This is a genomic window from Leisingera sp. ANG-DT (assembly GCF_000813785.1).
Classification (GTDB): Bacteria; Pseudomonadota; Alphaproteobacteria; order Rhodobacterales; family Rhodobacteraceae; genus Leisingera.
This window is the reverse complement of record NZ_JWLE01000012.1, coordinates 1-48,904: the sequence shown is the minus strand read 5'-3', so window position 1 is coordinate 48,904 and position 48,904 is coordinate 1. Positions and strand designations below refer to the sequence as shown.

The following is a 48,904-nucleotide window of genomic DNA, read 5'->3' as shown; positions in this document are numbered from 1 at the left end:
CCCCAAATAAAAGCAAAACCCAGCCACCCCGCCGCCCGTGCATAACACCGGAAAACCGCCGTGACCCAAGATCCGCAAACCGCCGTACTCACTGCTCACGGTCAGCCCTCTGCCCCGGGCCCGGCAGAGGCGGATCTGGCAGCCACTGCCAGGGGTGTTGCCGCGCATCTTCCGGACTGGGATGTCCGCTCTGCCACCCTCGCAGTTCCCGGCCGGCTGGAGCAGGTGATAGAGGACGGCGCAGTGGTCTATCCGTTTTTCATGTCGCGCGGGTATTTCACCAGCAAGGTGCTGCCGGGGCGTCTGCAGGGCTGGAATTTCCAGCTGGCCACCCCCTTTGGCCTTGACGACAGCCTGCCCGCCCTCGCTGCCGCCGCAGTGCGCCAAACGGCAGCAGTCAGCAGCTGGAACTTGCAGGAAACCTCTCTGCTGCTGGCCGCCCACGGCTCTGCCCGCGGCCCGCGCGCCGCAGAGGCCGCCGAGGATTTCGCCGCCCGGCTCAGCCCGCTGCTGCCGGGCTGCTCCGTGTCGCAGGGCTACATTGAGCAGGACCCGCGGCTAGCATCTGCTGCCGCCTCCCTGCCCGTGCGGTCCATCTGCCTGCCGTTTTTTGCGCAGGCAGGCGATCACGTGAAAGAGGATCTTCCCGAAGCCCTGGACGCCGCAGGCTTTGGCGGCACGGTGCTGCCGGTGGCCGGCGCCCTGCCCGGAGCCCCGGCCCTGATTGCTGCAGCCATCCGCCGCGCAAGCCTTGACCCAAGCGCGTCTGAGTGAAATTCTAGCCTTCCGGAAAGAAAAGCAATTTTTGGCTCAAGCAAAGGCAATTGGCCTCTTGCACCGGCGCCGGGCATGTGATTAATCACGGCTTACACCACGGATGGCGAGTTGGCGGAGTGGTGACGCAGCGGATTGCAAATCCGTGTACACCGGTTCGATTCCGGTACTCGCCTCCACCTTATCCCAGCAGTTAATCCATGTCATGTCAAAGGCTTAGATACAGCGCTGCAGCGCGTAGCGCAGGCCAGAACGCATGTCTCCAAGGTCTGGCGGCCATGCAGCCGCCAGCCTGATCCCGCGCGGGCAGCCGGAACAATCAGCCCTTCAACCTGAACCGCTGGATCTTGCCGGTCTCGGTTTTCGGCAGCGCCTGGGCGAACACCACGGACCGCGGATACTTGTAGGGCGCAATTGTTGCCTTCACATGGTTCTGCAGCAGCTTGGCCAATTCCTCTGACGCCGCCTGCCCTTCGGCCAGCACCACATGCGCCTGCACGATCTCGCCGCGCGCCTCGTCCGGAACCCCGACCACCGCGCATTCCGCCACCGCCTCATGTGCCAGCAGCGCGGCCTCCACTTCCGGCCCTGCTATGTTGTAGCCGGAGGAGACGATCATGTCGTCATTGCGGGCTGCAAAATGCAGGTAGCCGTCTTCGTCCCGGATGAAGCTGTCGCCAGTGATGTTCCAGCCGTCCCGCACATATTCGCCTTGCCGCTCATCCGCCAGATAACGGCAGCCAGTCGGACCTTTGACCGCCAGCCGCCCGGCCTCGCCGCGGGGCGCCTCAAAGCCATCACCGTCCAGCACCTTCACCTGATAGCCGCCCACCGGCTTGCCGGTGCAGGCGGGCCGGTGATCGCTGAACCGGTTGGTGATGAAGATATGCAAAAGCTCCGTCGCGCCGATCCCGTCCAGCATCGGTTTGCCGGTCTTGTCCATCCATTCCTGATAGACCGGCGCAGGCAGGGTCTCTCCCGCTGAAACTGCCGCCCGGAGCGAGGACAGATCTGCCCCCTCCTCCATTGCCCGCAGCATCACGCGATAGGCCGTGGGGGCAGTGAAGCAGACGGTTGCCTTATACTTCTCGATGATCTCAATGAGGTTTGGTGGTGTCGCGTTTTCCAAAAGCGTCGCTGCCGCCCCAAACCGCAGCGGGAAGATCGCCAGCCCGCCCAGACCGAAGGTAAAGGCCAGCGGCGGCGAACCGACAAATACGTCCTCCGGTTGCACATCCAGCACTTCGCGCGCATAGCCGTCGGCAATAATCAGCAAATCGCGGTGGAAGTGCATCGTCGCTTTGGGCGATCCGGTGGTGCCAGAGGTGAACCCCAGTAGCGCCACATCATCGCGGCCCGTCTTCACCGCCCGGTATGCAACCGGCTTTTCCAGCGCCAACCGGTCCAGCTCCGCATCATGGTTGGAGGTGCCGTCAAACCCAACAACTGTCTTCAGGAACTTCGACTCCTTGGCGCAGGCGACCAGCTCATCCTTCAGCCTTGTGTCGCACAGCGCATGGGAAATCTCGGCCTTGTCCACGATCTTGGCCAGCTCCCCCTTGCGCAGCAGCGGCATGGTGTTGACCACCACTGCGCCTGCCTTGGTTGCCGCCAGCCAGCAGGCCACCATCGCCGGGTTGTTGGCAGAGCGGATCAGCACCCTGTTGCCGGGCTTCACGCCCAGGTCCTCGGTCAGCACATGCGCCAGCCGGTTGGTCCAGTCCGCCAGCTCCTTGTAGGTGCGGTAGCGCCCGTTGCCGATCAGCGCGGTGTGGTCGCCGAACCCCTTCTCCACCATCGCATCGGTCAGCTCGACCGCGGCGTTCAGGTACTCAGGGTACTGGAACCCCTTCAGCAGGAACTCCGGCCACTGCTCCTTGGGCGGAAGGTTGTCCCGGGCGAATGTGTCTATATGCGCGGTTGGTCCCAGCATCTCAATTCCCTCCCTGAAAGGCACCGAGCGCCTGACGCGCGATCACCACCCGCTGCACGTCCGAAGCGCCCTCGTAAATGCGCAAGGCCCGGATATCACGGTAAAGCTCCTCCACCTTCTGACCCCGGCGCACGCCGTCGCCGCCATGCAGCTGCACCGCCTTGTCGATGACCTGTTGCGCCTGGTCGGTGGAGAACAGCTTGGCCATCGCAGCCTCGCGGGTGACCCGCGCAGCCCCTGAATCCTTAGCCCAGGCGGCGCGGTAGACCAGCAGTGCCGATGCATCCACATCCAGCGCCATATCGGCGATATGGCCCTGCACCATCTGCAGATCGAACAGCGGCGCCCCCTGCACCTGCCGCGCGGTGACCCGCGCCAGTGACTCGTCCAGCGCCCGGCGGGCAAAGCCCAGCGCCGCGGCAGCCACGGTGGAGCGGAACACATCCAGCACCGACATCGCAATTTTGAAGCCCGCGCCCGGCTGACCCAGCAGCGCCGATTTCGGGATGCGGCAATCTGTGAACCGCAGGGTCGCCAGCGGATGCGGCGCGATGGTCTCCAGCCGCTCCACAACCTCAAACCCCGGCAGGCCCGCAGGCACCGCAAAGGCGCTCAGCCCCTTTGCCCCCGGTCCCTCGCCAGTGCGGGCAAACAGCGTGTAGACATCAGCAATGCCGCCGTTGGAGATCCAGGTCTTCTCGCCATTCAAAACGTAATGGTCGCCGTCCAGCGCCGCGGTCATGGTGGAGTTCGCCACATCCGACCCCGACTGCGGCTCAGTCAGGGCAAAGGCTGAAATCGCCTTACCCGCGCGCGTCAGCGGCAGCCATTCCTGCTGCTGCGCTTCGGTGCCGAACAGCGATATCGCCCCGGTGCCCAGCCCCTGCATGGCAAAGGCAAAATCCGCAAGCCCGTCATGGCGCGCCAGTGTCTCGCGGATCAGGCACAGGCTGCGCACATCCAGCTGCTCACCCGCCATCGCACCGGAATGCTGTGTCCAGCCGCCCTCGCCCAGGGCTGAGACCAGCGCCCAGCAGGCGGCATCCGTATTGGAATGATCAATGCCCGCCAGCTGCGCCCCGGCCCAGGCTTCCAGTTCTTCGGTTAGCTTCCGGTGCCGGTCCTCGAAAAACGGCCAGTTCAGAAACGTCCTGTCCGCCATCGCGCGGCCCTCCCAGTTTCATCTTACCCAAAATACTACCGCCGGAGGCATCCTCCCTCGCCCCAAGCGCCCGTCCCGCGGCTCAATCGCCCTCGAACAGCGGTTTTTCCTTGTTCACAAAGGCATGGTAGGCGCGTTCGAAATCCGCGGTCTGCATGCAGATCGCCTGCGCCTGCGCCTCGGCCTCGATCGCCTGCTCGATCGACATCGACCATTCCTGCGCCAGCATGGTCTTAGTCATCATGTGGCCAAAGTTCGGACCCGAAGCGATCCGCGCGGCCCAGCTTTGCGCCTCCGCTTCCAGCTCGTCCGCCGCAACCAGCTTGTTGTGAAAGCCCCATGCGTGGCCCTCTTCGGCGCTCATCGACCGGCCCGTGTACAAGAGCTCCGCCGCCCGGCCTTGGCCGATGATCCGCGGCAGGATTGCACAGGCGCCCATGTCGCAGCCCGCCAGCCCTACCCGGGTGAATAGAAACGCGGTCTTGGCCTCCGGCGTGGCAATCCGGATGTCGGAGGCCATGGCGATGATCGCGCCTGCGCCGACGCAGATGCCGTCAATCGCCGCAATCACCGGCTTGCCGCAATTCACCATCGCCTTGACCAGATCGCCGGTCATCCGGGTGAAGGCCAGCAGCTCCTTCATGCTCATCTTCGTCAGCGGCCCGATGATGTCATGCACATCGCCGCCGGAGCAGAAGTTGCCGCCGTTGGAGGCAAAGATCACCGCCTTGATGCTGTCGTCATAGTGCAGATCGCGGAACCAGTCGCGCAGCTCTGCATAGCTGTCGAAAGTCAGCGGGTTTTTCCGCTCCGGCCGGTCCAAAGAGACGGTCGCAATGCCATCCTCGATCCGGCACAGGAAATGCCTGGGGTCCCGGTTCACCTTCATGCCTTGCTCCCCTCATCCAGCCGCCGCGCCACCGCGTCCAGGCTCTCGGCTATCCCTTGCGCCTCATCCGCGGTCAGCCCGTCAAAGGCCGCGTTGATCCAGCCCTCATGCGCTTCCGCCTGGCGGGAAAACTCCACCCGGCCAGCATCTGTCAGCCGCACCAGGTTGGCGCGCCGGTCGCCCTCGACCTTTTCGCGCTGCACATGGCCGTCCTCGACCAGCCGCTCGACAATGCCGGTCACATTGCCGTTGGAGACTTTCAGAACCCCCGACAACTCGCTCATCTTGAGACCTTTTTCGTGCTGCATCAGCGCCGCCATCACGTCAAACCGCGGCAGCGTGGTTGCAAACTCCCGCCGCAGGTTCTCGCGCACTTCGCTCTCCACTGCCTTGGTGGCCTTCAGCACTTTCAGCCACAGCCGCAGCCGGTCTTTTGATGTTGTGCTCAAATTTCCCCTCCCGACACGCTCATTGCGTGCCCATTGACCGAGGCCGCGCCTTCGGATGCCAGAAACACCGCGGTGGCCGCCACTTCCTCCGGCGCGATCAGCCGCTGCATCGGGTTGCCGCCAACCACCATCTTCAGCGCCTTCTCGCGCGGTATGCCATGCCGGGCCATCAGCCCAGTGATGGCGCTCTCCGCCATCTCGGTATCCACAAATCCGGGGCAGATCGCATTGCAGGTAATGCCACGCTTGGCCACGCTCTGCGCAACCGAGCGCACCAGCCCCAGCACCCCGTGCTTGGAGGCCGCATAAGCCGGGATCTGCGCCCCTCCCTGCAAAGACGCAGTGGAGGCGATGGCAATCAGCCGCCCGCCCGGTTCCATGCCTGCCCGCAAGGCCGCCCGGAAGGTCAGGAAGGTGCCGGTCATGTTGACTGTCAGGGTGCGCTGCCACTCCTCAAGCTCAACATCCTCGATCCGCGCCGCAACGCCGGTTCCGGCATTGGCAACAACCACATCGTAGGGCGTGGCGAACAAAGCCTCCACTTGTGCCTCATCCGTCACATCCGCCACGCGGATCTCCAGCCCCTGCCCCTCAGCCGCTACTTCCAGCGGCTCCCGGCGGCGCCCGGCGATGGTGACATGGCAGCCGTCTGCGGCAAAAACATGGGCAATCGCCTTGCCAATCCCCGTACCGCCGCCAGTGACCAGAACCCTGCGTGTCATGCCCGGATCACCTCCGCCTCACGGTCCGCCAGACGCCAGGCCTGATCGCGGCCCGCGTGATAGGGCAGCGGCCAATCGCCGTGGCGGTCGCCGATCCGCGCGGCCTCATGCAGCGTCCAATAGGGATCGGCCAGATGCGGCCGGCCCACGCAGACCAGATCGGCCCGCCCAGCCATCAGGATCGAATTCGCATGATCCGACTCATAGATGTTGCCCACTGCCATGGTGGCAATCCCGGCCTCGTTGCGGATGCGGTCGGAGAACGGCGTCTGGAACATGCGGCCGTAGACCGGCTGCGCGTCCGTTGAGGTCTGCCCGGCGGAGACATCGATTATATCGGCCCCGGCAGCGGTGAAGGCCCTGGCGATTTCCACCGCCTCCTCCGGCGTGACACCTTCGTTGCCAACCCAGTCATTGGCAGAGATCCGGACCGACATCGGTTTGCCTTCGGACCAGACCGAGCGCATGGCCCGGAACACCTCCAGCGGATAGCGCAGGCGGTTTTCCAGGCTGCCGCCGTACTCATCGCCCCGAATGTTCGATTTTGGCGAGATGAAGGACGAAATCAGGTAGCCATGCGCCGCGTGAAGTTCGATCATGTCAAACCCGGCGCGCTCCGCCATCCGCGCTGATGCAACAAATTCATCGCGAATTTGATCCATTTCCGCCCGCGTGATTTCCCGCGGCGCCGGGTTGTTTGCCGACCAAGGGATCGCGGAGGCCGAGACCGTCTCCCAGTTCCCGTCTGGCAAGGGCGCATCCATGACTTCCCAGCCCAACTGGGTTGAGCCCTTGCGCCCCGAATGGCCGATCTGGCAGCAGATTTTGGCGCTGGTTTCGCCATGCACGAAATCCGTCAGCCGCTTCCACGCCGCCTCATGCTCCGGCGCATACAGGCCCGGACAGCCCAGCGAGATCCGGCCCTCTGCAGACACACAGGTCATCTCGGTATAGACCAGCCCGGCCCCGCCCTTGGCACGCTCGCCATAGTGGATCAGATGCCAGTCAGTCGGGCAGCCCTCCACCGCCTTGTATTGCGCCATGGGGGAGACCACGATGCGGTTCTTCAGCTCCATTCCGCGCAAGCGGAACGGAGCAAACATCGGCGGCCGCACCGGCGCATCCGCGGGCGCGCCGGCCTTGTCCTGAAACCACTTTTCGGCGCTTTGCAGCCACTCGGCATCGCGCAGGCGCAGGTTCTCGTGGGAAATCCGCTGCGAGCGTGTCAGCAGCGAGTAGTTGAACTGCACCGGATCCATATCCAGGTAACGCTCGACCTCCTCGAACCACTCCAGCGAGTTGCGCGCCGCCGATTGCAGCCGCAGCACATCCAGCCGCCGCTCCTCCTGGTAGCGTTCAAACGCAAGTTCCAGCGTCGGCTCTGTGCTGACCAGCTCTGCCAGCGCAATGGCACTGTCAAACGCCAGCCGCGACCCCGACCCGATGGAGAAATGCGCAGTGGCGGAGGCATCGCCCAGCAGCACCACATTCTCATGGTGCCACTTCTCGCACAGCACCCGCGGGAAATTGATCCACACTGCCGCCCCGCGCAGGTGCCCCGCATTCGACATCAGCGCATGGCCATCCAGATGATCGGCAAAGATCTCCTCGCAGGTGCGGATGATCTCCTCCTTGCTCATGCCCTCGAAACCCCAGGCCTTCCAGGTCTCGGCAGAGCATTCGACGATCACCGTCGCGGTGTCGGCGTCGAACTGATAGGCGTGGATCCACATCCAGCCGTGCTTGGTCTTCTCGAAGATGAAGGTGAAAGCATCATCAAATATCTGATGCGTGCCCAGCCAGATGAACTTGCAGGGCCGCACGTCGATTTCCGGTTTAAAATGTTCCGCGAACTCATTGCGAACACTGGAATTCAGCCCGTCGCAGCCGACCACCAGATCGTATTCTTTCTGGTACTCCGACGCGGACTTAGCAACGGTTTCGAACTGCAGGTCCACCCCTAGCTCCCTTGCCCGGTCCTGCAGCAGCAGCAGCATCTGCTTACGCCCGATCCCGGCAAATCCATGCCCGCCCGACACAGTGCGGGTGCCATCATGCACCACGGCGATGTCATCCCAATAGGCAAAATTTTCTCGGATCGCTTCTGCACTCTGCGGGTCATTGGCGCTCAGATTCTCCAGCGCGTCATCCGACAGCACCACGCCCCAGCCAAAGGTATCATCCGGCTTGTTGCGCTCGACCACCGTGACCTCGGCCTCCGGCTGCCGCAGCTTCATCGAGATGGCAAAGTACAGGCCCGCAGGCCCTCCTCCCAGACAGACGACTTTCATGATCATCCCTTCCCGCTCAGCGCACGTCTCTGAGGTTCAGGATAAGCAGGTCCTGAAAAACTTCAAGCATAAAGTTTTAAGCTTGAAGTAATTGCATGAGCAAGGCGGCACCGCCCCGGTCACAGAACCGGGGTATAACCGCCCGCCTGAAAACGCGGATCACAGCCCTCGCAAGTATTCCATCACCGCCGGGCGCACCGCCTGATCGCCGCGGTGGCGGGCGTCGGAGATGATCTTGCGCAGTTCGCCCAGATCCACCCGCAGCAGCAGCGACTTCACCGGCCCGATGGAAGCCGGGCGCATCGACAGCGTGCGGATGCCCATTGCCGCGAGGCAAACCGCCTCGACCGGGCGGCCCGCATCCTCGCCGCAGAAGCTTAGCGGCGTGCCGGAGATCGCGCAGCGCTCCACGATCCGTTCGATGAAGCTCAGGAAGCTCACGTTCAGCGTATCATAGCGCCGCCGCACCCGCTCATTCTCGCGGTCGGCCGCAAAGAAGAACTGCTTGAGGTCATTGCCGCCGATCGAGATAAAGGCCACCTCGTCAAAAAACTTCTGCGGCGCATAGGCCAGCGAGGGTGTCTCCAGCATCGCGCCGATCTTCAGGTCAGCGGGCAGCACATGGCCCAGGATGCGCTCGCGCTCGATGGTCTTTTCCACTTCCGCCCGGGCGGCGCGGTATTCCTCGAACTGGGCAACGAAGGGAAACATGATCGACAGCGGCCGCCCCTCGGCAGAGCGCAGCAGCGCCTGCAGCTGCATCCGCATCACGCCCGGCTTGTCCAAGCCCACTCGGATCGCCCGCCAGCCCAGCGCCGGGTTCGGCTCATCGGTGGGCTTCATGTAGGGCAGCACCTTGTCGGAGCCGATATCCAGCGTGCGGAACACCACCGGCTTGCCGTGGGCGGCATCCAGCACCCGCTTATAAAGCGCCACCAGCTCCGACCGTTTCGGCATCTGGTTGCGGACCAGGAACTGCAGCTCGGTCCGGAACAGCCCCACGCCCTCGGCACCGGAACCGTCCAGCGACGGCAGGTCCGCCATAAGGCCCGCGTTCATCACCATATTGATGCGCTGCCCGTCGGTGGTCACCGCGGGCTTGTCGCGGATCGAGGCATAACGCTCCTGCGCCTTGGTGTGCATCGCGATCTTGTCGCGGAAGGCGCCGACAACGGTGTCGTCCGGGCGCAGATGCACCACGCCCTGATCGCCGTCTACCATGATGTGGTCGCCGTTCAGCGCCTCGGTTGTGACCCGCTTGGCATTCACGACCAGCGGAATCGCCAGCGCCCGCGCCACGATCGCAGCATGAGAGCCGACAGAGCCTTCCTCCAGCACGATCCCGCGCAAGCTGCGGCCGTATTCCAGCAGGTCGCCGGGGCCGATGTTGCGGGCAATCAGGATCGGGTTCTCCGGCAGCTCAGCACCCGTGTTGGCGCCCTGCCCGGTCAGGATCCGCAGCAGCCGGTTCGAAAGATCATCCAGATCGCTCAGGCGTTCGCGCAAATACGCGTCCTGCACCTGGCTCATCCGGGTGCGGGCCTGAGATTGCTCCTTCTCCACCGCCGCCTCGGCGCTCAGGCCGCGGGCGATGTCCTCTTCCATCCGCCGCATCCAGCCCTTGGAATTGGCAAACATCCGGTATGCCTCAAGGACTTGCAGCTGTTCCTTGTCGCCGTTGCGGGAGACTTCCAGCATTTTGTCGACACCGACCCGCAGCTCCTCCACCGCATCGTTCAGCCGCTCGAGTTCGCGCTGGGGATCATCGGCAATCGGATTGGTCACGATCACCCGCGGCTCATGCAGCCACACGTGGCCCTCCGCCGCGCCCTCCTGGGCTGACGTGCCGTGGATCAGAACCGCCTGCTGGTGCAGCGGCGACAGCGCCGCCCCCTCGCCGACAAAGGCGCCCAGTTCGGTCATCTCGGCAATCACCATCGCCACCACTTCCAGCGCATAGACAGCGTCGGCGGAAAACTCGCGCGCTTCCTTGGACTGCACCACCAGAACGCCCAGCATCTCGCCCAGCCGCTGCACCGGAACCCCCAGGAAGGAGGAGAACCGCTCCTCCCCGGTTTCCGGCATGTAGCGGAAGCCCTTGGCATTGGGCGCATCCGGCGTGTTCACCACCTTGCCGTATCTGGCGACGCGGCCCACCAGGCCTTCACCGATCCGCATCCGGGTCTGGTGCACAGATTCGCGGTTCAGGCCTTCGGTTGCGCACAGCTCCAGCGTCTCATCATCGCGGAACAGATAAACCGAGCACACCTCGGTCCCCATGCTGTCGGCGATCAGATGGGTGATCTTGTCGAGCCGCGCCTGGCCGGCATCATCACCCGCCATCGCCTCGCGCAAGCGAACCAGAAGCTTCCTGCTTTCAGATTCCGTGGTATCGGCCATTCTCACCCTCTCCCGAGGTCATTTCCCTGCACACTGCCGCCCAGATTGCTCCCTGGAAACGGACACCGCCCAGAGTAGTACGCCAGTGCTCTCTCCTCCACCCACTTGTCCCACCCCGGCGGAAAAAGTCCAAGAGTTTTTGCAGCATTGCCTGCAATCGGTGCAGCCTGCCGCAGCTGCAGGCAGAACGCCGCCCGCCACGGGGATCACACAACAAAGGCGCCTGAACGGCGCCTCTGCAGATATCAAAAATCTTTTTCGGAATAAGCGCTTAGCGGGCTTTTTCCAGTTCGAACGCATCATGCAGCGCCTGTACCGCCAGCTCCATGTACTTGCGGTCGATCAGCACCGAGATTTTGATCTCGGAGGTGGTGATCACCTTGATGTTGATGCCCTCGTCCGACAGCACCTTGAACATCTTGGCAGCGACGCCGGACTGCGAGCGCATACCGATGCCAACCACCGACACCTTGGCCACATCCTGATCGGCCAGCAGCTCGGCATAGTTCAGCTCGCCCTGTTCCTTGATCGCCAGCAGCGCCTTTTCGGCACGCGCAACCTGATCAGTCGGGCAGGAGAAAGTCATGTCGGTGCGGCCGTCTTCCGAGACGTCCTGCACGATCATGTCGACGTTCACGCCCGCGTCACTGAGGGTGGTGAAGATCGTCGCCGCGATGCCCGGACGGTCGGCCACCGACTGCACGGTCAGCTTGGCCTCATCGCGGGAGTAGGCAACGCCGTTTACAACATTGGATTCCATGATTTCCTCCTCGTCGCAGACCAGGGTTCCGGCCTCGTCGGACTGTTCTTCAAAGCTAGACAGCACGCGCAGCTTCACCTTATAGCGCATTGCCAGTTCAACCGAGCGTGTTTGCAGCACCTTGGCCCCCAGCGAGGCCAGTTCCAGCATTTCCTCAAACGCAATCTTGTCCAGCTTGCGCGCCTTGCCGCAGATCCGCGGGTCGGTGGTATAGACGCCATCCACATCGGTGTAGATATCGCAGCGCTCCGCCTCAAACGCGGCGGCAAAGGCCACTGCCGTGGTGTCGGACCCGCCGCGGCCCAGGGTGGTGATGCGGCCTTCGGGGCTGATGCCCTGGAAGCCCGCCACTACCGCCACCTTCATGCCTTCGGCAAACTTGGCATTGATGTTTTCCGGCGGGATCTCCTCGATCCGGGCCTGGCTGTGCGCAGAGGTGGTCATCAGCGGCACCTGCCAGCCCTGCCAGCTGCGCGCCGGGATATCCATTTCCTGCAGCGTCAGCGCCATCAGGCCCGCGGTCACGTTCTCGCCAGAGGACACAACGGCATCATATTCCCGCGCGTCGTACAGCGGCGAGGTCTCACCGACCCAGCCCACCAGCTCATTGGTCTTGCCGGACATTGCCGACACGATGACGATCACGTCATAACCCTTGGCCACCTCAACGCCGACGCGTTTAGCGGCGCGGCGGATGCGGTCCAGGTTGGCGACAGACGTGCCGCCGAATTTCATCACAAGTACGGGCATATGGAACGGGTCTCCCTGCGCTTGCGGGTTTCGGTCCCGTGCCTCATATGCGAGCGGTCCCCCAAGGGCAAGAGCATGCAGGCCATCCTGGCAAGGAAGCTGCGGCCCGCCCCCGGATTTCAGCGCGGCAAAGCGCCACAAGGCTTTGACTGCGCAATTTCTGCCAAACCCGCTGCATCCCGTCCCGGGTTATCCGGCTGCTCTGTGTCAGGCGCGCCAGAACCGCACTGTCAGGATTGCGTAAACCGCCATGAGTTCCAGCCGCCCGATCAGCATTGCCACGCTCAGGATCCACTTGGCCGGATCGTTCAGGGTCGAGAAGTTGCCCGCAGGCCCAATCGTGTCCCCCAGACCGGGTCCGATATTGGCCACCGCCGTTGCAGCGCCGGACACCGCGGTCACGAAATCCAGCCCGGTCAGCGCCAGCATCCAGGCAATAATGCCCAGCGTCACCACGAAGAACATGAAGAAGGAAATCACCGAGCTCAGCACATCGGCATCCACCGGGCGCCCCTCATAGCGGGTCAGGAACACCCCGTGCGGCGAGCGGATGCGCTGGATCTGCACCTTGATCGAGGCAAACAGCAGCTGGTAGCGGAAAATCTTGACCGAACAGGCGGTAGAACCCGCACAGCCGCCGATCAGCCCGGTGAAGAAGAAGATCATCACCAGGAAGCTGCCCCATTGCATGTAATCCGCGCTGGCATAGCCGGTGCCGGACATGATCGAGGTGATGTTGAACAGGGCCGAGCGCAGCGCCTCTTCACCGCCATGCGGGCGGGCGTAGTACAGCACCCCTGCCGCCACCGCGACCAGCAGCCCCAGCGTCATCATGAAGCCCCGGATCTGGCTGTCGCGCAGCAGCGGGGTGCCGTGCCCGTTAATCAGCTGCACATAGCGCACAAACGGCAGCGCCGCCAAAATCATAAAGACAGAGGCTGCGTATTCCACCGGTCCGGCAAAGGCCCCGAAAGAGGCATCGTAATTGGCAAACCCGCCGGTGGCGATGGTGGTCATCGAATGCACCAGCGCATCGAACGGCCCCATGCCCATCATCATGTAGACCAGCATGCAGGCCATCGTCAGCGACACGTAGATCAATGAGATCTGCTTGGCGATCGCCTGCGCCCGCGGCAGGATTTTCCCAAAGGTGTCAAAGCTTTCGGATTTAAAGATCTGCATGCCGCCAACCCGCAGTTCGGGCAGGAACACCATTGCCACAACGATGATGCCGATGCCGCCCAGCCACTGCAGGATGCCGCGCCACAACAGAAGACCGCGCGGCAGATCATCCAGCCCGGAGATCACGGTGGACCCGGTGGTGGTCAGGCCGGACATTGCCTCGAAAAACGCATCGACAAAGCGCAATTCGGTCGCTCCCAGCATCAGGGGCACCGCCCCGAACAGCGGCAGCGCCACCCACACCAGCGTGGTCAGAAGGAAGGTCTGGCGGATGCTCAGCCCCTCCTTCACCCCGTTGGCACAGCTCAGGGACAACAGCCCGCCCACCAGAATGGTGAAGATGGCGCTTTCAAGGAACACATGCCATTCGCCCCGGCCGTCCAGCAGGTCGACCAGCAGCGGGAATACCATCATGGCTCCCAGAATGACGACCAGCAGGCCGATGACATACCCAACCGGGCGGAGATCCAACATGCGGCGCAGCGTTGGCTCCCCGCGCGGCCGGTGTCAAGTGGGCGGCGTCAGTCGCCGCTGCCACTGGTGCCGGCAGCGTTGCGCTGCGGCATCTGCGGCGGGGTGGAAGGCTTGCGCGGACGCTTGGACGGCTCGCCTTCCGGCGCTTGTGCATTGGCGGCAGCAGCAGGTTCTGCCGCGGGGGGCTTGGGCGCAGCGGCAGCGGCTGCCGGGGCCTTTACGCTGCTTGCTGCAGGCTGAGCCCCGCCGCGGCGGGCAGAGGAACTGCGGAACATTGCAGGTTTATCCTCTGCCTTCTCCCCGGCCGTTGAACTGTTCTGATTTTCAGGCTTAACCGCAGTGGGCGCCGCCGCCTGAGCCGCCTTTGCAGTTTCCTTGTTTGGCTCCGGCTTAGCCGGCTCTGCCTTTACAGGTTCCGGCTTGACCGGCACCGCCTTGGCAGCTGCCAGAGGGGCGGCTTCGGTCTTGGCTGCCGAAGTCACTGCCGGCTTGGCAGCTGCCGGTTTGGCAGCAGCGGTTTTGCGCGCAGGCGCCTTGCGGACCGCTGCCTTGCGGCCAGCGGTCTTGCGCGCCGCAGGCTTGCGGGCCGCGGGCTTTTTGGTTTTGGCCTCTGCCTCAGTCGGCGCCGCCGTTGCGGCCTTCGCTTCTGGTGCCGCCGGTGCAGCCTCTGCTTTCGGCGCCGCCGGTGCAGCCTCTGCTTTCGGTGCCGCCGGTGCGGCCTTCGCCTCTGGTGCCGCTTTGGGGGCCTCACCAGCATCCCCTGCCATTGCCGGCACGCCTGCCTGCAGCAGGCGCCGCTGGGCTTCCATCATCGAATGGGCCAGCTGCATCTGTGCCAGCGGCGCCTGCAGCGCGGCCTCTGCTGCCTGGCGCCACAGTTTCATCTGCAGCCCGGCTGCATAGCCCGCCCATTCATGCGTCTTGACCGTCAGGCCGGGGATCTTGTGAAAGCTCGTCATTTGTTACTCCTAAAGTCCTGCACTGCACTTGCTCCGGGACAGCACAGCGATGTCCGGGCAAAGAAAACAGGGAGCAGGCGCCGGGTGCATCCCGGGCCTGTTGCAGCGGAAAACGGGCCGTCAGTTGCAGACACCAGCGCGCAAGCTCCCCTCGCCCCCGGCAGGACGGCCGGGGGGATTCGATTTGACGCTAGCATGAACTTCTGCACTGCGGCATAAAAAATGCGGCAACGCAGAAATTACCTCGGGCCATTTTGGTTGACCCAGCGGAAACCCGCCTGAAAATCAGGCAGGCCGGTCCCCGTTATCCCTGGTGAATCAGGGTGGAGAACAGTTTCGGGTCCAGGCTCATCGCCTTAAACAGCGGCCCTTGAGTCAGCACGCTGACCGCATCATGGCTGTGCAGGCTTTCCTGATGGCTCGCGACCACCCGGAAATCGCCGATCCGGTCATCACTTTGCAACGCCTCGCAGAACAGCCGCGCCGCATCTTCGACAAAGATCGGATTGGCGGCATTGAGCTCGGCAAAGGCCTGCTCGTCCTCGCGTTTCACCATCACCTGGGTCTCGGTCGGCACCGCCTTGCGGCACAGTTCGATCAGGTCTTCGAACCACAGGCACTCGCTGCCGGGCACCGACTGCACCGAAATCCGTGCCACCGAGCGCTGCGAATGCGGTGTCGCCAACTGGCCGCGCGCCTGGCGGGCGTGCTCCGACAGCTCCAAGGAGCACGGGCAGGTCGAGGAATAGACATAGTCCAGATGCATGATCTTCTCGCGCACCCCGTCATGGTCCACCAGCTCCAGCGCAAAGTCGTAATACTGATAGCCGCTGAGGCCCGAGCGCAGGCTGTTCACCCGCGCCGGAAAAGAGAACCGCATCTGGATGCGCGCATCCGGGCTGTCCAAGTCGCTCAGGTAATCATCCAGCGCATTCGCCATCACTTCAAAGCTGAAGGTGCGCTCCGCGTGCTTGTAGAAGGTGCGCATGATCCGGGACATGTTGATGCCCTTCTTGCCCGCGTCCAAGCTGACGGTGCCGGTCACGCTGGTTTCCAGCGTCAGGTCGCCATCGTCGCGGGTATGAAACCGGATCGGCAGGCGGAAGTTCGAAATCCCCACATGCTGGATCTGCTCCTTGGCGCCGCGGATCAGGCTGGTCGGCCCGTTCTGCAGATCGGGCAGCGTCGCGCGGTAGGCGTCGTCGGATTTGAAATCCTCGGGGTAGGTCCGTGACAGTTCCGGGTAGTTGCCCACTTCGCGGCCCGGCAGCAGGCGTGCCACCGCCGGGTCCAGCTCGGCAATTTCGGTCTCGGTCACGGTGCCGGCCCAGGCCCGCAGCACATCCAGCGCGGCGGCAGCTGCCTCGCGGTCCGGCGCCTCGGCAGCGTCGCGGTTGTGAATGTTCATCGGCGTTTCCCCCAGTGATACGGGCCCCATATAGGGTGCGGCAGGCCACCCTCATATACTGTTACGCGGCAATTTTCAAAACGGATCCGCCATTTGCGGCAGAACCGGCGCCTTATCGGACCCCCAGCACCTCTGCAAGGGTCCGCAAGCGGCGCGAGCGCGACTTGTAATGCGCCGTCACCAGCACATAGGGCCGCGGCATCTCCAGCGCCGGGCCGTCCAGGCGGTGCAGCCTGCCCGCACGGACTTCGCCGCCCACAACCTGTTCCGGCAGCAGCGCAATCCCCAGTCCCGCCTGCACCAGCGCCACCACAGAGGGCACCGACTGCCCGATAACCGCCGAGGCCAATTCCGCCCGCTCAATTGCGTGCTGCACAAAATACTGCCGCCAGCCCGGCACCGAGGAAATGGTCTCGCCCCAGCTGACCTCCACCAGCGGCGCCGTCCGGATGTCCATGTGCTGGTCCCTGCCAACCGGCACCAGCCGGTCCGTGAACAGGGGCTGCGTCCGGTGCTCCGGATGTTCGCCGCCATAAGTCAGCCGCGCATCAATGCCCTCCGCTTCCAGGTCGATCCGGTCATCCTCGATCCTGAGCTGCACCGGCACATCCGGCCGCACCTCCGCAAAACTCTTCAACCGTTCCGGCAGCCACAGCTGCGCCAATGCGGGTGTGGCCGAGATCACCAGCGGCCGGCGGGTGCCGCCTTCGGTCAGCGCCTCTGTGAAACTGGCAATCTCCGCCAGCGACATCGCCGCCTTCTGGTAATAATCCCGCCCGGCATCGGTCAGCCGCACCTGGTTGGCGCGGCGGGTGAACAGCTTCAGCCCCAGCCAGTCCTCCAGGTTCTTCACCTGCATCGACACCGCGGCAGAACTGACGCCCAGCTCCGCCCCGGCAGCCGAAAAGCTCCCGGTCCGGGCGGCGCATTCAAAGGCGCGCAAAGCGTTCAAGGGCGGCAGTTTCATGGCCCCACAGTGCAAGAAAATCTTATGCTCGCCAAGATATTTTGTAGTGGTCAGATCCCCGCCCGGCGCGCAGGCTTGGGAAAACACGAAAGACCCCAAGGAACACCCCATGCGCGATATTCTCGATCTCGACCGTTACCCGCTCGACCGCCCCGGCACCCCGGAATGGCAGGCCCTGGTGGACCGCTGCCGCGCCGAGCTGGCGGCGGACGGCATGTTCAGCCTGGAGGGGCTGATGAAGCCGGAGGTGGCCCAGGGCGCCGCTGATGCGCTGAAGGGCAAGTTCGAGACCGAAAGCTTCCACCACAAGCGCTGGCACAACATCTATTTCAAGGACGCCGTCGACGGCCTGGCCCCGGACCACCCTGCGCTACAAAAGGTCGAGACCTCGAACTTCACCCTCTGCGCCGACCAGTTCCCGGGCTCGCCCGTGCTGCGCCTTTATGACTGGCCGCCGTTTGCGGAATTCCTCGCCGCCACCATGGACAAGCCCGCGCTCTACACCATGGACGACCCGCTGGCGCGGCTGAACATCATGTCATATGGCGCCGACCAGGCGCTGAACTGGCATTTCGACCGCTCCGAGTTCACCACAACCATGCTGCTGCAGGCGCCTGACGAGGGCGGCGAGTTCATCTACAGCCCCGAACTGCGCACGGACGATGACCCGAACTACGAAGGTGTTGAGCGGCTGCTGGCGGGCCAAGACCCCAATATGCGCGTGATTACCCTTGATCCCGGCACCCTCAATATCTTCCGCGGCAAGAACTCCCCCCACCGGGTCGGCACGGTGAAAGGAGACAAGACCCGGGTGATCGCAGTCTTCACCTTCTACGAAAACCCGGGCGTGCGGTTTTCGGACGAGGAAAACATCGGCTTCTACGGCCGCGCGTCATGACCGAAATGGCCGTTTTCAAGGACGAGCGCAAACGTACCTTCCTGAATGCAGAAGGTTCGGACATGCCGCTGAAATCACCGCTGGGCCAGGACGTTCTGGACCGTGCCCGCGCCTACCGCCTGCAGCGGCTGCGCGATGAATTGGCCCGTCAGGACGTGGCGGGCCTTCTGCTCTATGACCCGGTCAACATCCGCTATGCCTTTGACTGCTCCAATATGTCGATCTGGACCGCCCACAACCCGATCCGCTACGCGCTGATCCTGAACGGCGGCCCCGGCATCATGTTCGAATTCAAGGGCTGCGAGCATCTGAACGACGGGCTGCCCGGCATTGATGAAGTCCGCAATGCCATCGGCTGGATGTTCATGTGCGCAGGCGACAAGGCCACGGACCGGCTGACGCCCTGGGCAGCGGAGATCTCGGATCTGGTCAAGCAATACGGCGGCGGCAACCTGCGCCTCGGCGTTGACCGGATGGAGCCCGAGGGTGTGCACGCCCTGTCAGAACACGGCCTCCAGATCATCGACGGCGGCCAAATCACGGAAACCGCCCGCGCCATCAAATCCGCGGATGAAATAGAACTGATGCGCTGGACCATCCGCGTCTGCGAGGCAGGCATGGCCCGGATTTATGACCACTCAGTACCCGGCGTGACCGAGCAGGAGCTCTGGGCGCATCTGCATTTCGAAAACGCCCGCTCCGGCGGCGAATGGCTGGAAACCAAACTGCTTACCTGCGGCCCCAACACCAACCCCTGGTACAAGGAATGCTCCGCCCGCGAATGCCGCGCGGGTGAAATGATCTCCTTCGACACCGACATGATCGGCCCCTACGGCTATTGCGCCGACCTCTCACGCAGCTGGACCTGCGGCTATGTGCCGATGAGCGACACGCAAAAGCGGCTGTATGCGGCGGCGCGGGCGCAGATTGAACACAACATGGCGCTCTTGCAGCCCGGCCTCAGCTTTGCCGAATTCAACGGCAAGAGCTGGCAGATCCCCGAACCCTATCAGCCCTACCGCTACTCGCTGGCGGCGCATGGCGTCGGCATGGCCGATGAATGGCCGGTGGTGCCGCTGCATGTGGACTTCGCCGGTGCCCATGGCGGATGCTTCGAGGAGAATATGGTGATCTGCATCGAAAGCCTGATCGGCGAAAGAGGCTCCGAGTCGATCAAGCTGGAAACCCAGGTGCTGGTCACCGCGGACGGGCCGCTACGGCTCGACAGCTTCCCCTGGGAGATGTGACCAGGCAAAAAAGAGAGGGGGCTGTCTGCCCCCTCTTGAGCCTGCGGCTCAATTCACCCCCGAGAGTATTTCAAGAAAGATGAAATCCCGCCGGGTCTTTGGTATCAAGCTTGCGAGGCCTCCAGCGCTGCCTTCAGGTCGGCGATCAGGTCATCCGCATCCTCAAGGCCCACCGAGAAACGCACCAAGCCCGGGGTAATGCCCAGCTCGTCCTTCAGCTCATCCGTCAGACGCTGGTGGGTGGTGGTCGCCGGATGGGTGGCGATGGATTTCGCGTCGCCCAGGTTGTTGGAGATCACCGGGATGGTCATCGCGTTCAGGAACTTGAACGCAGCCTCCTTGCCACCCTTCAGGTCCAGCGACAGGACGGTGCCGCCCTTGCCGCCCAGCTGGGTCTGCACCAGCGCGTTTTGCGCGTGGTCCTTCAGCCCCGGGTAAATGGTGCGCTCCAGCGCCGGGTGGCCGCTCAGCGCTTCCGCGATTTTCAGCGCGGTCTCCGCCTGGGCGTTCACACGCAGCGACAGGGTCTCCAGCCCCTTCAGCATCACCCAGGCATTGAACGGGCTGAGCGAACCGCCGGTGTGCTTCATATAGGGTTCCAGCGTGCCGCGGATGTAGTCCTTGGTGCCCAGCACCACCCCGCCCAGCGCCCGGCCCTGGCCGTCGATATGCTTAGTCGCGGAGTAGATCACCACATCGGCGCCCTGCGCAATGGCGTCGGAAAACACCGGGGTCGAGAACACGTTGTCCACCACCACGGTGGCGCCAACCGAATGCGCAATCTCCGCAACGCCCGCGATGTCGATCACCTCCAGCGTCGGGTTCGACATGCTCTCGAAAAACACCGCCTTGGTGTCCGGGCGCACCGCCGCCTTCCAGGCCTCCAGGTCGGTGCCGTCGATGAACGTCACCTCAACTCCGAAACGGCCCAGCACATCGGCCAGGATATAGTTGCAGGAGCCGAACAGCGCCTTGGCCGACACGATGTGATCCCCCGCCTTCACCAGCGAGGTCAGCGCGCCGTTCACCGCCGCCATGCCCGATGCGGTGGCAAAGGCATCCTCTGCCCCTTCCAGCGCCGCGATGCGCTTCTCGAACATGTCGACGGTCGGGTTGCCGTAACGGGCATAGATGAACTCGTCCGGGCCGGTCTCGATGAACCGCGCCTCGGCCTGCTCGGCGCTGTCGTAGACGAACCCTTGCGTCAGGAAAATCGCCTCGCTCACCTCGTTGTACTGGCTGCGGCGGGTGCCGCCATGCACCAGCTTGGTGCGCTTGTTCCAGTTGTCGCTCATCTCTTCTGTCTCCTCGCGCCCATAGCGCACAAAAAACCCCCAATCGGCCAAGCGAAAGGGGGTCCTTCACGTCCTGACCTCTTTAGCGGGATTGTTTAACGTGGCCCGCAATCCGGTAACAAATCGCCACGATGTGATGCTTGGGCTTTACGCATCTTGCGGGATTCGGTCAAGCGGCAGCATGTCCGGCTTTCACAGGGATGTGAGCCGCCCTGCCCCTTGCCCGCCCCCCGCGCCCCGTGCTCCTGTGGCCGGGCACACTGACGGAGGCACGCGATGCAGGACCCGATCCAGCTCTATTACTGGCCCACGCCGAACGGCTGGAAAATCTCCATCGCGCTGGAGGAAATGGGCCTGCCCTACGAGGTCACCCTGATCGACATCGGCAAGGGAGACCAATTCGCGCCGGAGTTCCTGAAGATCTCTCCCAACAACCGGATGCCTGCGATCATCGACCCGGACGGGCCGGACGGCGCGCCGGTCTCGCTGTTCGAAAGCGGTGCCATCCTGCAATACCTCGCCCGCAAGACCGGGCAGTTCTACGGCGCGGACGAGCGTGCCCGCCTGACTGTGGATCAATGGCTGATGTGGCAGATGGGCGGCGTCGGACCAATGGCGGGACAGGCGCATCATTTTCTGAAATACGCCCCCGAGGATCTGCCCTATGCCAAGGACCGCTACCGTTCTGAAGTCGCCCGCCTCTACGGCGTGCTTGACCGGCGGCTGGCGGAGAATGAGTATGCGGCGGGCGCGGACTATACAATTGCCGACATGGCGGTCTGGCCCTGGGCCTCGCTCTGGGAGGGCCAGCAGCAGACACTCGAGGACAAGCCGCATCTTGCCCGCTGGCTTGATCTGATGTGGTCCCGCCCCGGTGTGGTGGCCGGCCGGGCGCTGCATGCGGACCTGCGGGCGGACAGGTCCGACAGCAAGGCGCAGCAGGTGATTTTCGGCCAGGGCCGCTAAGCCGCGCAGCCGCAGCGCACCGCCCGGCCCAAGGCTTCAAGCTTCATCTTTGATGACGCGCGAAGACGCGGGAGCCCGCCGCTGTCCCCGGTTACTCGGCCGGACCGGCTTCTTCCTCGATCCCGTATGTCTGCAGCAGCCGCCCCTGGAACATGAAAAAGGCAAACATCGCCACCGGCAGCCCGAAGGTCTTGAAATAAACCCAGGTGTCGGTGCTCTGGGTCCGCCAGATCAGCTCATTTGCCACCGCGAGGCCAAAGAAGAACGCGCAAAGCCGCCGCGTCAGGATCATCCAGCCCTCCTGCTTCAAGGGCATCAGCTCCTCCATCACCACCTTGAGCCAGCTTTGGCCGCGCAGGAGGCCGATGCCCAGCAGCCCGCCGAACAGCAGATACAGCATCGTCGGCTTCATCTTGATGAAACGGTCGTCGTTGAACCACACCGACATGCCGCCGAACAGCACCACCAGGATGAGCGTGGCAAACTGCATCCGCGACAGATGGCCGGTTAGCTTCCACAACGCCAGTGTGGACGCCACCATCAGCGGGATGAACGCCGCGGTGATGACGATGAAGCCCTTGTACTCGCTGCCGCCGATCAGAAACACCTCATCCTTCAGCTTCAGATAGCCGATGAAAAACAGGACAACGGGGCCCAGTTCCAGCAGCATCTTCAGGGTCGGGTTGATCTTCTTTGCGGCCATGGGGCCTCCTGTCAGTTCTGCCTGCGGTCTCAGCCGCCCATTTCCACTATCACGGCGCCCAGGGCGATCAAAGCCATCAAGGCAATCCGCCGCGGCCCCACCGTTTCCTTCAGCACCAGCCAGCCGATGAGGGCGGCAAACACGGTGGAGGTCTCGCGCAGCACCGCCGCCTCCCCCACCTTGTCGAGCCGGGTCGCCAGCATGATGGCGCCAAAGGACGCAAACGCCACCAGCCCGCCAAAGAAGCCCCGCACCATCAGCGGCCCCGGTTCGGGCGGCGCAGGCATGGTCCGCCAGTGGGCAAAGGCGATCACCGGGAACACCAGCCCGTCGATCATGAAAAACCACGCCAGGAAGGTGAACGGATCCGCCGTCGCCCGGATGCCATAGGCGTCATATGTGGTGTAGGCGGCCACAAACAACCCGGTCACCACCGCCAGCCCCAGAGCAATTCCCAAGGTGTCCCGGTTAACCGTCAGGTAGCGGTAGTTGTACCCTGCAAGGCCGAAGATCCCCGCCAGCAGCACCGCCACCCCCAGCCATTGCACCGGGGTGAACACCTCGCCGAACAGGAAGAAAGAGCCGATCACCGTGAACAGCGGCCCGGTGCCGCGCACCACCGGGTAAACCACCGTGTAGCTGCCCTTGGTATAGGCCAGTGCCTGGAACAGCTTGTAGAAAACATGGATCACCCAGGCGACGAAGAAGATCAGCCACATATGCGGCTCCGGCCAGGGCACCACAAACAGCGCAAAAGGCGCCGCCATCACACAGTAGGAAAAGTCGATCGCCCCGCGCGACAGCCAGGGATCATGGCGCCCCTTCTGCAGCGCGCCGAAAACCGCGTGCAGGAAGGCCGCCCAGATGGCCAGAAACAGCGCTGCCTGATGCCCGGCCTCGGTGCCTTCCAGGGAGATCAGCCAATCGCTCAAATCAAATGCCTTTGCGCCGGGTGAGGGCACCGGGGGCCAGCCCCCGGACCCCCGGGATATTTTCAGTCAGAAGAATGACGGATCAGGATTTCTCCAGTCCCGTCAGCGCCGCGGCAAATTCCTCGGGATCAAACGGCGCCAGGTCGTCGATCTGCTCACCCACACCGATGGCGTGGATCGGCAGGCCGAACTTGTCCGCCAGCGCCACAAGAACGCCGCCCTTGGCAGTGCCGTCCAGCTTGGTCATCACCAGGCCCGACACATCCGCCAGCTGCTGGAAGGTGCCGACCTGGCTCAGCGCGTTCTGGCCGGTGGTGGCATCCAGCACCAGAAGCGTGTTGTGCGGCGCGGTCTCGTCCTTCTTGCGGATGACGCGGACGATCTTGGCCAGCTCCTCCATCAGGTCTGCCCGGTTCTGCAGCCGCCCGGCGGTGTCGATCATCAGGAGGTCAGCACCGTCTTCCTGGGCCTTGGTCATGGCATCAAACGCCAAGGAGGCCGGGTCGGATCCTTCGGGCGCTGTCAGCACCGGCACGCCTGCCCGGTCGCCCCAGACCTGCAGCTGTTCGACAGCGGCGGCGCGGAAGGTGTCACCCGCGGCAATCACCACCTTCTTGCCTGCGCCCTTGAACTGGCTGGCCAGCTTGCCGATGGTGGTGGTCTTGCCGGAGCCGTTCACGCCCACAACCAGCACCACCTGCGGGCGCTTTGCGTAGATCGGCAAGGGCTTCGCCACCGGTTCCATAATACGCGCCACTTCCTGCGCCAGCAGTTCCTTGATCTCGCGGCTGGAGACCTTCTTGCCCATCCGCCCCTCAGCCAGGTTGGCAGTCACCCGCAGTGCGGTGTCCACCCCCATGTCGGCGGCAATCAGCAGCTCTTCCAGCTGCTCCAGCATGTCGTCATCCAGCGCCCGGCGCGGTTCAGCCGCCGTGGTGCGCCCTATCAGGCGGCCCAGCAGGCCCGGCGATTTCTTCTCAGGCTCCGGCGCAGGCTGCGGTGCCGGTGCGGGCTTGGGTTCCGCAACGGGCTGCGGTGCCGGCGCGGGTTCGGGCGCAGGCTCCGGCTCGGCAACAGGTTCCGGCTGCGGAACCGGCGCAGGCGCGGGCTGTTCCGGGGTTACCGCAGGGGACTCTGCCAGGGCCTCCACAGCCTCAGCCGCGCTGCTGTCCGCGCCCTCCTCGACAATCGCATCGAGCCCCTGCTCGAGCTTGGAGGAGGATTTGAACAGCCGCTCCTTGAGCTTTGAGAAAAACGCCATCTTGGTCTCCGCAAAAGGGTCTGCACCCCACCTAATGCGGATTGGGCCGGAGTGCAAAGCGCTAGGCGCCGCGAAACTCAGGAAAATGCCGCCAGAAAGCCCGCTTGCGCCCCCCAATAAAGCGGCCAGACCGCAATGGGCGTGATCCGGCGCAGCGCATGATCGTCCGGCAGCACGAAGGTCTCCGCCGCCAGCACCATGTCCGACAGCATGAAGGCGCAGGCCGCGGCAAAGACCCACGAACCAAACGGCAGCGTCAGCGCCGCCGCCCCCATGCCAAGGATGATCGGGATATAGGCCAGCACAGGCCCCTTCAACGCGCCTGCCCGGGGTGCCAGGATGCGCGCCATGACCAGTCCCAGCACCAGGAGAGCCGCTGCGATGGCAATCCCCGGCATCTGCAAAAGCTGCACCGGATCACTATCCCCCCGGGTCAGGAACAGCACCGCATAGGCCAGGTGGCCGGCGGCAAAGGCGCCGACACCGGCCATGAACGCCCCCTCCCCGTCGCGCGACAGGAACAGATCGCCCAGCGCGCAGAGACCCAGCGCCACGGCCAGCAGCCAGGGTGCACCCAGCAGCAGCGCCGCCAGCGCCAGCAAGGCAACAGAGGCGGTTTTCAACAGGCTGCGCAGCACCCCCGGCGGCTGCGCAGCCAACAGCAGGTAGATCAGCGCACAGGCTGCAGCCCCCGCCCAAAGCACCATTTCCGCCGTCATGCCCTGCTTCCCCTTTGATTTTCCGCCACTCTGTCCGCGCAAGCTGCCTTCGGTCAAAGGTGACCCCGCGGGAGCCTGTTCAGAAAACGCAAGGCTTGGAGCATCCGCTGCTCCTGAGGCACAATACCCTCATGCGCTTCGTGATGATTCTCCTGCTCGCTGCCCTGCCCGCCCCGCTGGCGGCGGGGGAGCCGCTGAGTGCGGGCGAGTTTGACCGCTACACCCAGGGCCGCACGCTGTTCTACGGCTTTGGCGGCGCCATGTACGGGGTCGAGCGCTATCTGCCGGGCCGCAGGGTGATCTGGTCCTTTCTGGACGGCAAATGCCAGGAAGGCAGCTGGTACGAGGAAGCAGGTCAGATCTGCTTTGTCTACGAGAACCGCGACGATCCGCAGTGCTGGACCTTTGAGTTGACACCGCGCGGGCTGACGGCGCGGTTCGAGGACGACCCGGCCTCAACAGAACTTTATGAGGCCGAGGATATCGGCGAGAAGATGCTGTGCTACGGCCCCGACGTCGGCGCCTGAGGCAAGCCGCGGTGCAGCGGGTATTTGGAACCAGAAAGAAGCCGGAGGCCGGCCCCTAGAACAGCGAGCCCTGGCCGCCCCCGGGCGGTTTTGGCGTGCCCTTTTTCGGCGCCTGTGCTGCTCCGCCCTCCAGATCCAGCGTGCCATCGGCAAATTCGATCTGCAGCGCGTCTGCCCTGGCGGCAGCGGCCTTGGTTGTCAGGATTTCATCGCCCGAGCGCACCACCGCATAGCCGCGCTCCAGTGTTGCCTTGTAGCTGAGGATCTCAAGCTGCCTCCCGGTGGCACTCAAGGCCTGTCGCTGGCGGTCGATGCGCGCGGCCTGCGCCGCATCCAGCCGCTGCGCCAGCCGCCCCAGTGCATCCTTCTGCGCCGTTACTTCACGCTGGATCGGCCGCAGGCTGAGGCGCGAGGCGAGGTTCTGCAGCCGGTCGCGCCGCCCTTCAACCAGCTGGCGCAAGGTGGCCGGGCGCAAAGACGCCGCGGTTTCGCTCAAGTGCAGACGGCGCCGCTGCACGCCGGAGATCAGTGCGCCGGGCAGCCGGTCGGAAATCCGGTCCAGCCGCTGCCGCGGGGTTTCCAAGAGCGTATCGGGTTTGGGCAGCGCCCGGGCCAGATCGTTCAGCCGCTGCCGCCTGAGTTGCACCGCCTGCCCGGCGGCGCGGGTCAGCCGCGCGCCCTGGTTCTCGCTCCACGCCATCAGCTCCAGCCGCACCGGCACCGCCAGTTCCGCCGCCGCGGTCGGGGTCGGCGCCCGGCGGTCGGAGACGAAATCAATCAGCGTCGTGTCCGTCTCATGCCCGACGGCAGAGATCAGCGGGATCTGAGAGGCGGCAGCCGCGCGCGCCACGATCTCTTCATTGAAGCCCCAAAGATCCTCGATCGAACCGCCTCCGCGGGCGACGATGATCAGATCGGGCCGCGGCAGCGCGCCGCCCGGCGTCAGGCGGTTGAAGCCTTCGATGGCGCGGGCCACTTCGGGCGCGCAAGTTTTCCCCTGCACTGCAACCGGCCAGACCAGCACCTTGCGCGGGAAGCGGTCGCGCAGCCGGTGCAGGATGTCGCGGATCACCGCGCCTGAGGGCGAGGTCACCACCCCGATGATCTGCGGCAGATAGGGCAGCGGCTTCTTGCGTTCCGGTGCAAACAGGCCCTCCGCCTCCAGCTGCTTCTTGCGCTTCTCCAGCAGCGCCATCAGCGCGCCCTGCCCCGCAACCGCGACCTCATCGACGTTCATGTTGTATTTGGACTGCGCGCCAAAGGCGGTCAGGCGGCCGGTGACCACCACCTCCAGCCCTTCCTCCGGCACCACCGACAAGCCGCTGATCTGCCCCTTCCAGGTGGTGCAGGCCAGCACCGAACGGTCGTCCTTGATGTCATAATAAAGATGCCCGGAGCGCGCCTTGAACACACGGCCCACCTCGCCCTTCACCCGAATACGGCCAAAGGTGCCCTCCAGCGTGCGCTTCACCTCGCCGGAAATCTCCGAAACGGTGAATTCCGGGGCGTTCTGTCCCGGCTGCGGGTCGTCAAACAGGTCGGACATCGGGGGCTGCTCTCCTGCGGCCTTTGGCCGGTCTTGTTTTGAAGTCGCGCGCAGCATAGAACGCGCGGCAAGCAAGGCAAGCCCCGGGATGCGGCCCGCGGCGCCACAGGGCTCAGGCAGATCGGAGAATGCGCCAATGAACATCCTTATCCTCGGCAGCGGCGGGCGTGAACATGCACTGGCCTGGGCCGTGATGCAGAACCCCAAATGCGACAAGCTGATCGTGGCGCCGGGCAACGCAGGCATCGCCCAGATCGCCGATTGCGCGGCCTTTGACATCGAGGACGGCGGAGCGGTTGTGAGTTTTGCCGAGGAAAACGCCATCGACTTCGTGATTGTCGGCCCCGAGGCCCCACTGGCTGCGGGCGTCGCCGACCGGCTGCGCGAGGCTGGCATCCTGGTGTTCGGTCCTTCCGAGGCGGCCGCGCGACTGGAAGCCTCCAAGAGCTTCACCAAGGAAATCTGCGACGCGGCAAATGCCCCCACCGCAGGCTACGGCCATTTCACCGATGCCGAGGCCGCCAAGGCGCATGTGCGTGCCAACGGCGTGCCCACCGTGGTCAAAGCGGACGGCCTGGCCGCAGGCAAGGGCGTGATCATCGCCATGACTGAGGACGAGGCCATGGCGGCCATCGACGATATGTTCGGCGGCGTCTTCGGCGGGGCCGGCGCCGAGGTGGTGATCGAAGAATTCATGGAAGGCGAAGAGGCCTCCCTGTTTGTGCTGGTCGACGGCGAGGACGTGCTGGCGATCGGCTCCGCCCAGGACCACAAGCGCGTCGGCGAGGGCGACACCGGCCTCAACACCGGCGGCATGGGCGCCTACTCCCCCGCACCGGTCCTGTCGGCTGAGGTCGAGGCCCGCGCGATGGAAGAGATCGTGAAGCCCACAATGCGAGTGATGGCAGAGCGCGGCATGCCCTATCAGGGCGTGCTCTATGCGGGCCTGATGATCAAGGACGGGCAGCCGCGGCTGGTGGAATACAACGTCCGCTTCGGTGATCCGGAATGCCAGGTGCTGATGATGCGCCTCGGCGCCCAGGCGCTGGACCTGATGCACGCCGCGGCTGAGGGCCGCCTAGGCGAAGCGCAGGTGAACTGGGCCGATGACCATGCGATCACCGTGGTGATGGCCGCTGAGGGCTACCCGGGGTCTTACGAGAAGTTTTCCGAGATCAAGGGCCTGGACGCGCTGCCCGAGGACAGCAGCAACATGGTGTTCCACGCGGGCACCAAGGCGCAGGACGGTAAGGTGCTGGCGGTTGGCGGCCGGGTGCTGAACGTGACCGCCCGCGGCAACACCCTGCAGGAGGCCCGCGACCGTGCCTATGCGATGGTGGACGGAGTGGACTGGCCCCAGGGCTTCTTCCGCCGCGACATCGGCTGGCGCGCGCTGAAGTAACCGCTGCAGCGCACCCGGACAGGCAGGCCCTCCCGCCTGCTCCGGACCAATCACAGATTGATCCTCACAGTTGGGCGTGGCCGGGCGCTGCCGCGCCCGGCCAGAGGCGCCCTGAAAGGCTGTGGCGCGGATCAGTCTCCGCCGTTTGCCGGCTCCGCCTCAGAAGGCTATCCTGCCGCGCAGGGAGGAAAACACATGCAGCACCTGCCCGCCATTTGCCGCCTGCACCGGTTCCGAATGCCTGCCCAAAGACCGGCACAATGACCGCGCCCCGGCGGCTCTCTCCCGATGATCCCAGCCTGAGGGATGTGCTGGACCTGATCCAGCGCAGCTTTGCCTTTATGGAGGGGCGCATCGACCCGCCGTCCTCCATGCACCGCTTGACGCTGGCCGCCCTGCAGGACCAATGCCGCGATGGTGAAATCTGGGGTATCGGCACCCCGCCCGCGGCCTGCATCTTCCTGACGCCCAGACCCGATTGCCTCTATCTGGGCAAGCTGGCGGTGGACGAAACCCATCGCGGTACCGGGCTCGCCCGCACGCTGGTGGAGCTGGCCGCAACCCGCGCTGCGGCACTTGGCTTGCCGGTACTGCGGTTGCAGACCCGGGTCGAGCTGACAAAAAACCACGCGGCCTTTGCCCGCATGGGCTTCCGCAAAACCGGCGAAACCGCGCATCCCGGGTTTGACAGGCCAACCTCGGTGACCATGGAGAAACCCGTGCCGGCCCACCCCGCCCGCGCCTGAGCCGCAGGCCGGTCTGCCTGGACGGGAAGCGCCAAACCTGCTGCCAAAACTCCGCCTGGCTGCATGCCAATGCATGGGAAACTGCGATCAGCCTTGTTCCGCCAGCCTGAAGGCACCGGGCAAGCTTTCAATCGTTGCCGCGGATACAGGCCGCCCTTGCCGGGCAACCGTGTCAAGCCGCAATGGCCGCTTTGGAAACTTGCAGATCATGCGCCTGCAGCCCAAGCTCAGGCGCTTGCTGCCCTAGAACCCGCCGATATCCGTCATCAGCAGGAACCGCCTGCGGAACTGGTCGAGCATGTCCGGCTCCAGCAGATCCGCGGGATGGGTGACCCCGAAGGCCGCCTGTGTGCGGTCCTTCATCTCACCCAGCTGCCGCTCGATATCCAGCTGGCCAAAACCGGAGGGCAGCACCAGCGCCGTCTCAAACACGGTGCGCAGCGGCGGCGATCCCATGATGTTGTACCAATGGGCGTTCTCGCTGCCGCCCTCATCCACCACCGCCTGCAGTTCGCGCTCAAACGCCAGCGCCAGCCGCATGTTGGGATCGGATTCGCCGATGGCAATCTCGAATTGCCGGGTGGTGTAGAGATCGGCAATCTCATCTGCAAAGCCGTCCGGGTATTCCTGCGCCTCTGTGCCCTTGTTGAAGGAGAAGGCGTAAGCCATTGCTTTCATGTTGTTGTCATGGTGCAGATTGGCATAGGAAATCTCCGAGGACAGATCCGAATCCAGCGTCTTGATCATCACGTTGAAATCGCTGTCCCGGTGGCTTAGCCCGAAGATGTCCAGCGAAGCCTCGAACAGGCTCAGGTCGAACACCAGCTCGGTGGCGGAGGACAGGCTGTCCAGCTTGTCGGTGATCTCGTCAGAAAACACCTGCATTTTGCTGACATGCTCCGGCCAGGTGTTCTGGAAGGCATCGGCAAAGTCGTAATAGGCAATGTTGTCCGGCTGGTTCACAAAGGAATTCGGGTCGCTCAGGTCCGATTCCAGCACTTGGCGCAGGAAGGTCTCGCCCCGGTCGCTGACGTTGAACTGGTCCAGCGCATCCGCCAGCAGCTCCGGGTTCTGCAGCAGTTCATCCGGGTCGGTCATCGCGTTGATGTCCGGATAGCCGAAGCCGAACGCGCGGGAGACGTTCAGATAGCGCGTGTCCTCCAGCTGGTTCACAAAGGAATCCGGATCGGTGGTGTCCGAATTCAGCACCCGCCGCAGGAAATCCTTGTTGGTGCGCTCCAGGTCGAAGGTCTCGATCACCGCCTGCAGCAGGTCTTCATCCTCCAAGAGGTCATCGGCGCTGGCCAGCCCTTCGGTATGCTGGTTGAACTCCGACACCAGCGCCTGGATGCTGTTGTCATATTCCGGCGGCTTGCCGAACTCGAACTGCTTGGCGAAATCGGCAAAGCGGGTATCGGTCAGCTTGTTGGCAAAGGAGTCCGGATCGCTCAGGTCCGACTCCAGCACCTTCTGCAGGAAGAACTGGTTGTTCTCCATCCCCTTCAGGCCCACGTTGTCCAGCGCCTTTTTCAGCAGCGTCTGATTGGACAGGAGGTCATCGGCGGTGGTGATGCCGGCAAATTCGCTGCCGCCCTTGGCACTGGGCAGCTGCGGGCCGTCCGGGCTGTTGAAGCCAAAGGTCTGCGCCAGCGCCAGGTAGCGGCTGTCATTGAGGCGGTTCACGAAGGACTTGGAATCACTCAGGTCCGAATCCAGCACCTTCTGGATGAAAGCCCGGTTGCCGATGTCCTCATCCAGGCCAAAAGCACCCAGTGTCACCTGCAGGAGATTGTAGTCGTCCAGCAGCTGGTCCGAGTTCTGGATGCTGGTGATGCGCTGCGTGAAATCCTGCACCCGGCGGTCCAGAATGGGCGATTTTTCAAACACTTCCTGCTGCTGGGCCTGGGTCCGCTGCAGGAAGGTCCAGCCGGCGATACCGGTGCCGAACACATAGGGTGTAAAACTCACGCGCGTGTCTCCTGTGAAAACATGCCCCAGCCGGCGCCGCCGGGCATTTCCCGTTTGCCGCAGGCTAGCTGAAGGGAATGAATATTTCGGAAACACCCGCGCGGCAGCGCGTTGAAGCATCCGCCCGCCGCAGGCCCTTGGGCAACAGTCAGCGCAGCTCTCCCGCCTGTTTCAGCCCATCCGGGGATGGGCCGCACCGTTGGGCCGCGCGCCGCGCAAGGCGCGGCGCGGACAGTTTGCCCCTGCTGCGCTCAGCGGCAGGCCAGTGCATCCGCCAGCCTGGTGTCAGGATCAAAGGGACCGATCTCCCGGGCAGTGATTTCACCATCCTGCAGCCGCGCGGCAATGATCCGGCGCCAGTCGCCGCTCACCATCACCAGTTCCGCGCCCTGCCCGCAGTCGCGGATACCGGAGGTGATGAAATCCTCGCCAATGCGGTGATTGGTCAGGCCCGCCTTGCTTGCCACCTCATGCAATGCGCCGTCCCGGAAGCGCCAGATGCGCAGGGTTTTCGCCAGATGCGGCCGGTCGATATAGGCGATTTCCACATGCCCGTCGCCATCCAGATCCGCCGCACCGATGGGCGCCAGCCAGCGGTTGCGGGTGCCGATATGCGGGGTTTCGGTGATCTTTTCGCCGTCCGCGTCATAGACCGCCAGCTGGGCGCCCGCGGCCACATCAGTCTCGACCACCAGCACCTCGGGGCTGCCGTCGCCGTCCACATCCGCCAGCCGCGGAGCAATGTCCTCGAACACATGGTCCTGCGGCAGGCGGATCAGGATTTCGGAGGTCTTGTAGTCCGCCGCCAGGGAAGCCCCGCTTCCCCCCGTGCTTGCAACCGTCAGCACCAGCGACCCGTATTCCACATCATCGCCCAGCACTGCATGGCCGTAACGGGTGGTGGGATCGCCGTATCCCGCGCCGATCACCCCGGCGCCGGCCTCCTGCGCCAAAGGGCCGGCCAGGGCCAGCCCCAAACACAACGCCCGCAATACGCGGCGGGCGGAACGGGGCCGGGCGCGCATCCGCAGACGCCGCGCTGCCGCCCCCGCAGCCATCAGATCTGCTTTTCGGGCATGTGCACCACGAGGCCGTCCAGATCGTCACTCACCTTGATCTGGCAGGTCAGGCGCGAGCGGGCCGGATCGGGCTCATAGGCGAAGTCCAGCATGTCCTCTTCCATGTCATCCTTGGCGGGCAGCTTCTCGACCCAGTCCGGCGCGATGTAGACATGGCAGGTGGAGCATGCGCAGGCGCCGCCGCAATCGGCCTCGATGCCCGGAATGTTGTTGTCGCGCGCGCCTTCCATCACGGTCAGCCCGTTGGCCACATCCACCACGTGCTGGGTGCCGTTGTGCTCGATATAAGTGATCTTTGCCATTCGTCAGCTCTCTTCCCTTTTCCGGTACTTGCGCGACTGTGTAGCCAAGCGCCCGCGCCGGTGCCACCCCCAATTGCGACGCCGCCCTGCCGCTGCTGGACTTTACCGCCTAATGTTCTATATTTGTTCACACTCAAATATTCTCAACCCCAGGGGGGATTTCCTCATGCCAGCCCCCGCGCGCCCTCCCGTGCCGGCCCGCTCCGATTTGCAAACCGGCCTGCAAACCGGACCGCGAACCGGCCAGCCCCGCTGGCCGCGCCCGCCCCATTGCCTGCCCGCCGCCCGGCTGCAGGAGCCGCCGGAAAACGCCCGCATCACCGTCGCGGGCCTGGTGATCCTGCGCCAGCGCCCCGGCACCGCCAAGGGGGTCATCTTCGTCACGCTCGAGGATGAGACCGGCATCGTCAACGTGATCGTCTGGCGCAAGATTTACGAAGCCTTCCGCCGCGCGGTGATCTCCGGGCGGATGCTGCGGGTCACCGGGCGGCTGCAGCGGGCGCATTCCGTCACCCATGTGATCGCCGAAGATGTGGAGGACATCTCGCCGATGCTCGACCTCCTGCTGGCAGATCAGGGCCGGACAGGCGATCCGGCCTTTGCGGATGGCGGCGAACTCGGCTAGGCTGCCGCCAAAGCAACGGCGCCAGCCCCCCGGGGACAGACAGAGGCGCCGGCATGAGGCACCCGGGCATGACGCCACCGATCTTTCTCCCCAGCCGGCGCCTGGCGCCTGCCCTGCTGCTGGCCATGCTTGCGGCCCTGACCGCCTGCGTCCAGCCGCACCCCGGCAACGAAACCTCCCGCGCCGGCCGCTACGCGCCGCCCGGCGCGCCCCCCGGCACCTGCTGGAGCACCCACACCTCCCCCGCCGTCATTGAAACCGTCACCAGCCAGGTGCTGGCCGAACCGGCGCAGCTGGACGCCAGCGGCCAGGTGATCCGCCCCGCCACCTTCCGCACCGAGACCCGGCAGGAAATCGTGCAGCCGCGGCAGGAGCAGTGGATCGAAATCCCCTGCCCCGAAATGATGACCCCGGACTTCATCCGCACCATCCAGCGGGCCCTGACGGCGCGCGGCCTCTACCGCGGCCCCGTGCATGGCCAGATGGACGCCGCCACCCGCAAGGCCGTGCAGCGCTTCCAGGCGCCGCTGGGGCTGGACAGCGGCACCCTGACGCTGGCCTCCGCCCGCAAGCTGGGCCTGATCGCCGTCGCGGGCTGAACCGCGCGGTTCAGCTCCCCGGTTCCCAGCTGGCAAAGCCTCTGCTAAGGTCCGCCCACCGGGCCAAAGACATAACATGAGACAAACACCATGCTGACCACCCGCCTGCCGGACACCGGCTTTCTCTCCGGTGCCTCCGGCCCGCTGCGCCGGATGCTGGAGAGCCAGGCCACCGAGGTGCGCCTGCGCCAGGGCGAGGTGCTGTTCGAGCAGGGCGACGCCGGTGATGCGCTTTATGCGATTGCCGAAGGCGCTCTGGAGTTCTCGGTGCTCTCCGCCTCCGGCCGCAAGCTGTCGCTCGACATGATGCGCCCCGGTGCGGTGTTCGGCGAGATCACCCTGTTTGACCCGGGCGAGCGCACCGCCACCGCCATCGCCGCCGAACCCAGCCGGGTCCTGCGCCTGCGCAGCGGCGACGTGCTGGCGCAGATCCGCCAGTACCCGGACCTGGCCGCCGACCTGTTGCGGCTGGCGGGCCAGCGGATGCGCTGGATGAACACCCAGCTCAATGAACAGGTGTTCCTGCCGATGCCGGTGCGGCTCGCGCGCAAGCTCTTGTACCTCGCACCCGAGACCAGCGACGGCCGCGTGGCTCTGTCGCAGGCGGAGCTGGCCGAATTTGTCGGCGCCACCCGCGAAGCGGTCTCCAAGACGCTCGCCGCCTGGAAGCGCAGCGGCCTCGTTGGCATCAGCCGCGGCGGCGTGCAGATCCTCGACCGCAGCGAACTGGCCGTGCTGGCGGAGCCGGATTCAATCTGACCCCGCCGCCGGATGCAGATTTCTGCAACAAAATCCGCCCTCTGTAATCCCGGTCACAGAACACGGCCCCGTACCGCGCCATAACGGCTTCATAGACGGCCATTATCCGTTCCATCCCAATGGCCGCCTGTCCAACAAGAGCCATGTGCCCGCCAGCGCATGGCTCTTCCCCTTTTTGCGCATCAGTTGTGCCGCCTGCCCCGGAATTCTGCGAGAATTCCGGCTCGGAAAACACGAGTTTTCCGGGCCGTTTCCCGCGCTGGGAAGCGGCTGCCCGCTGCCATCTCTCTTGTTCAAGAATTATTCACTTAGCCATTGCCAGACCCGGCCGCTACGGTGCCTCACATGGCTTATGACTACGACAAACTCTACCGTGACACCCCGGATGCGCTTGGGGCACCGTCCCCCGCCTTCACCGCCTTTTTTGAGGAGCTGGGCACACAGGCCCAGGACGTTCTGGATGCAGGCTGCGGCCAGGGCCGGGATGCGCTGTTCATTGCCCGGCTGGGCCACCGTGTCACCGGCATCGACATTTCCCCGCATGGCATCCGGGACATGCTGGCCGCAGCGCAGCGGGAAAACCTCGACGTGACCGGCATCGCCGCTGATCTCACCACATGGGCGCCGGACAAGGACTATGGTGTCCTGCTGTTTGACCGCACCCTGCATATGCTGGCCGCGCCGCAGCGGCGGGAACTGCTGACCCGCTGCCTGCCGCATGTGCGTCCGGGCGGCTGGGTGCTGATCTCGGATGAAAAGCGCAACCTGGAAGATTTCCGCCAGATCTTTGCCGAACAGCCCGGCAGCTGGTGCACGGCAAAGGACAGCCGCAGCCTCCTTTTCATGCAGCTGGCCCGTCCCTGAGCCAACGAAAAAGGCCGGGCATTTGCCCGGCCTTCCCTGATTTCTCAGCGGTTTCTAACCCCGGATCACTCCGACAGGTTCAGCGCCACAAAGCGCGGCTCGCCGCCGCGGCGCACCAGCAGCAGCAGCGACTTGCGCCCCGCCTCCTTGGCTTCGCTGACACGCGCTTCCAGATCGCTGATCGAGGCCACCTTCTGCTGGCCCGCCTCGGTGATCACATCACCCGCACGCAAGCCCTTCTCCCAGGCTTCCGAAGTCTCATCCACCGACAGGACGGCCAGGCCCTCGACATCCTCAGCCACATTCAGCTCAGCACGCATCTGGTCGGTCAGCACGCCGACCGACAGGCCCAGCAGCTCCTTCTCGCTGCTGCCCGGCGCATCGCCGCTGCCGCTCTCGCTGGAGGGGCCGCGCTCGGCGTCTTCACGGCGGCCCAGGGTAATCCGCAGCGTCTCGGTCTTGCCCTCGCGGTAGACCACCACGCGCACAGTCTTGCCAACCTCGGCATTGCCGACCTGACGCACCAGGCCGCGGGTGTCCTTCACATCGGCGCCATCAAAGCTGACGATCACGTCACCGGCCAGCACGCCACCGTCCTTGGCGGGGCCTTCCGGCACATCGGTGACCAGCGCGCCGCGGGCTTTTTCCAAGCCCATCGCCTCTGCCAGATCCGAATCCACATCCTGGATCTTCACACCCAGCCAGCCGCGCCGCGTCTCGCCGAATTCCTTCAGCTGCGCCACAACCTTGACCACAACGTTGGAGGCCATCGAGAACCCGATGCCGATGGAGCCGCCGTTGGGCGACAGGATCGCGGTGTTCACGCCGACCACATCACCGTCCATGTTGAACAGCGGCCCGCCGGAATTGCCGCGGTTGATGGCCGCATCGGTCTGGATGTAGTCGTCATAAGAGCCCGACAGCTCGCGGTTGCGGGCCGACACGATGCCTGCGGAAACAGAGAACCCCTGCCCCAGCGGGTTGCCCATCGCGACCACCCAGTCGCCGACACGGGCAGTGTCGCTGTCGCCGAACTTGACGTATTTCAGCGCCGACGGCGCCTCCACCTTCAACAGCGCGATATCGGTGTTGGGATCGGTGCCGATCACCTTGGCCGGCAGCAGCTCCTTGGGCTGGCCTTCGCCGGGGAAGAACTCGATCTCAATCTCGTCGGCCCCGTCGATCACGTGGTTGTTGGTGACGATATAGCCGTCCTCGGAAATCACAAAGCCGGAGCCCAGCGCCGAGGAGCGGCGCGGCCGGGTGCCATTGCCGTTGCGGTCCTGGAACTCACGGAAGAAATCCTCAAACGGCGAGCCTTCCGGCACGATGCCCTGCGGGCCGGTGCGGCCCTCGACAACGGTGCTGGTGGTGATGTTGACGACCGCGGGGCTGACCTTGTCGGCCAGCGGCGCCAGGCTCTCGGGGCGGGCCATTGCGGTGACCGCCTGCATCAGCAGGACTGCCATGCTCAGCACCAGAAGCCAGGCCAGCCGGATCATCGCGCCGCTGCCGCCTGTCCGGCCGGAAATTGCAATTGCCTGTGGCTGCACGGATCTACTCCTTGTCATTTTCAATTCTTCTCCCCTGCCCGGACAGGCGCAAACGCCGCATATGCCGGGCAAAGTCTTATGGACCCAATGTAGGAACTCTCCCCTGTCCCGCAACAAATGTTGCACGGAATAAAGCCGCTGTGATCCGGTTTTTGCCCTGTAACAGCGGGGGAGGCCCTGCTGAGGCTATCCTAGCAGGGAAAGATTACGGTTTCGCTGAAAAATTGGGGGGAAAGCGCCGCTTTAAATCCCCAGACGGAACGCCAGCCAGACCAGAATGAGACCCAGCGCCAGCGCCGCCAGACCTGCATTGCGGCGCTGATCTTCACTCAGCACCCGCAGCATTTCCAAGAGCCGCTCCACAAGCGAAGGGGCCAGTGCGTACACCAGCCCCTCTGCAATCAGTACCAGCCCGAGGGCCAGGAGGATGAACCCCATTACTGGACAGCCTTGCCGCCCGAGGACTTCAGGTAATTGAAGAACTCGTTGTCAGGCGACAGCACCAGCGAGGAATTGCCCGCCAGCAGCGAATTCGCATAGGCGTTCAGCGAGCGGTAGAACTCGAAGAACTCCGCGTCGCGGCCATAGGCCGAAGCAAAGATCGCGTTGCGTTCGGCGTCCGCTTCACCGCGGATCACCTCGGCTTCGCGCTCGGCTTCCGACACCAGCTCAACCTCGGTCCGGTCGGCCTGCGCGCGCACGCGCTGCGCCGCCTCTTCACCGCGGGCAATCTCGTCCGCCGCTTCCCGTTCCCGCTCAGCGCGCATCCGGGCAAAGGTGGCTTCCAGGTTGGCCTGCGGCAGGTCGGTGCGCTTCAGCCGCACGTCGATCACCTCAAGACCCAGCTGGCGCGCCTGGGTGATGGCGCCATTGCGGATCCGCAGCATCAGCGCGAAACGGTCCGAGGACAGGATGTCGTTGGAGCTGACGGAACCCAGCACCTCACGGGTCTGTGCCCGCATGATCTTGTCCAAACGCAGTTCCGCGGCACCAATGCCGCCGCCGCCGACGGCCTGACGGAAGGTATCCACATTGGCAATCCGGTAGCGCGAGAACGCATCCACGATCAGGCGGCGGTCATCCAGCGGGGTGACTTCCAGCGGACCGACTTCCAGGCTCAGGATGCGGTCGTCATAGCGCACCACATTGTCGATGACCGGCAGCTTGAACGCCAGGCCCGGGGCTTCCTTGATGTCCACCACCCGGCCAAAGCGAAGAACCAGCGCCTTTTCCCGCTCGTCCACGATGAAGATCGAGGACAGCACAGCAATCGCCGCGACCACCAGGACGGGCAGAAGAAGAGTAGATTTCCGCATCAGTTGCCCTCCTGCGATTTGCGCAGTTCATTGAGCGGCAGATAGGGCACGACGCCCTGGCCTTCGCCGCCTGCAGTGTCATCCAGGATGATCTTGTCGACCCGGCCCAGCACCTCTTCCATGGTTTCCAGGTACAGGCGCTTGCGGGTCACTTCCGGCGCTTTCTGGTATTCCTCCAGAACCGCGGTAAAGCGGCTCGCCTCACCCTGCGCCTCGTTCACAACCTGCGCACGGTAGGCCTCGGCCTCTTCCAGCGTCTGTGCGGCCTGGCCGCGGGCGCCTGCCAGCTTGCGGTTGGCATAGGCATCGGCCTGCTTTTCCAGCCGGTCGCGTTCCTGGCCTGCGGACTGCACTTCGCGGAAGGCGTCCTTCACCGGCTCTGGCGGGTCGGCGCCGTCAAAGTTCACACGCACGATGTTCACGCCGCTGTCGTAACTGTCCAGCGTCGATTGGATCAGCTCTTCCAGACGGGCGGTGATCGCACCACGGTCACGGTTCAGGATCGGCGCAAGCTCAGACTGGGCGATGATCTCGCGCATCGCCGATTCCGACACCGCGTTGATGGTTGACCTAGGGTCGCGCAGGTTGAACAGGAACCGCGCCGGGTCAGAGATGTTCCACACCACCTGGAAATCCACGTCGATGATGTTCTCATCCCCGGTCAGCATCAGCCCGGCGTCAGAGCCGCGCGCGCCGGAGCCGATGTTCTCGGTCTGCTCCACCCGCACGGGGATCACTTCCTTGGTGACCAGCGGCCAGGGCGCAAAGTTCAGGCCCGGCTGCCCGGTCGAGGAATACTCGCCCAGGAACAGCTCCACCGACTGTTCTTCCGGCTTGACGGTATAGATGCTGGCAAAGCCCCACAGCACCGCGCCGGCAATGACCGCCAGCCCCAGGGTGCCCTTGGTGAACAGCGGCGCGCCGCCGCCTCCGCCGCCGCTGCGTCCGCCGCGGCCGCCGCCGGATCCGCCGCGCCCGCCCATCAGCACGCGCAGCTGCTCCTGGCCTTTCTTCACCAGCTCATCGATTTCGGGGATCTGGGGATCTTCCGGCTTACGGCCGCCGCCGTTATTGCCGCCGTTGTTGCCCCGGTTGCCTCCTCCGCCGCCGGAGGAGCCACCGCCCCCCCATGGGCCACCGCTATTGCCCGCCATTTGTCTCCTATCCGTTTGCTGCCGCCCGCAAGATACCGAATTGGGCGGCATGAGTTCTCATTCTTGCCGGTTTGCCCGCTCAGGTCGAGCGCACCGGAGTTTTCAAAGTTACCAACTCTTCCGACATTGTGGGGTGCACCGCAACCGTGCGGTCGAAATCTTCTTTGGTTGCCCCCATTTTTACCGCGATTCCGGCCAGCTGGATCATCTCGCCCGCACCGGGTGCGACGATATGGCAGCCCAGCACCTTGCGGGTGGCCTTCGAAACGATCAGTTTCATCAGCACCCGCTGCGCCCGGCCGGCAAAGGCCTGCTGCATCGGTTTGAACGAGGTCGCATAAACCTCAACCGGCTCCTGCTCGCGCGCTTCTTCCTCGCTGAGGCCAATGGTGCCCATCTCCGGCTGGGTGAAGATCGCGGTCGGGATCAGCGCGTGGTCGGGGCTGGCCGGATTGCCCTTGAACACGGTCTCGACAAAGGCCATCGCCTCGCGGATCGCCACCGGCGTCAGCGCCACCCGGTCGGTCACATCGCCGATCGCATAGACCGACGGCACTGAGGTCTGGCTGTATTCATCGACGATGATCTCGCCCTTGCGGCCGCGCTGCACACCGATCTCTTCCAGCCCGAGGTTATCGGCATTGGGATGGCGGCCGGTGGCATACATCACCTTGTCGAACAGCCGCTCCTGGCCGTTGGTGGATTTCACCCAGATCTTATCGCCTTCCTTGCGCATCTCCAGCACGTTGGTGCCCAGATGCACGTCGATGCCGGCCTGGCACATCTCCTCGCTGATCAGCCCGCGCGCCTCGTCGTCGAAACCGCGCAGGATCTGCGCGCCGCGGTAGAATTGCGTGGTCTTAACGCCCAACCCGTTCATGATGCCCGCAAACTCGCTGGCGATATAGCCGCCGCCGACAATCAGCAGGCTTTCCGGCAGCTTGTCCAGATGGAACATCTCGTTCGAGGTGATCGCCAGTTCCGAGCCCGGGAACTCCGGCACCGTCGGCCAGCCGCCGGTGGCAATCAGGATGTGCTTGGCGGTCTTGCGGGTGCCGTCGGCCAGCTCCACCGTGTGGGCATCGGCCAGCTTGGCACGGCTGTCAAAGCTCTCGACGCCGTTGTTCTTCAGGATATTGCGGTAGATGCCTTCCAGCCGGTCCAGCTCGCCATGCAGCTTGCCCTTGAAGGCATCCCAGTCAAAGGCACCGGCCTTGATGTCCCAGCCATAGGCCTGCGCGTCCTCGAACATGCTGGAGTATTCAGACGCGAACACCATCAGCTTCTTCGGCACGCAGCCGCGGATCACGCAGGTGCCGCCATAGCGGTCCTCTTCCGCCAGCGCCACCTTGGCGCCTTCCTGCGCCGCCACCCGTGCCGCCCGCACCCCGCCGGAGCCGCCGCCGATGACAAACAGATCGTAATCAAAGCTCATGAAGTTCCGCCCTTTGCATTTCTTGATCAGGTGTATCCCATAACGGACCACCAAACGCCATATGCCCAAGTGGGCGTTCCCGCGCCGCATTCAACCTTTTGCATTGAATTTGCACAGGGTTGTGAGGCGGAATTCCGGTTTTCCGCCCCCCCATGGGCAGTGCATCCGAAGAAAACGGAATTCGGCGCGAATTCCGTCCTGAAATCCTGCGAGGATTTCAGACCCGTCTCCGCCGCCAGCTTTTAGAAGCCCTGCCCCCGGTTTCCGCGCCGGAAACCGGGCCGGATTCCTCGCAGGAATCCGGTTTGCAAAACGCGGAACGCAGCCGCACTCAATCCATCAAATCGGTGAACAGGTTGTCGGTTTCGACAAAATCCAGCTTGTCCTTCTCGACGGTGCCTTCGTTGATGTCGCGCACCTCAACACGGCCGTCGCCATAGCCGATCACCACCGTGTCGCAGATGTCAATGAACAGCCCGTTCTCGATCACCCCGGGGATCTGGTTCAAGACCAGCGCCAGCTGACGGGCATTGCCGATCCGTTTCAGATGCAGGTCCAGCAGGTAATTGCCCTCATCCGTCACAAATGGCGCCCCGCCGTTCATCCGCAGGGTGGAGCTGCGCCCCATCACATCCATCGACACCAGCGTCTCTTCGATCAGCGCCTGGCTGCTCTGCCAGCCGAACGGAAGCACCTCCACCGGCAGCGGGAAGGCGCCCAGGGTCTCCACCATCTTGCTGGCATCGGCAATCACCACCATCTGGTCAGAGGCCGTGGCGACAATCTTCTCCTGCAGATGCGCGCCGCCGCCGCCCTTGATCAGGTTCAGGTCCGGATCAAACTCATCGGCGCCATCAATGGTCACATCCAGCCACTTGGCCTCATCCAAAGAGACCACAGGGATGCCCACGTCCCGCGCCAGCGCCGCGGTGCGGCTGGAGGTCGGCACCGCGGTGATCCGCAAACCCTCCTTCTGCACCAGATCGCCCAGGCAGCGCACCAGCCAAGCCGCAGTTGACCCGGTGCCAAGCCCCACCCGCATACCATCTTCGACCATCTCCGCCGCCCGCTTGGCCGCAACGAATTTCGCCTTGTCGATGGGGGACAGCTCTCCGGTCATCGCGGATCTCCATGCAAACGCTTTCCCCGCTGTTATAGGCGGTTAGCCGCTTCCGCGCGAGGGGGCTTTTGCGCCCCGCCTTCCGACCGGCTGGAAATCCCGCCCGTTCGCCCTAGTCCTCTTATGCGGGCGGATGCGGACGGAGGGACAGGAATGCTGCAATTCGACAAGGAAACCACCCGCGTGCTGGAGGATGCCTACCAGGGTGCCGACATTTCCCGGCGGCGGCGCGCCAGCTTCGACGCGCTGGCACCGGCACCGGGCGACCGCATCCTGGACCTCGGCTGCGGCAACGGGCTGCTGACAGAGGAACTCGCCCGCGCGGTCGGCCCCGCGGGCCATGTGACCGGGCTGGACGCCAGCCCCGACATGCTCGCCGCCGCCCGCCAGCGACTGCAGGAACGGGAAAACACCACCCTCACCGAAAGCGATGCCGCGACCCTGCCGTTTGAGCCGGAAAGCTTTGACAAGGCGGTCTCGGTGCAGGTGTTCGAATACATCACCAGCCGCCGCCCGGTGCTGCGCGCGGTGCACCATGTGCTGAAACCGAACGGCCGCCTGGTGATCGGCGACATCCACTTTGACACCTTCGCCTGGCACAGCGACAACCGCGCCCGGATGCAGCGGTTCCTGGATATCTGGGACAACCATCTGGCCGACCGCACCGTGCCCGCCCGCCTGCCGGAAGAACTGCGCGACAGCGGCTTCACGCTCGAAACGATGCACCCCGTGACCATCTGCGACACCAGCCTGCGCCCGGACGGCTTGGCCGCCATGATGATCCGCCTGATCCGCGCCTATGCCGTTCAGACTGAAGCCACCGATGAGGACGACGCCGCCGCCTGGGCGCAGGAACAGGAGGAACTGGCGGCGGAGGGGCGGTTCTTCTTCTCCCTCACCCATTTCGTCTGCACCGCCCGGCGGGTCTGAACGGGCAGCTGCCCTCCGCGCAAGGCGCAGCAACTGCTGTCTTGAACCGGCTGTTTTGTGCGGCAATTCAGAACGCACGCTGAGCGGACGAAGCGGACTTTCAAGTTACTGAACCTTACAGTTAAACAGAGCGCAAAGAAGCATTCCCCAGAATGAACTCTAACATCGCATCAGCCAACAGGTCTGGCCTTTGAACAGGGCCGCCATGACTTACGCCCGGTACTTTTCTTAGTATTGCGTTGTCGATGCTGTTGCTCGTGTGCTCAGCCATTAAACGGTACTGATCAAGTGAGTTTTCTCCGTACAAGATTAAGGTCGGGCATTTAATTTGAGCAAATTCCTCAGGTGACAGTGGTTTGGCAGGCTCTGCATTAAGATCAGGCATCATCGTATGGCAATTTTCCAAATGAACCTTTTGAAAGTCTGGATGCAACTCAAGAAAACCACCTGCTGGCATGCTATAGACAGCCTCAAGACCTACCCGCATACCTGTCTCAAGATCGCCCTTCTCCGCCAATTCATAGGCTGGCTCTAATCGGTCCCACGCAATTTCGCGAGCATGCGTTAGTGGGCCATTTTCTTTTGGCGGTTCGCACTCAAACGATGGCTCAAAGATACTTAGCGAAAGCACTTGTTTGGGTATTGTCGCCGCCGTGCGTAACAGAATTCCACCTGCATAAGACCACCCAGCGAGATGGACCGGCTCCTCCAATTTTTCCAATATGTCGATCAGGTCTTCTGTATGGACACGGCGCGCGAAAGGTTTGTCGTTTGGCCAGTGCCAGTCCCCAAAATGCCGCTGAGTGTAAGCCATGAACTTAGCTCGGCGGGAAACGGGTTTCCAAAGACCGCACCAGATACGATGATCGGCCCATGCTCCATGAACAAACAGAACAGGTGATCCGCTTCCTTCAACTACCATCGGGAAACTGATTTCTTTGACTGCAAATGCCAACGGGGCTGGCATCCCGGCCAAATCGATTTCGCTCAATTCTCGGCTCATTACAGCGAGACTAAATCAAGCAGCATTTTGAGGCAATTTGAACTTGGCGGGCAATCACAACGCGCGCCCCTTCGGCGTCCGCTTCGGGCTCAAAACAGAGCTGCGCAACGCATGACCCGCTCGGCGTCCTTCCGCCGCTTCGGGGCCTCTTGACCAAACATATATCACAAAGGCGGGTTTCCTATTGGAAACGCCGGAAACGGACACATATTCTGCCGGTCCGAGTTATAATGTTGCGCTATGAAACCCGAATACCGCCTGCACTACGCCCCTGACAACGCCTCACTGGTCATCCGGCTGGTGCTGGAGGAGCTTGGCCTGCCCTATGAAACGGTCCTGGTCGACCGCCGGGCAGAGGCGCAGAACAGCCCCGAATACCGGGCGCTGAACCCGGGCGGTCTGATCCCGGTGCTGGAAACCCCGGACGGGCCGCTGTTTGAAACCGCCGCGATCCTGCTGTGGCTCTCCGAGCGCCACGCCGCGATGGCACCGCAGCCCGGCAGCGCGGAGCGCGCCGCGTTCCTGAAATGGCTGTTTTTCGCCTCCAACACGCTGCACGCCGACCTGCGGATGCTGTTCTACCCGGACAAATACATCGGCGATGCCGAGGCAGATCAGCAGCAGCTGCAAAAGGTCCTGCGCCAGCGCCTGCATGTGCATCTGACCAGCCTCAACCAGGCCGCCGCAGACCGCCCTTCCTGGCTCGGCGCGCCGCAGCCGTCGGTGCTGGACTATTACCTTGCCTGCCAGATCCGCTGGATGGCGCTTTATCCTGCGCAGGCCGACAAAACCTGGTTCACCCTGGCCCATTACCCCAGCCTGCAGCAGATCTGCGCCGCGCTGGAGCACCGCCCCGCCGTTACCGTGGCACGCGAGGCCGAGGGCCTCGGCGCCACCCCGTTCACATCCCCGGCCTACGCCAATCCCCCAGAAGGATCAGCCACCTAATGTTCCTCTCCGTTTTCGACATGTTCAAAGTGGGCATCGGCCCGTCGTCCTCCCACACCATGGGTCCGATGGTCGCCGCCGCGCGCTTCCTCGACATGATGCGCGCCTCGCCGTTCGAATTCCACGGCCTGCGCGCCTCGCTGCACGGCTCGCTTGCCTTCACCGGCGTCGGCCACGCCACCGACCGCGCCACCATCCTCGGCCTCGGCGGCTTTGTCGCCCACGACTATGACGACGCCAAGGCCGAGGCCTTCCTGGCGGAGCTGGACAAGACCCATACCATGCACCCCGAGGGGCTGGGAGAACTGCACTTCGACCCCAAGGCGGACATGATCTTTGACTATGATCACGCGCTGCCGGGCCACGCCAACGGCATGATCCTGATGGCAACGGATGCCCAGGGCGACGTGATCCTCAAGCAGGTGTTCTACTCGATCGGCGGCGGCTTTGTCGTCACCGAGGAGGAACTGGCCGCGGGCAAGGCCACCGACGAAGGCGACCCGGTCCCCTTCCCGTTCAAATCCGCGGCAGAGATGCTGGAGATGGCCAAGGCCAGCGGCAAGTCGATTGCCGAGATGAAGCGCGCCAACGAGATCTCCCGCGGCTGCTCCGACAGCCTCGCCAAGGGCACCGCCCGCATCTGGCAGGTGATGAACGACTGCATCAACCGCGGGCTGGAGCGCGACGGCATCCTGCCCGGCGGCCTCAAGGTCCGCCGCCGTGCCAAGGGCATCTATGACGCACTGATGGCCGAACGCGGCATGAACCTGACCGCGCCGCACACCATCAACGACTGGATGAGCGTCTATGCGATGGCGGTGAACGAGGAAAACGCGGCTGGCGGCCAGGTTGTGACCGCGCCGACCAACGGCGCCGCAGGCACCCTGCCGGCGGTGATCCGCTACTATCTCGACCATGTGCCGGGCGCATCAGAGGCCCATGTTGAGGATTTCCTGCTGACCGCCGCCGCGATTGCCGGCCTGGTGAAATACAACGCGTCGATCTCCGGCGCCGAGGCAGGCTGCCAGGCTGAGGTCGGCTCCGCGTCGGCAATGTCCGCCGCTGGCCTCTGCGCCGTCATGGGCGGCACACCGGAACAGGTGGAAAACGCCGCCGAGATCGCACTGGAGCATCATCTGGGCATGACCTGCGACCCGGTGAAGGGCCTGGTGCAGGTCCCCTGCATCGAGCGCAACGGCCTCGCGGCAATCAAGGCGGTCTCCGCCGCGTCCCTCGCCCTGCGCGGCGACGGCCAGCACTTCGTGCCGCTGGACGCCTGCATTGAGACCATGCGCCAAACCGGCGCCGACATGCACGACAAGTACAAGGAAACCTCGCTCGGCGGCCTCGCGGTCAACGTGCCGAACTGCTGAGTTTCATGTCTCAGTCTGCCGCTGCCGGAGCAACCAAACACAGGTTAGCGCCCGGCACCGAGGGTGGGCGTTTCGCGCCCGCCCTGGGGGCGGGGACGGGCGCGAACCGGGCCGCAAGCGGCCCGGGGTCTATCTCCGCAATCCGTCCCGCCTTCAACCGCACCTTGTAAGTTTCCCCCACCCCGCCTAGCCTGCCGCCATGACACAGGACCGGCCCCTCCTCGGCATCGCCCTGATGCTGGGCTTCTGCATGGTGATCCCGCTGGGCGACGCCATCGCCAAACTGCTGACGGACCGGGTGCCGGTCGCGCAGATCGTCTTCATCCGCTTTGCCGCCCAGGCCGCAATCCTGCTGCCGCTGGCCCTGGCCCTGCGGTTGCCGCTCAGCCTGTCGCGCCGGGTGGCACCGCTCTTGTTCCTGCGCACGCTGTTGCAGATGGGCGGCATCGGCGCGATGTTCACCGCCTTCCGCTACCTGCCCTTGGCCGACGCGGTGGCCATAGCCTTCGTGATGCCCTTCCTGATGCTGCTGCTGGGCAAATACGTCCTGCACGAACAGGTCGGCCTGCGCCGCCTCGGCGCCTGCGTCGTCGGCTTTGCCGGCACATTGCTGGTCATCCAGCCCAGCTTTGCCGCGGTCGGCTGGAACGCGCTCTGGCCGCTGCTGGTTGCGGTGATCTTTGCGCTGTTCATGCTGATCACCCGCAAGATCGCCAAGGAAACCGACCCGATCGCGGTTCAGGCCGTGGCCGGCGTCATGGGCACCGCGCTGCTGGCACCGGTGTTCCTGATCGGCGATGCCGCCGGCATGGCGGCGCTGTCCACCGCCCTGCCGCCGCAGGACACCTGGAGCCTGCTGGCCGCGGCCGGCGCGCTTGGTACCGTGGCGCATCTGATGATGACCTGGAGCCTGCGCTTTGCCCCCACCTCCACCCTCGCCTCGATGCAATACCTGGAAATCCCGGTGGCCGTGTTCTTCGGCTGGCTGATCTTCTCGGAACTCCCGAACACCCTCGCGGCTTTCGGCATCCTCCTGACCATCAGCGCAGGGCTTTACGCGGTGATGCGCGAGCGCAAGGCGTCAGAAACCGAAGAGCGCATCAACCCCGCCTAGCGGTCCAGCCGGACCGCCCCCAGCACATCCGCAAGCAGCCGCCGCGGCACAATCGCCAGCAGCCCCGGCCCTTCCGCCTCCAGCCGCACCGGACCCGTCGCCCGGTTCGAGGTGCCGATCCGCCCCATCGGCGACATCGTCAGCCCGTCAATGGGCCACTCCAGCCCCTCGGAGTGCCCCTGCACCTCCTGCATCGGAAACAGCGAAATCACTTCACCCGCCTCCGCGGGCAGTTCCACCGCCCGGGTCAGGTGAAAGATCACCTCCGTCTCCCCCACCAGCACAACCGGCACGTCATGCCCCTGCACCAGGGTGCTGAACGCCGCCAGCTGGTGATCCACCCGCGCGCCCAGGAACCCCACCGCCAGCACCGCCGGCGCCGCTATCATCCTCAGCGCCTTGTCAAAATCGGTGCTGTCCTGCTCCGCCACCGGGTGCAGGCTGTCCGGCGGCAGCTGCCCCCGCACGTCATCGCTCAGCGAGTCAAAGTCCCCGATCACCGCCCGTGGCACCTGCCCCGCCGCCAGCGCCGCCGCAGCGCCGCCATCCGCCGCCACCAGCACCGGCGCCAGCGCCAGCGCCGCCTCCAGATCACCGGAGGCCACTTCCCCGCCGCCCACCAGCGTGATTGGTTCCGGAACGTCTACAATCTTAGTATTCATGCGGTCCATTCCCGCCTATTTTGGAAACAAGACACATTGTGAACACAAAATGATACGATCAATTGCACGGATTCGAGCAAAATTGGTCCTTCCAGCCTTTATGGTGAATGACAACCTATGTGACGAAGACGAGCGAGCTGATGGTACATAACAACAAAGTCTTGACCGTATCCTATGGAACCTTTTCCTGCACATTGGAAGGGTTCGAGGATTCCTTCGGCACAATGAAGGCCATTGCCGAGTATTTCCGCGACCTTGCCGCGGATGACCGCTACTTTGGCGCCGAACCGCCGCAGCCCGATGCCGATATGCTGGCCCGCATTGCCCAGCGCGAGATCGCCCGCCAGGTCGAGGCCCGCACCAGCGAGGGCGGCATCCACCTGCGTGCCGCCACCCCGGCGCTTGGCGCCGCCGCTGCCGAAGCTGCCGCACCGGCTCCCACCGCTGCACCTGCCCCGGCGCCGGCGCCTGCCGCAGAACCGGTTGCCGAACAGCCCGCGCCCGCCCCGGCGGAAGCTGAAGTTCCGGCCGCCGAAGCGGAAGCCGTGGCTGAAACCGAAGAATCCGTGGCCGAAACCGAAGAAGCTGCCGCAGACGTGATCGCCGCCGAAGCCTCCGAAGCCGCCGCCGAGGCGGTTGCAGAAGAAGCCCAGGCCGCCGCTGCCGAAATCGAGGACGCCGCGGAAGAGGCCGAAGCAGAAGAAGCCGCAGAAATCATCGCCGAAGCCGAAGCCGAAG

44 protein-coding genes, 1 tRNA gene, 1 pseudogene and 1 riboswitch are annotated in these 48,904 nt (G+C 64.3%); of the genes and pseudogenes, 17 read left to right on the top strand and 29 right to left on the bottom strand.

Going from position 1 to position 48,904, the window contains the following annotated elements; translation table 11 throughout:
* The first annotated feature begins 60 nt into the window (after positions 1-60).
* Positions 61-774, top strand: a complete 714-nt coding sequence (locus RA21_RS13735; RefSeq protein ID WP_039149795.1) for a CbiX/SirB N-terminal domain-containing protein — start codon at positions 61-63, stop codon at positions 772-774.
* Between the two features lie 105 nt (positions 775-879).
* A tRNA-Cys gene (locus RA21_RS13730) sits at positions 880-953 on the top strand.
* 140 nt (positions 954-1,093) lie between these two features.
* Here RA21_RS13730 and RA21_RS13725 read toward each other — a convergent pair.
* The 12 genes from RA21_RS13725 to RA21_RS13670 form a co-directional block, all read right to left on the bottom strand.
* Entirely contained in the window at positions 1,094-2,707 is a 1,614-nt protein-coding gene (locus RA21_RS13725) for an AMP-binding protein (RefSeq protein WP_039149792.1), read from the bottom strand.
* Between the two features lies 1 nt (position 2,708).
* Positions 2,709-3,869, bottom strand: a complete 1,161-nt coding sequence (locus tag RA21_RS13720; RefSeq protein WP_039149789.1) for an acyl-CoA dehydrogenase family protein — start codon at positions 3,867-3,869, stop codon at positions 2,709-2,711.
* A gap of 82 nt (positions 3,870-3,951) precedes the next feature.
* On the bottom strand, positions 3,952-4,758 hold the full coding sequence (locus tag RA21_RS13715; RefSeq protein WP_039149787.1) for an enoyl-CoA hydratase family protein: 807 nt from the start codon (positions 4,756-4,758) through the stop codon (positions 3,952-3,954).
* Positions 4,755-5,207 carry a MarR family winged helix-turn-helix transcriptional regulator gene (locus tag RA21_RS13710; protein ID WP_019295763.1) on the bottom strand — a complete coding sequence of 151 codons (453 nt, stop codon included), beginning with the start codon at positions 5,205-5,207 and terminating at the stop codon, positions 4,755-4,757. Before RA21_RS13710 ends, RA21_RS13715 begins: the two co-directional genes overlap by 4 nt.
* The gene (locus tag RA21_RS13705) at positions 5,204-5,929 is read right to left on the bottom strand and encodes an SDR family NAD(P)-dependent oxidoreductase (protein WP_039149784.1); all 726 of its coding nucleotides are present in this window, start codon (positions 5,927-5,929) and stop codon (positions 5,204-5,206) included. The genes RA21_RS13710 and RA21_RS13705 overlap by 4 nt, the downstream gene beginning before the upstream one ends.
* A complete protein-coding gene (locus RA21_RS13700) occupies positions 5,926-8,220 on the bottom strand; it encodes a bifunctional salicylyl-CoA 5-hydroxylase/oxidoreductase (protein ID WP_039149824.1) in 2,295 nt (764 codons plus the stop codon). The genes RA21_RS13705 and RA21_RS13700 overlap by 4 nt, the downstream gene beginning before the upstream one ends.
* A gap of 159 nt (positions 8,221-8,379) precedes the next feature.
* Entirely contained in the window at positions 8,380-10,620 is a 2,241-nt protein-coding gene (gene ptsP, locus RA21_RS13695) for a phosphoenolpyruvate--protein phosphotransferase (RefSeq protein ID WP_019295766.1), read from the bottom strand.
* A 271-nt stretch (positions 10,621-10,891) separates the two neighbouring features.
* Positions 10,892-12,130: an aspartate kinase gene (locus RA21_RS13690; RefSeq protein WP_019295767.1), complete on the bottom strand. Its 1,239-nt coding sequence runs from the start codon at positions 12,128-12,130 to the stop codon at positions 10,892-10,894.
* 207 nt (positions 12,131-12,337) lie between these two features.
* A complete protein-coding gene (locus RA21_RS13685) occupies positions 12,338-13,786 on the bottom strand; it encodes a TrkH family potassium uptake protein (RefSeq protein ID WP_019295768.1) in 1,449 nt (482 codons plus the stop codon).
* A 47-nt stretch (positions 13,787-13,833) separates the two neighbouring features.
* Complete coding sequence (locus RA21_RS22010) at positions 13,834-14,745, bottom strand: hypothetical protein (RefSeq protein ID WP_052257658.1); 912 nt, start codon at positions 14,743-14,745, stop codon at positions 13,834-13,836.
* Between the two features lie 304 nt (positions 14,746-15,049).
* On the bottom strand, positions 15,050-16,153 hold the full coding sequence (gene folE2 / locus RA21_RS13675; protein WP_019295770.1) for a GTP cyclohydrolase FolE2: 1,104 nt from the start codon (positions 16,151-16,153) through the stop codon (positions 15,050-15,052).
* A 112-nt stretch (positions 16,154-16,265) separates the two neighbouring features.
* On the bottom strand, positions 16,266-17,120 hold the full coding sequence (locus RA21_RS13670; RefSeq protein ID WP_039149781.1) for a LysR family transcriptional regulator: 855 nt from the start codon (positions 17,118-17,120) through the stop codon (positions 16,266-16,268).
* Positions 17,121-17,229: 109 nt separating this feature from the next.
* Between RA21_RS13670 and RA21_RS13665 the strand changes: the two genes are divergently transcribed.
* Both RA21_RS13665 and RA21_RS13660 read left to right on the top strand, forming a co-directional pair.
* Positions 17,230-18,018 (top strand): HalD/BesD family halogenase, encoded by a 789-nt coding sequence (locus RA21_RS13665; protein ID WP_039149779.1) that lies wholly within the window; start codon positions 17,230-17,232, stop codon positions 18,016-18,018.
* Positions 18,015-19,265 (top strand): M24 family metallopeptidase, encoded by a 1,251-nt coding sequence (locus RA21_RS13660; RefSeq protein ID WP_039149776.1) that lies wholly within the window; start codon positions 18,015-18,017, stop codon positions 19,263-19,265. Before RA21_RS13665 ends, RA21_RS13660 begins: the two co-directional genes overlap by 4 nt.
* Before the next feature lie 104 nt (positions 19,266-19,369).
* Here the strand turns inward: RA21_RS13660 and metZ are convergent, their stop codons facing one another.
* Positions 19,370-20,560 carry an O-succinylhomoserine sulfhydrylase gene (gene metZ, locus RA21_RS13655; protein WP_039149817.1) on the bottom strand — a complete coding sequence of 397 codons (1,191 nt, stop codon included), beginning with the start codon at positions 20,558-20,560 and terminating at the stop codon, positions 19,370-19,372.
* Positions 20,561-20,621: 61 nt separating this feature from the next.
* Positions 20,622-20,700, bottom strand: a riboswitch (SAM riboswitch).
* A 136-nt stretch (positions 20,701-20,836) separates the two neighbouring features.
* On the opposite strand from metZ, the gene RA21_RS13650 reads away from it, so the two are divergent.
* Positions 20,837-21,526, top strand: coding sequence for a glutathione S-transferase N-terminal domain-containing protein (locus RA21_RS13650; protein ID WP_039149773.1), 690 nt, complete (start codon positions 20,837-20,839; stop codon positions 21,524-21,526).
* A gap of 91 nt (positions 21,527-21,617) precedes the next feature.
* Here the strand turns inward: RA21_RS13650 and RA21_RS13645 are convergent, their stop codons facing one another.
* The 4 genes from RA21_RS13645 to RA21_RS13630 all read right to left on the bottom strand — a co-directional run bounded on the left by RA21_RS13645 (position 21,618) and on the right by RA21_RS13630 (position 25,141).
* Positions 21,618-22,229, bottom strand: a complete 612-nt coding sequence (locus RA21_RS13645; protein ID WP_039149770.1) for an inner membrane-spanning protein YciB — start codon at positions 22,227-22,229, stop codon at positions 21,618-21,620.
* 29 nt (positions 22,230-22,258) lie between these two features.
* Complete coding sequence (locus RA21_RS13640) at positions 22,259-23,161, bottom strand: DMT family transporter (RefSeq protein WP_039149767.1); 903 nt, start codon at positions 23,159-23,161, stop codon at positions 22,259-22,261.
* 82 nt (positions 23,162-23,243) lie between these two features.
* Positions 23,244-24,422 (bottom strand): signal recognition particle-docking protein FtsY, encoded by a 1,179-nt coding sequence (gene ftsY / locus RA21_RS13635; RefSeq protein ID WP_039149764.1) that lies wholly within the window; start codon positions 24,420-24,422, stop codon positions 23,244-23,246.
* Between the two features lie 77 nt (positions 24,423-24,499).
* Entirely contained in the window at positions 24,500-25,141 is a 642-nt protein-coding gene (locus RA21_RS13630) for a lysoplasmalogenase (protein ID WP_052257659.1), read from the bottom strand.
* A 131-nt stretch (positions 25,142-25,272) separates the two neighbouring features.
* Here RA21_RS13630 and RA21_RS13625 point away from each other — a divergent pair, with 131 nt between their 5' ends.
* Complete coding sequence (locus tag RA21_RS13625; protein WP_039149762.1) at positions 25,273-25,668, top strand: hypothetical protein; 396 nt, start codon at positions 25,273-25,275, stop codon at positions 25,666-25,668.
* A gap of 55 nt (positions 25,669-25,723) precedes the next feature.
* Here RA21_RS13625 and xseA read toward each other — a convergent pair whose 3' ends face one another.
* Positions 25,724-27,214 carry an exodeoxyribonuclease VII large subunit gene (gene xseA, locus RA21_RS13620; protein ID WP_039149811.1) on the bottom strand — a complete coding sequence of 497 codons (1,491 nt, stop codon included), beginning with the start codon at positions 27,212-27,214 and terminating at the stop codon, positions 25,724-25,726.
* A 136-nt stretch (positions 27,215-27,350) separates the two neighbouring features.
* On the opposite strand from xseA, the gene purD reads away from it, so the two are divergent.
* A complete protein-coding gene (purD, locus tag RA21_RS13615) occupies positions 27,351-28,616 on the top strand; it encodes a phosphoribosylamine--glycine ligase (RefSeq protein ID WP_019296818.1) in 1,266 nt (421 codons plus the stop codon).
* Between the two features lie 260 nt (positions 28,617-28,876).
* Positions 28,877-29,362, top strand: a complete 486-nt coding sequence (locus RA21_RS13610; protein ID WP_052257657.1) for a GNAT family N-acetyltransferase — start codon at positions 28,877-28,879, stop codon at positions 29,360-29,362.
* A 243-nt stretch (positions 29,363-29,605) separates the two neighbouring features.
* Here the strand turns inward: RA21_RS13610 and RA21_RS13605 are convergent, their stop codons facing one another.
* From RA21_RS13605 to RA21_RS13595, 3 genes are all read right to left on the bottom strand, one after another.
* Positions 29,606-31,330, bottom strand: coding sequence for a DUF1217 domain-containing protein (locus tag RA21_RS13605; RefSeq protein WP_039149761.1), 1,725 nt, complete (start codon positions 31,328-31,330; stop codon positions 29,606-29,608).
* A 251-nt stretch (positions 31,331-31,581) separates the two neighbouring features.
* A complete protein-coding gene (locus tag RA21_RS13600) occupies positions 31,582-32,388 on the bottom strand; it encodes an FG-GAP repeat domain-containing protein (protein WP_039149758.1) in 807 nt (268 codons plus the stop codon).
* A complete protein-coding gene (locus RA21_RS13595) occupies positions 32,388-32,711 on the bottom strand; it encodes a 2Fe-2S iron-sulfur cluster-binding protein (protein WP_019296814.1) in 324 nt (107 codons plus the stop codon). Before RA21_RS13595 ends, RA21_RS13600 begins: the two co-directional genes overlap by 1 nt.
* Before the next feature lie 166 nt (positions 32,712-32,877).
* Here RA21_RS13595 and RA21_RS13590 point away from each other — a divergent pair, with 166 nt between their 5' ends.
* From RA21_RS13590 to RA21_RS22005, 4 genes are all read left to right on the top strand, one after another.
* A complete protein-coding gene (locus tag RA21_RS13590) occupies positions 32,878-33,336 on the top strand; it encodes an OB-fold nucleic acid binding domain-containing protein (protein ID WP_152610547.1) in 459 nt (152 codons plus the stop codon).
* A gap of 68 nt (positions 33,337-33,404) precedes the next feature.
* Positions 33,405-33,935: a peptidoglycan-binding domain-containing protein gene (locus RA21_RS13585; protein ID WP_039149754.1), complete on the top strand. Its 531-nt coding sequence runs from the start codon at positions 33,405-33,407 to the stop codon at positions 33,933-33,935.
* Positions 33,936-34,025: 90 nt separating this feature from the next.
* Entirely contained in the window at positions 34,026-34,694 is a 669-nt protein-coding gene (locus RA21_RS13580; RefSeq protein WP_039149750.1) for a Crp/Fnr family transcriptional regulator, read from the top strand.
* A gap of 345 nt (positions 34,695-35,039) precedes the next feature.
* Positions 35,040-35,558: a class I SAM-dependent methyltransferase gene (locus RA21_RS22005; protein WP_052257656.1), complete on the top strand. Its 519-nt coding sequence runs from the start codon at positions 35,040-35,042 to the stop codon at positions 35,556-35,558.
* 65 nt (positions 35,559-35,623) lie between these two features.
* Here the strand turns inward: RA21_RS22005 and RA21_RS13570 are convergent, their stop codons facing one another.
* The 6 genes from RA21_RS13570 to rpiA all read right to left on the bottom strand — a co-directional run bounded on the left by RA21_RS13570 (position 35,624) and on the right by rpiA (position 42,136).
* The gene (locus RA21_RS13570; protein WP_052257655.1) at positions 35,624-37,111 is read right to left on the bottom strand and encodes a Do family serine endopeptidase; all 1,488 of its coding nucleotides are present in this window, start codon (positions 37,109-37,111) and stop codon (positions 35,624-35,626) included.
* Between the two features lie 243 nt (positions 37,112-37,354).
* Complete coding sequence (locus RA21_RS13565) at positions 37,355-37,549, bottom strand: DUF2065 family protein (protein WP_019296807.1); 195 nt, start codon at positions 37,547-37,549, stop codon at positions 37,355-37,357.
* On the bottom strand, positions 37,549-38,427 hold the full coding sequence (hflC, locus tag RA21_RS13560) for a protease modulator HflC (RefSeq protein ID WP_019296806.1): 879 nt from the start codon (positions 38,425-38,427) through the stop codon (positions 37,549-37,551). The genes RA21_RS13565 and hflC overlap by 1 nt, the downstream gene beginning before the upstream one ends.
* Entirely contained in the window at positions 38,427-39,581 is a 1,155-nt protein-coding gene (gene hflK, locus RA21_RS13555) for an FtsH protease activity modulator HflK (protein ID WP_039149745.1), read from the bottom strand. Before hflK ends, hflC begins: the two co-directional genes overlap by 1 nt.
* A gap of 79 nt (positions 39,582-39,660) precedes the next feature.
* A complete protein-coding gene (gene gor / locus RA21_RS13550) occupies positions 39,661-41,016 on the bottom strand; it encodes a glutathione-disulfide reductase (protein ID WP_039149742.1) in 1,356 nt (451 codons plus the stop codon).
* A 331-nt stretch (positions 41,017-41,347) separates the two neighbouring features.
* Positions 41,348-42,136 (bottom strand): ribose-5-phosphate isomerase RpiA, encoded by a 789-nt coding sequence (gene rpiA, locus RA21_RS13545; RefSeq protein WP_019296803.1) that lies wholly within the window; start codon positions 42,134-42,136, stop codon positions 41,348-41,350.
* A 153-nt stretch (positions 42,137-42,289) separates the two neighbouring features.
* Here rpiA and RA21_RS13540 point away from each other — a divergent pair, with 153 nt between their 5' ends.
* Entirely contained in the window at positions 42,290-43,066 is a 777-nt protein-coding gene (locus RA21_RS13540; protein ID WP_039149738.1) for a methyltransferase domain-containing protein, read from the top strand.
* A 121-nt stretch (positions 43,067-43,187) separates the two neighbouring features.
* Here the strand turns inward: RA21_RS13540 and RA21_RS22335 are convergent, their stop codons facing one another.
* Positions 43,188-44,069, bottom strand: a complete 882-nt coding sequence (locus tag RA21_RS22335) for an alpha/beta fold hydrolase (RefSeq protein ID WP_082008948.1) — start codon at positions 44,067-44,069, stop codon at positions 43,188-43,190.
* Between the two features lie 240 nt (positions 44,070-44,309).
* Here RA21_RS22335 and RA21_RS13535 point away from each other — a divergent pair, with 240 nt between their 5' ends.
* From RA21_RS13535 to RA21_RS13525, 3 genes are all read left to right on the top strand, one after another.
* Positions 44,310-45,017 carry a glutathione S-transferase family protein gene (locus RA21_RS13535; protein ID WP_039149736.1) on the top strand — a complete coding sequence of 236 codons (708 nt, stop codon included), beginning with the start codon at positions 44,310-44,312 and terminating at the stop codon, positions 45,015-45,017.
* On the top strand, positions 45,017-46,390 hold the full coding sequence (locus RA21_RS13530) for an L-serine ammonia-lyase (protein ID WP_019296799.1): 1,374 nt from the start codon (positions 45,017-45,019) through the stop codon (positions 46,388-46,390). Before RA21_RS13535 ends, RA21_RS13530 begins: the two co-directional genes overlap by 1 nt.
* A gap of 199 nt (positions 46,391-46,589) precedes the next feature.
* Positions 46,590-47,504: a DMT family transporter gene (locus tag RA21_RS13525; RefSeq protein ID WP_039149733.1), complete on the top strand. Its 915-nt coding sequence runs from the start codon at positions 46,590-46,592 to the stop codon at positions 47,502-47,504.
* Here the strand turns inward: RA21_RS13525 and RA21_RS13520 are convergent.
* A complete protein-coding gene (locus RA21_RS13520) occupies positions 47,501-48,166 on the bottom strand; it encodes a thiamine diphosphokinase (protein WP_039149800.1) in 666 nt (221 codons plus the stop codon). The genes RA21_RS13525 and RA21_RS13520 overlap by 4 nt on opposite strands.
* Positions 48,167-48,306: 140 nt before the next feature.
* Between RA21_RS13520 and RA21_RS22885 the strand changes: the two are divergent.
* A pseudogene (locus RA21_RS22885) lies at positions 48,307-48,904 on the top strand (chemotaxis protein CheA); the annotation flags it as partial.

What these genes read in the sequence shown, in the direction of transcription:
- RA21_RS13535 (WP_039149736.1), top strand. Translation starts at nt 44,310, where the DNA reads ATGAAACCCGAATACCGCCTGCACTACGCCCCTGACAACGCCTCACTG.
- hflK (WP_039149745.1), bottom strand. Translation starts at nt 39,581, where the DNA reads ATGGCGGGCAATAGCGGTGGCCCATGGGGGGGCGGTGGCTCCTCCGGC.
- RA21_RS13650 (WP_039149773.1), top strand. Translation starts at nt 20,837, where the DNA reads ATGCAGGACCCGATCCAGCTCTATTACTGGCCCACGCCGAACGGCTGG.
- RA21_RS13715 (WP_039149787.1), bottom strand. Translation starts at nt 4,758, where the DNA reads ATGAAGGTGAACCGGGACCCCAGGCATTTCCTGTGCCGGATCGAGGAT.
- RA21_RS13530 (WP_019296799.1), top strand. Translation starts at nt 45,017, where the DNA reads ATGTTCCTCTCCGTTTTCGACATGTTCAAAGTGGGCATCGGCCCGTCG.
- RA21_RS13540 (WP_039149738.1), top strand. Translation starts at nt 42,290, where the DNA reads ATGCTGCAATTCGACAAGGAAACCACCCGCGTGCTGGAGGATGCCTAC.
- RA21_RS13520 (WP_039149800.1), bottom strand. Translation starts at nt 48,166, where the DNA reads ATGAATACTAAGATTGTAGACGTTCCGGAACCAATCACGCTGGTGGGC.
- RA21_RS13580 (WP_039149750.1), top strand. Translation starts at nt 34,026, where the DNA reads ATGCTGACCACCCGCCTGCCGGACACCGGCTTTCTCTCCGGTGCCTCC.
- rpiA (WP_019296803.1), bottom strand. Translation starts at nt 42,136, where the DNA reads ATGACCGGAGAGCTGTCCCCCATCGACAAGGCGAAATTCGTTGCGGCC.
- ftsY (WP_039149764.1), bottom strand. Translation starts at nt 24,422, where the DNA reads ATGGCGTTTTTCTCAAAGCTCAAGGAGCGGCTGTTCAAATCCTCCTCC.
- RA21_RS13685 (WP_019295768.1), bottom strand. Translation starts at nt 13,786, where the DNA reads ATGTTGGATCTCCGCCCGGTTGGGTATGTCATCGGCCTGCTGGTCGTC.
- RA21_RS13525 (WP_039149733.1), top strand. Translation starts at nt 46,590, where the DNA reads ATGACACAGGACCGGCCCCTCCTCGGCATCGCCCTGATGCTGGGCTTC.
- gor (WP_039149742.1), bottom strand. Translation starts at nt 41,016, where the DNA reads ATGAGCTTTGATTACGATCTGTTTGTCATCGGCGGCGGCTCCGGCGGG.
- hflC (WP_019296806.1), bottom strand. Translation starts at nt 38,427, where the DNA reads ATGCGGAAATCTACTCTTCTTCTGCCCGTCCTGGTGGTCGCGGCGATT.
- RA21_RS13690 (WP_019295767.1), bottom strand. Translation starts at nt 12,130, where the DNA reads ATGCCCGTACTTGTGATGAAATTCGGCGGCACGTCTGTCGCCAACCTG.
- RA21_RS13705 (WP_039149784.1), bottom strand. Translation starts at nt 5,929, where the DNA reads ATGACACGCAGGGTTCTGGTCACTGGCGGCGGTACGGGGATTGGCAAG.
- RA21_RS22335 (WP_082008948.1), bottom strand. Translation starts at nt 44,069, where the DNA reads ATGAGCCGAGAATTGAGCGAAATCGATTTGGCCGGGATGCCAGCCCCG.
- RA21_RS13625 (WP_039149762.1), top strand. Translation starts at nt 25,273, where the DNA reads ATGCGCTTCGTGATGATTCTCCTGCTCGCTGCCCTGCCCGCCCCGCTG.
- RA21_RS22005 (WP_052257656.1), top strand. Translation starts at nt 35,040, where the DNA reads ATGGCTTATGACTACGACAAACTCTACCGTGACACCCCGGATGCGCTT.
- RA21_RS13590 (WP_152610547.1), top strand. Translation starts at nt 32,878, where the DNA reads ATGCCAGCCCCCGCGCGCCCTCCCGTGCCGGCCCGCTCCGATTTGCAA.
- ptsP (WP_019295766.1), bottom strand. Translation starts at nt 10,620, where the DNA reads ATGGCCGATACCACGGAATCTGAAAGCAGGAAGCTTCTGGTTCGCTTG.
- RA21_RS13665 (WP_039149779.1), top strand. Translation starts at nt 17,230, where the DNA reads ATGCGCGATATTCTCGATCTCGACCGTTACCCGCTCGACCGCCCCGGC.
- RA21_RS13660 (WP_039149776.1), top strand. Translation starts at nt 18,015, where the DNA reads ATGACCGAAATGGCCGTTTTCAAGGACGAGCGCAAACGTACCTTCCTG.
- RA21_RS13725 (WP_039149792.1), bottom strand. Translation starts at nt 2,707, where the DNA reads ATGCTGGGACCAACCGCGCATATAGACACATTCGCCCGGGACAACCTT.
- RA21_RS13610 (WP_052257657.1), top strand. Translation starts at nt 28,877, where the DNA reads ATGACCGCGCCCCGGCGGCTCTCTCCCGATGATCCCAGCCTGAGGGAT.
- RA21_RS13585 (WP_039149754.1), top strand. Translation starts at nt 33,405, where the DNA reads ATGACGCCACCGATCTTTCTCCCCAGCCGGCGCCTGGCGCCTGCCCTG.
- metZ (WP_039149817.1), bottom strand. Translation starts at nt 20,560, where the DNA reads ATGAGCGACAACTGGAACAAGCGCACCAAGCTGGTGCATGGCGGCACC.
- purD (WP_019296818.1), top strand. Translation starts at nt 27,351, where the DNA reads ATGAACATCCTTATCCTCGGCAGCGGCGGGCGTGAACATGCACTGGCC.
- RA21_RS13630 (WP_052257659.1), bottom strand. Translation starts at nt 25,141, where the DNA reads ATGACGGCGGAAATGGTGCTTTGGGCGGGGGCTGCAGCCTGTGCGCTG.
- RA21_RS13565 (WP_019296807.1), bottom strand. Translation starts at nt 37,549, where the DNA reads ATGGGGTTCATCCTCCTGGCCCTCGGGCTGGTACTGATTGCAGAGGGG.
- RA21_RS13600 (WP_039149758.1), bottom strand. Translation starts at nt 32,388, where the DNA reads ATGGCTGCGGGGGCGGCAGCGCGGCGTCTGCGGATGCGCGCCCGGCCC.
- RA21_RS13720 (WP_039149789.1), bottom strand. Translation starts at nt 3,869, where the DNA reads ATGGCGGACAGGACGTTTCTGAACTGGCCGTTTTTCGAGGACCGGCAC.
- folE2 (WP_019295770.1), bottom strand. Translation starts at nt 16,153, where the DNA reads ATGAACATTCACAACCGCGACGCTGCCGAGGCGCCGGACCGCGAGGCA.
- xseA (WP_039149811.1), bottom strand. Translation starts at nt 27,214, where the DNA reads ATGTCCGACCTGTTTGACGACCCGCAGCCGGGACAGAACGCCCCGGAA.
- RA21_RS13670 (WP_039149781.1), bottom strand. Translation starts at nt 17,120, where the DNA reads ATGAAACTGCCGCCCTTGAACGCTTTGCGCGCCTTTGAATGCGCCGCC.
- RA21_RS13645 (WP_039149770.1), bottom strand. Translation starts at nt 22,229, where the DNA reads ATGGCCGCAAAGAAGATCAACCCGACCCTGAAGATGCTGCTGGAACTG.
- RA21_RS22010 (WP_052257658.1), bottom strand. Translation starts at nt 14,745, where the DNA reads ATGACGAGCTTTCACAAGATCCCCGGCCTGACGGTCAAGACGCATGAA.
- RA21_RS13595 (WP_019296814.1), bottom strand. Translation starts at nt 32,711, where the DNA reads ATGGCAAAGATCACTTATATCGAGCACAACGGCACCCAGCACGTGGTG.
- RA21_RS13700 (WP_039149824.1), bottom strand. Translation starts at nt 8,220, where the DNA reads ATGAAAGTCGTCTGTCTGGGAGGAGGGCCTGCGGGCCTGTACTTTGCC.